This window comes from Acinetobacter qingfengensis, assembly GCF_008693185.1.
Classification (GTDB): Bacteria; Pseudomonadota; Gammaproteobacteria; order Pseudomonadales; family Moraxellaceae; genus Acinetobacter; species Acinetobacter qingfengensis.
Map to the genome: position 1 here is coordinate 1 of NZ_VXKN01000002.1, position 57,671 is coordinate 57,671.

The 57,671-nt window shown below is 36.1% G+C and carries 49 protein-coding genes, 1 tRNA gene and 2 pseudogenes (1 of these 52 running past the window's edge); 14 read left to right on the top strand and 38 right to left on the bottom strand.

The window, feature by feature from the left end; all coding sequences use genetic code 11:
• From F4V57_RS14735 to F4V57_RS02600, 4 genes and pseudogenes are all read left to right on the top strand, one after another.
• Positions 1-698: pseudogene (locus tag F4V57_RS14735) on the top strand (hypothetical protein); the annotation flags it as partial.
• The gene (locus F4V57_RS02590) at positions 699-971 is read left to right on the top strand and encodes a hypothetical protein (RefSeq protein WP_150330536.1); all 273 of its coding nucleotides are present in this window, start codon (positions 699-701) and stop codon (positions 969-971) included. It abuts the pseudogene before it with no gap.
• 64 nt (positions 972-1,035) lie between these two features.
• Positions 1,036-1,245 (top strand): hypothetical protein, encoded by a 210-nt coding sequence (locus F4V57_RS02595; protein ID WP_070070080.1) that lies wholly within the window; start codon positions 1,036-1,038, stop codon positions 1,243-1,245.
• Positions 1,246-1,655: 410 nt separating this feature from the next.
• Complete coding sequence (locus F4V57_RS02600) at positions 1,656-2,642, top strand: IS110 family transposase (RefSeq protein WP_070070081.1); 987 nt, start codon at positions 1,656-1,658, stop codon at positions 2,640-2,642.
• Positions 2,643-3,084: 442 nt separating this feature from the next.
• On the opposite strand, the gene F4V57_RS02605 is transcribed toward F4V57_RS02600, so the two are convergent.
• The 3 genes from F4V57_RS02605 to F4V57_RS02615 form a co-directional block, all read right to left on the bottom strand.
• Entirely contained in the window at positions 3,085-5,565 is a 2,481-nt protein-coding gene (locus tag F4V57_RS02605; RefSeq protein WP_070070082.1) for a TonB-dependent siderophore receptor, read from the bottom strand.
• A 119-nt stretch (positions 5,566-5,684) separates the two neighbouring features.
• A complete protein-coding gene (locus F4V57_RS02610) occupies positions 5,685-6,665 on the bottom strand; it encodes a FecR family protein (protein WP_070070083.1) in 981 nt (326 codons plus the stop codon).
• Between the two features lie 13 nt (positions 6,666-6,678).
• Positions 6,679-7,176 (bottom strand): sigma-70 family RNA polymerase sigma factor, encoded by a 498-nt coding sequence (locus F4V57_RS02615; RefSeq protein ID WP_070070102.1) that lies wholly within the window; start codon positions 7,174-7,176, stop codon positions 6,679-6,681.
• A gap of 387 nt (positions 7,177-7,563) precedes the next feature.
• On the opposite strand from F4V57_RS02615, the gene ahpC reads away from it, so the two are divergent.
• Positions 7,564-8,127 carry an alkyl hydroperoxide reductase subunit C gene (gene ahpC, locus F4V57_RS02620; protein WP_070070084.1) on the top strand — a complete coding sequence of 188 codons (564 nt, stop codon included), beginning with the start codon at positions 7,564-7,566 and terminating at the stop codon, positions 8,125-8,127.
• A 144-nt stretch (positions 8,128-8,271) separates the two neighbouring features.
• Positions 8,272-9,117 (top strand): DMT family transporter, encoded by an 846-nt coding sequence (locus F4V57_RS02625; RefSeq protein ID WP_070070085.1) that lies wholly within the window; start codon positions 8,272-8,274, stop codon positions 9,115-9,117.
• On the opposite strand, the gene lptB is transcribed toward F4V57_RS02625, so the two are convergent.
• From lptB to F4V57_RS02650, 5 genes are read right to left on the bottom strand one after another with little or no spacing between them, the layout of a single operon-like run.
• Positions 9,114-9,854, bottom strand: a complete 741-nt coding sequence (gene lptB / locus F4V57_RS02630; protein WP_070070086.1) for an LPS export ABC transporter ATP-binding protein — start codon at positions 9,852-9,854, stop codon at positions 9,114-9,116. The two genes, F4V57_RS02625 and lptB, sit on opposite strands and share 4 nt — an antisense overlap.
• A complete protein-coding gene (lptA, locus tag F4V57_RS02635; RefSeq protein ID WP_070070087.1) occupies positions 9,854-10,399 on the bottom strand; it encodes a lipopolysaccharide transport periplasmic protein LptA in 546 nt (181 codons plus the stop codon). The genes lptB and lptA overlap by 1 nt, the downstream gene beginning before the upstream one ends.
• A complete protein-coding gene (gene lptC / locus F4V57_RS02640) occupies positions 10,380-10,937 on the bottom strand; it encodes an LPS export ABC transporter periplasmic protein LptC (RefSeq protein ID WP_070070088.1) in 558 nt (185 codons plus the stop codon). Before lptC ends, lptA begins: the two co-directional genes overlap by 20 nt.
• Before the next feature lie 29 nt (positions 10,938-10,966).
• Positions 10,967-11,506 (bottom strand): KdsC family phosphatase, encoded by a 540-nt coding sequence (locus F4V57_RS02645; RefSeq protein WP_070070089.1) that lies wholly within the window; start codon positions 11,504-11,506, stop codon positions 10,967-10,969.
• Between the two features lies 1 nt (position 11,507).
• Positions 11,508-12,491, bottom strand: coding sequence for a KpsF/GutQ family sugar-phosphate isomerase (locus tag F4V57_RS02650; RefSeq protein WP_070070090.1), 984 nt, complete (start codon positions 12,489-12,491; stop codon positions 11,508-11,510).
• A gap of 178 nt (positions 12,492-12,669) precedes the next feature.
• Here F4V57_RS02650 and cysS point away from each other — a divergent pair, with 178 nt between their 5' ends.
• Positions 12,670-14,112, top strand: a complete 1,443-nt coding sequence (gene cysS, locus F4V57_RS02655) for a cysteine--tRNA ligase (RefSeq protein WP_070070091.1) — start codon at positions 12,670-12,672, stop codon at positions 14,110-14,112.
• 75 nt (positions 14,113-14,187) lie between these two features.
• Positions 14,188-14,263: transfer RNA gene (locus F4V57_RS02660), tRNA-Gly, on the top strand.
• A gap of 254 nt (positions 14,264-14,517) precedes the next feature.
• Here F4V57_RS02660 and F4V57_RS02665 read toward each other — a convergent pair.
• The 7 genes and pseudogenes from F4V57_RS02665 to rtcR form a co-directional block, all read right to left on the bottom strand.
• A complete protein-coding gene (locus tag F4V57_RS02665; RefSeq protein WP_070070092.1) occupies positions 14,518-15,096 on the bottom strand; it encodes a helix-turn-helix domain-containing protein in 579 nt (192 codons plus the stop codon).
• A 99-nt stretch (positions 15,097-15,195) separates the two neighbouring features.
• Positions 15,196-15,679: pseudogene (locus F4V57_RS02670) on the bottom strand (IS66 family transposase); the annotation flags it as partial.
• Positions 15,680-15,789: 110 nt separating this feature from the next.
• Complete coding sequence (tnpB, locus tag F4V57_RS02675) at positions 15,790-16,089, bottom strand: IS66 family insertion sequence element accessory protein TnpB (RefSeq protein ID WP_070070094.1); 300 nt, start codon at positions 16,087-16,089, stop codon at positions 15,790-15,792.
• Between the two features lie 158 nt (positions 16,090-16,247).
• The gene (locus F4V57_RS02680; protein ID WP_081409223.1) at positions 16,248-16,514 is read right to left on the bottom strand and encodes a transposase; all 267 of its coding nucleotides are present in this window, start codon (positions 16,512-16,514) and stop codon (positions 16,248-16,250) included.
• Between the two features lie 403 nt (positions 16,515-16,917).
• Positions 16,918-17,175 carry a Txe/YoeB family addiction module toxin gene (locus F4V57_RS02685; RefSeq protein WP_070070095.1) on the bottom strand — a complete coding sequence of 86 codons (258 nt, stop codon included), beginning with the start codon at positions 17,173-17,175 and terminating at the stop codon, positions 16,918-16,920.
• On the bottom strand, positions 17,172-17,426 hold the full coding sequence (locus F4V57_RS02690; protein ID WP_070070096.1) for a type II toxin-antitoxin system Phd/YefM family antitoxin: 255 nt from the start codon (positions 17,424-17,426) through the stop codon (positions 17,172-17,174). Before F4V57_RS02690 ends, F4V57_RS02685 begins: the two co-directional genes overlap by 4 nt.
• A gap of 299 nt (positions 17,427-17,725) precedes the next feature.
• Complete coding sequence (rtcR, locus tag F4V57_RS02695; protein ID WP_070070097.1) at positions 17,726-19,330, bottom strand: RNA repair transcriptional activator RtcR; 1,605 nt, start codon at positions 19,328-19,330, stop codon at positions 17,726-17,728.
• Between the two features lie 260 nt (positions 19,331-19,590).
• Between rtcR and F4V57_RS02700 the strand changes: the two genes are divergently transcribed.
• The 6 genes from F4V57_RS02700 (at position 19,591) to F4V57_RS02730 (ending at position 25,473) form a co-directional block, all read left to right on the top strand.
• Positions 19,591-20,862 carry an RtcB family protein gene (locus F4V57_RS02700; RefSeq protein ID WP_070070098.1) on the top strand — a complete coding sequence of 424 codons (1,272 nt, stop codon included), beginning with the start codon at positions 19,591-19,593 and terminating at the stop codon, positions 20,860-20,862.
• 238 nt (positions 20,863-21,100) lie between these two features.
• Entirely contained in the window at positions 21,101-21,544 is a 444-nt protein-coding gene (locus F4V57_RS02705; protein ID WP_205634529.1) for a DUF4145 domain-containing protein, read from the top strand.
• Entirely contained in the window at positions 21,541-21,999 is a 459-nt protein-coding gene (locus F4V57_RS02710; RefSeq protein ID WP_070070100.1) for a DIP1984 family protein, read from the top strand. Before F4V57_RS02705 ends, F4V57_RS02710 begins: the two co-directional genes overlap by 4 nt.
• 272 nt (positions 22,000-22,271) lie before the next feature.
• Positions 22,272-23,327: an RNA 3'-terminal phosphate cyclase gene (gene rtcA / locus F4V57_RS02715; RefSeq protein WP_070070101.1), complete on the top strand. Its 1,056-nt coding sequence runs from the start codon at positions 22,272-22,274 to the stop codon at positions 23,325-23,327.
• 10 nt (positions 23,328-23,337) lie between these two features.
• Positions 23,338-23,457 carry an RNA 2'-phosphotransferase gene (locus F4V57_RS02720; RefSeq protein WP_141729247.1) on the top strand — a complete coding sequence of 40 codons (120 nt, stop codon included), beginning with the start codon at positions 23,338-23,340 and terminating at the stop codon, positions 23,455-23,457.
• Between the two features lie 1,017 nt (positions 23,458-24,474).
• On the top strand, positions 24,475-25,473 hold the full coding sequence (locus tag F4V57_RS02730) for a GntR family transcriptional regulator (RefSeq protein ID WP_070070390.1): 999 nt from the start codon (positions 24,475-24,477) through the stop codon (positions 25,471-25,473).
• A gap of 10 nt (positions 25,474-25,483) precedes the next feature.
• Here F4V57_RS02730 and F4V57_RS02735 read toward each other — a convergent pair whose 3' ends face one another.
• The 23 genes from F4V57_RS02735 to F4V57_RS02845 all read right to left on the bottom strand — a co-directional run.
• Positions 25,484-26,662: an ABC transporter substrate-binding protein gene (locus F4V57_RS02735; RefSeq protein ID WP_070070391.1), complete on the bottom strand. Its 1,179-nt coding sequence runs from the start codon at positions 26,660-26,662 to the stop codon at positions 25,484-25,486.
• A gap of 120 nt (positions 26,663-26,782) precedes the next feature.
• Entirely contained in the window at positions 26,783-28,018 is a 1,236-nt protein-coding gene (locus F4V57_RS02740) for a carbohydrate porin (RefSeq protein ID WP_070070392.1), read from the bottom strand.
• A gap of 226 nt (positions 28,019-28,244) precedes the next feature.
• Positions 28,245-29,216, bottom strand: coding sequence for a CobW family GTP-binding protein (locus tag F4V57_RS02745; RefSeq protein WP_070070393.1), 972 nt, complete (start codon positions 29,214-29,216; stop codon positions 28,245-28,247).
• Positions 29,216-29,512 carry a hypothetical protein gene (locus tag F4V57_RS02750; RefSeq protein ID WP_070070394.1) on the bottom strand — a complete coding sequence of 99 codons (297 nt, stop codon included), beginning with the start codon at positions 29,510-29,512 and terminating at the stop codon, positions 29,216-29,218. Before F4V57_RS02750 ends, F4V57_RS02745 begins: the two co-directional genes overlap by 1 nt.
• Before the next feature lie 14 nt (positions 29,513-29,526).
• The gene (locus tag F4V57_RS02755) at positions 29,527-30,276 is read right to left on the bottom strand and encodes an SDR family NAD(P)-dependent oxidoreductase (RefSeq protein WP_070070395.1); all 750 of its coding nucleotides are present in this window, start codon (positions 30,274-30,276) and stop codon (positions 29,527-29,529) included.
• A gap of 62 nt (positions 30,277-30,338) precedes the next feature.
• Positions 30,339-31,106 carry an SDR family NAD(P)-dependent oxidoreductase gene (locus F4V57_RS02760; protein ID WP_070070396.1) on the bottom strand — a complete coding sequence of 256 codons (768 nt, stop codon included), beginning with the start codon at positions 31,104-31,106 and terminating at the stop codon, positions 30,339-30,341.
• A 9-nt stretch (positions 31,107-31,115) separates the two neighbouring features.
• Positions 31,116-32,495, bottom strand: a complete 1,380-nt coding sequence (locus F4V57_RS02765) for an MFS transporter (protein WP_081409242.1) — start codon at positions 32,493-32,495, stop codon at positions 31,116-31,118.
• 29 nt (positions 32,496-32,524) lie between these two features.
• Complete coding sequence (locus F4V57_RS02770) at positions 32,525-33,406, bottom strand: polysaccharide deacetylase family protein (protein WP_070070397.1); 882 nt, start codon at positions 33,404-33,406, stop codon at positions 32,525-32,527.
• Positions 33,407-33,451: 45 nt separating this feature from the next.
• Complete coding sequence (locus F4V57_RS02775) at positions 33,452-34,804, bottom strand: amidase (protein WP_070070398.1); 1,353 nt, start codon at positions 34,802-34,804, stop codon at positions 33,452-33,454.
• A 762-nt stretch (positions 34,805-35,566) separates the two neighbouring features.
• On the bottom strand, positions 35,567-38,671 hold the full coding sequence (locus F4V57_RS02780) for an efflux RND transporter permease subunit (RefSeq protein WP_070070000.1): 3,105 nt from the start codon (positions 38,669-38,671) through the stop codon (positions 35,567-35,569).
• Between the two features lie 3 nt (positions 38,672-38,674).
• Entirely contained in the window at positions 38,675-39,835 is a 1,161-nt protein-coding gene (locus F4V57_RS02785; RefSeq protein WP_070070001.1) for an efflux RND transporter periplasmic adaptor subunit, read from the bottom strand.
• Between the two features lie 58 nt (positions 39,836-39,893).
• Positions 39,894-40,505: a GNAT family N-acetyltransferase gene (locus F4V57_RS02790; protein ID WP_070070002.1), complete on the bottom strand. Its 612-nt coding sequence runs from the start codon at positions 40,503-40,505 to the stop codon at positions 39,894-39,896.
• 28 nt (positions 40,506-40,533) lie between these two features.
• Complete coding sequence (locus F4V57_RS02795) at positions 40,534-41,820, bottom strand: lysine N(6)-hydroxylase/L-ornithine N(5)-oxygenase family protein (protein ID WP_070070003.1); 1,287 nt, start codon at positions 41,818-41,820, stop codon at positions 40,534-40,536.
• A gap of 19 nt (positions 41,821-41,839) precedes the next feature.
• The gene (locus F4V57_RS02800) at positions 41,840-43,465 is read right to left on the bottom strand and encodes a (2,3-dihydroxybenzoyl)adenylate synthase (protein WP_227515691.1); all 1,626 of its coding nucleotides are present in this window, start codon (positions 43,463-43,465) and stop codon (positions 41,840-41,842) included.
• A gap of 19 nt (positions 43,466-43,484) precedes the next feature.
• On the bottom strand, positions 43,485-46,538 hold the full coding sequence (locus F4V57_RS02805; RefSeq protein ID WP_070070004.1) for a condensation domain-containing protein: 3,054 nt from the start codon (positions 46,536-46,538) through the stop codon (positions 43,485-43,487).
• 24 nt (positions 46,539-46,562) lie between these two features.
• Positions 46,563-49,649 carry an AMP-binding protein gene (locus F4V57_RS02810; protein WP_070070005.1) on the bottom strand — a complete coding sequence of 1,029 codons (3,087 nt, stop codon included), beginning with the start codon at positions 49,647-49,649 and terminating at the stop codon, positions 46,563-46,565.
• Positions 49,646-53,020 carry a condensation domain-containing protein gene (locus F4V57_RS02815; RefSeq protein WP_070070006.1) on the bottom strand — a complete coding sequence of 1,125 codons (3,375 nt, stop codon included), beginning with the start codon at positions 53,018-53,020 and terminating at the stop codon, positions 49,646-49,648. Before F4V57_RS02815 ends, F4V57_RS02810 begins: the two co-directional genes overlap by 4 nt.
• Before the next feature lie 44 nt (positions 53,021-53,064).
• A complete protein-coding gene (gene dhbA / locus F4V57_RS02820) occupies positions 53,065-53,820 on the bottom strand; it encodes a 2,3-dihydro-2,3-dihydroxybenzoate dehydrogenase (RefSeq protein ID WP_070070007.1) in 756 nt (251 codons plus the stop codon).
• A 40-nt stretch (positions 53,821-53,860) separates the two neighbouring features.
• The gene (locus F4V57_RS02825) at positions 53,861-54,487 is read right to left on the bottom strand and encodes an isochorismatase family protein (protein ID WP_070070008.1); all 627 of its coding nucleotides are present in this window, start codon (positions 54,485-54,487) and stop codon (positions 53,861-53,863) included.
• 31 nt (positions 54,488-54,518) lie between these two features.
• Complete coding sequence (locus tag F4V57_RS02830; RefSeq protein WP_070070009.1) at positions 54,519-55,676, bottom strand: isochorismate synthase; 1,158 nt, start codon at positions 55,674-55,676, stop codon at positions 54,519-54,521.
• A gap of 276 nt (positions 55,677-55,952) precedes the next feature.
• Positions 55,953-56,729 (bottom strand): 4'-phosphopantetheinyl transferase family protein, encoded by a 777-nt coding sequence (locus F4V57_RS02835; protein WP_070070010.1) that lies wholly within the window; start codon positions 56,727-56,729, stop codon positions 55,953-55,955.
• Positions 56,730-56,780: 51 nt separating this feature from the next.
• Positions 56,781-57,521: a thioesterase II family protein gene (locus F4V57_RS02840; RefSeq protein WP_070070011.1), complete on the bottom strand. Its 741-nt coding sequence runs from the start codon at positions 57,519-57,521 to the stop codon at positions 56,781-56,783.
• A gap of 2 nt (positions 57,522-57,523) precedes the next feature.
• On the bottom strand, positions 57,524-57,671 hold the final stretch of the coding sequence (locus F4V57_RS02845; protein WP_171257542.1) for a surface lipoprotein assembly modifier. Its footprint extends 1,334 nt past the window's final position; 148 of the gene's 1,482 nt are visible here — the last part of the coding sequence; the start codon falls outside the window, past its right edge — the gene reads right to left on this strand; the stop codon is at positions 57,524-57,526.

A 57,671-nucleotide genomic window follows, 5' to 3' on the forward strand; every position in this document is an offset into this window, starting at 1 on the left:
CAACCACAATAAACACGCATGAAAAACGGTTGCCTGCTGGCTTAATTCCGCTTGCGCTTTTTGGTACAGCGGGATTTGCTATGTTCATGTGGGGAATGTCAGATAAAACAACAACACAAGAACCTCAGGCTATAGCTAAAGATCAACAAAATCATACAAATACAACAAATAAACCCGGAGTAAACTCTCAAAATAATAATCAGGCATTTAATGCTGATTTTGAATGTCGTAAAGCAGAAAATGTAGAAAAACCAGAATGTGTACAATGGTTTAATAATTTAAAAAATAGTAATGGCAGTATAATTGGCGGACAAAATGCACAAGTTGTCAAATATGATGCGTCAAAGCCATTTGATTTAACACAAGTTAATTATCAATATACTGTTAAAGAGATGCCACAATTTGCAGGATGTGTAAAGTTTAATGGCAAATATTATGGCTATACTCAGCAAGCAACGCGTCTAGAAATATCGCAGTCAGATTGTAGAAAAGTCATTGAAAATGGTGAACGTCCGTTTAATCCCTTTCGAGATCCGCAGATCCAGGTTCAACAGCAAAATAATCAATCAACTCAACAAGATCAGTCATCAGAAACGATAGAAAAAAATCAGATTTACAATGATCAGCAACGTGTACAGCAAATTCAGAAACCACTAGTTTCTGATCAAGTTCAATTACATAACTATGGAGGTGTTTAAATGAATATGAATGATTTAAATTCTTTGGCAAATGCACTTATGTTTTTAGCATTTAATGCATTTGTAATCGGCTGTATCTGTGGTGCATTTTTTTCGGGTCACTTATCACGTATACTTTTCGATCTTGGCGATGCTTTTAGGCGTCCGAGTAGAATTCAATTAAAAGATGGCTCTTATCTCTATCTCTGGAAAGGTAGATATACAACTTATGAAGATAAGTTTTCAGCAATGCGTTTGAGATTAAAAGCATTAAAGAAAAAACGGCAATTATAAATGTTTGTACTTGATCGCTTTTTTTCGTATGCTGTCAACATGTTTTTATTGCTGGGGTGTTGGGATGTCTGATGGTTTTTTAAAAGATAAAAGTAAAGATGAAATTTTGGATGTTATAAGACAATTTATTGTTGAATCATTTTCTAAGCCTGAACCTTTACCACATATGTATATGAATTGTGGTTATTTAATGTGTTTATTGGATTTGGGCATTATTAATACAGAAGAATTTGAAGTTTTATCAACAGCAGCAACTGGAGGCAAAGAGATTTAAAGTTATTTACTTTGAAAATCTTTGATTTTCACATACTCGCTAACAAAGCGAGTATGTCGATTAACTATCGTAAATTCCTTGCTCATGTAATCTGGTATATTTAGCGAGTGTCTACGAGCGTAGTAGTGCAATCTGATGACAGTTTAGTCTACTCTGATTACTGCTTTTTATTAAATACTCAATGACATCATGATTATAAATGCTATAATTGATTTGTTGTAATTCGCTATTACAACTGTAGATTATGAGTTTCTCAAAGTGCTAAATTAAATTTGGATGTTAGATAAAACCATAATCTACTCTTTTCACATTATTAAAACTGAATGGTATCTAAACACATATTTATATGATGTTGTATTAACAAGCTTAGTGGTGTGAACGGTTTCATAAGTATAAAGGTAGAATATTTTATGCAATATCTAGGTGTTGATATATCTAAGAATAAGTTTGATTGTTGTATATTTATAGATAATAAAAGAAAAGCTAAAATATTTGATAATAATCGTTCTGGATTTATTAAATTAATAGAATGGTTTTCTAAGTTTAAAATTGATGTTTTAGATTTAATTGTCGTAATGGAAGCGACTTCTATTTATCATGAAAATTTAGCTTATTATTTGTACTCTGAAAATATTAAGGTTTGTGTTGCTAATCCTGCTCGAGTTAGAAAATTTGCTCAAGGTATTGCTGTTTTAACCAAAACTGACGAAGTTGATGCTCAAGTTTTGGTAAAGTATGGAGAGCTTGCAAAGTATACATTGTGGAAACCTGATTCAGAAAATCTTAGATTATTAAAACAATTAATGTTAAGGCGTGATGCTTATTCTAATGAATTAAATCGTGAAAAAAATCGTTTAGATCAGGCTAAATGTAATAATACTAGCTTAAAGATAATTGAAATTATTTGCGATGATATTGTAAATCTTGAAAAGCGTATTGAATTCATAGACAGTAGTATTGATACTGTCATTAGTGATGATATGATTTTAAAGAAGAATTTGCAATTACTTGAAACAATACCGGCAATTGGCAAGCGTACTGCATTGGTTATGATTATATTATTTTCTAAAAATTTTATATCTGCTGGTCAGGCTGCTTCATTTTGTGGTCTTATTCCTGTGCAGCGTCAATCTGGTTCATCTGTTAGGGGTCCGTCTAGGATATCTAGAAATGGTTCCTCTAAGGTTAGGGCTAAGCTTTATATGGCTGCTGTAGTTGCTATACGTTTCAATCCTCATATTAAGAACGTATATGATTGTTTGCTTTCAAGAGGTAAAGCTAAAATGTCTGCTTTGTGTGCTGCAATGCGAAAATTAGTTCATATTGCATTTGGTGTACTTAAACATCAGCAGCCTTATAGATTAAATTTTGTTAATTCTGAAGAAAATACTTGTTGATTTGTAAGATGGTATCTAACATCTTATTTAAGTTTTGGGGAAATATTTTTAAAATTCCACCTTGTACAAATTTTCACTACAAACTACATTCATTAAATTTACAATTTTAATTATGTAAATAAAAAATAGGAACTTCGATAATATTTTGATGAGCTTCCCAAAGAAGCTATAAATAAATTAAGTCTGTTGGGATGGCAATTCCCTGAAACCAATGCAGATATTTATTTGTGGGGCTCTATTGAGCCTGAGAATAAAGATATTGCATTGCAACAGGCAAAAGATTTGGGATTTCAAATCGCATCTACTGAAATTTTTTGTCGTATCAATAAGTACCAGAATTATACTCGATTTACCATCTAATTGAATTGTTAGCATCCTTCAAGCTAAATTGATGATTTAACCGTCAGGATGCTATTTATCAATCTCAATAAAAAACTAAAATTTAAAACTGTGTTTTTACAGAAAATGCAATTGTTCGCGGGTCACCTAAATAGGTACTACTTGCCCAATAATCTTTTCCTGTTAAATTAGATAAAGTTAAATTAAATGTTGTTGGATATTGAGCAATTTTAGTTATCAATCTTGCACCAATATCCAATAAAGTATAGGCGGGAATCTTATCTGTATTGGCACTATTGCCATACTTCTCACCAGTATAATAGACACCACCTGTGACTGTTAAACCATCAATCAAAGGGATATTATATTCTGCATAGATTTTTGCCATTTTTGAGGCAGCATTGGTTGGTTTTTTACCTTCAAGCTCAGCATCATTAGTTTTTTCTATACTTAGATCCATCCATGTACCTCCTCCCATAATAGTTAAATTTTCTGTCACTTTACCTGTAAAGGTTAGTTCTAATCCTTGGTGAATCTCCTTACCATCCTGAACATATTTTGGCATTGGCATTACATTATCTGAATATTGATTTGCCTTTTCTATTCTAAATAATGCACTGGTTAATAATAGTTTTTCATTTAACAGACTATATTTTATTCCAGCTTCATATTGTTTGCTCACCAACGGATCTAAAATTTCACCTGAATTTGAATATGTATCATCAACAATTGTCCCTTGTTCTAAACTTTCCATATAAGTGACATAGGTTGTTAATGCTTTAAATGGCTTATACATAAATGATAAAGTTGGTGTTAATTTAGATTTATCATAAGCAGGCTGTTTTACACCACTACTGTAAGTGGTTTGGACGATCGTAGCATAGTTAAAACCAACCAAAGCACTCCATTGATCGTTAAAAGTAATATCATCGCCAATAAGTATATTTTTATATTGTGTTTTATACATTGGTAGCATTGCACTATTTGCAATCGTTCCTGTTGGATAGAACGCATCTTTTATCTGTTTCAAAGTTACTGCTGGCAAAGTCTCATAGATAGCCCAATTTCTTGTTCTGAAATATTTATTATAATTTTCAGAATATCCTGTGGTTAAAAGATGTTGAATACCAAAAGCTTCAAACCGACTGTCTAAATATACTCCTCCTGATAAATTCTTAATCTCTTGGCCCTGATCAGGATATTTATATAGATAAACATCGTATAAACCATCTGCTCTGGTGTAAGCAAGTGGTCCTACACCAATTGCTCGATTAGATTTTTCATACAATAAAGCCCCTCTTAATGTAAAGGTATCATTAATATTCCATTTTAAACTGCTCATTAGTCGATCATTTTTTTCATCTGTAGATGTCCAGTCAGGTGAATAACTTTTACTAGTATCAATTTTTGGACGAACGGTATTTGTTGTGACATTAATAGGAATTTTTTGACCGTTTCTTGTCATATCTCTATGCGCATAATTTAAATCCATGTAAAAATTATCTGTTGGCTTATAATCTAAAGTAACACTAATAAATTTTTGTTTTTTTCCAACATCAACAACAGAATCACCATCCTGATACAGCGCATTCATTCGATATCCAAAAATATTCTCTTTGTCTATCTGCCCACTTAAATCCAAATGTACATAATATTGATCACCGCCATAATTACCTACTTTGATAATTCTTTGATTATCGAGTGTTGGTTTTTTAGTAACGTAATTTACTGCCCCTCCTACACGTCCACCACCATACAAGAATCCTGTTGCTCCACTAATTGTTTCTACTTTTTCCAAATCTTCCATTGTGGTGAAACTATACCAATCTGCTAATGCCAAACCATTGATGACAGCATTATTTGAAGAAAAACCTCGTATAACCGTATAGTAATTTCCACTCCATTGATCTCCACCATCTTGTGTTATTGGATTCATTTTAAAAATTTTTGCCATATCATTGGCTTGTACATTTTCTATTAATTCTTTTGGTATCACTGTTATTGAGTATGGTGTGTCCTGTAAACTACGTTCCCCCCAAGGACCTACCCCTGTAATTTTTTTAACTAAATAGCTATCCTTGGCACTGCCACTTTCAATGGCATCTACAGTAATTGCAGGTAGTTGTCCTACTACTACATCACGTGAATTTCCCTGTGCCTGAACATCAATTTGTTTTAATTCTCCAATATATTTTGGCTGGTTATTTTGTTTAATTTGTTGTTTTACCAGGATATAGCCATTCTTGGTCTGGACTGCCTGTAATCCTGTGTCCTGCAATAATTTTCTAAACCCTTCATCTATAGGATAAACGCCAGCCAACCCTTGACTTTGCAATCCACTGACTAAATCTGCTTCAATTGAGATTTGAATCCCCGATTGTAGGGAAAATTCACTTAATGCTTGTCCAAGAGTACCCCTAGCGACCTGATAATGCATAGCTGTAGCAGAATCAGCCTGAACACTTGCACTATACAATAACGCACCTGCACATAATGCTAGATGTATACTCATGACCAATGGTTTTAATATTGTCGCTTTTTGTACTGTGCCAGATGATGTCTGCCCCAAAATAAAGTTGTCCATAGTTACTCCAATTTTCTATGAAAGATTATCATTAACAAAAGTTGTTTGTGACATGCTATAGACGGACAACGTGCAGCTTTTAAGACATTTATTTAATAAAATTTCATATAATATTGATTTTAATCTTTTTTATTTATATATATTACCCATGGAATTGAGTCATTAATTTGTATTGGTAAACTATCCTGTAATAAATTTAGAGATTTTTGTTGGTCATTTAAAGGTAAAACTGCGGTTACTCGGAATGAATGTAATTGTTTTTTATCATAATACAGTTTACTGCGATGATAACTTTGCAAAATACCCAAAACTTGATCTAGTGGCATTTCTTCTACAGCCAGACTTTGTTTATTCCATGCCTGTTCCATCAGTGTAGGCGCAATATTTTTCACTGATATTTTGCCAGAGACATCGATCACAGCTTGTTGCCCCGCATAAATCAATTGTACCTGTTGTGCTGTTTCAACTTTGACTTTAGATTCCAGCATGGTCAATATGGTTTGCCCATCTGTTTGATTAATCATAAAACGAGTGCCCAGTGCAGTAATGGCAGCATATTTTGTTTTGACTACAAATGGTCTTTTAGCATCTTTGGCAACATCAACCAAAATATTTCCATCGAGTAGCTCTACTACTCGCTGTTGTTGGTCAAAATGCAGGTTATAGGCGCTGTGTCCACTAATTCTAATATCACTATGATCAGTTAATTTTTCGTTACGCCATCCATCATAACTAGACTTACTGTCAGCCATCCAGTATTGGATTGGTAATAAGTACCATGCCAGTGTTATGGTAAATAATGCCAATAAAGCAATGATAAAATGCGGCGGTTCAAACTCAAATTTTGTTTGATCATCCAGTGCATCCCGAATAATTTTGCTTGGTAGAATCTGATTCTGTGGATGAGTAAGTTGCGTTAAATTATCCACCATTGTCTGCATACGTTTGGCCGCTGCCTGATGCTGCGGACTTTGCTGTTGCCATTGCTTAAAGGCCTGTCGATCGTTTTCTGTACATTCATCGCTACTTAATATGACTAACCACTCAGAGGCTTGCTCTAATAATAGTTCATTGATTTCGTTAGAATGCTGTTGTGACATTTTCGATCGACACTTAAAAAATATTGCTTTGATGGCAATGTAACAAGCCTTTTACCAAATCCCGTTGCACGGTTTTTACGGATATTTGCAAAATTTCTGCAATCTCACTTTGCTTGAGTCCATCCATATAATGCATCAGTAAAATTTGTCTGGCACGCTGTTCCAGTGAATCTAGTACAACCGCCATTTGATCGAGTGTTTCTATCGCCAATACAGCCTGCTCTGGAGAAGGTTGATATGACTCATCTACAAATTGAGTCAGATAATCCAGATAAGCTTGCTCAATTTTTTGTCGACGACTTTGATCAATAATAATTCGTTTAGCTGTTGAATAAATATAATTCTGCGGTTTTTGAATATTTAAAATATCTTTACTTTGTATAATCTTGATAAAAGTATCCTGCAAAACATCTTCTGCCCGATCTTTAGAGCTTAAAGTTTTGCGCAACCAATGATAAAGCCATGAATAATGATCTTTATACAAATTGGCGATCATATCGGATGATGTCATGATTTTCATTAAATCTGCTAGATAGTTGTAAATTCTAGCATAGTAGCTAATAATACAAATCATTACCATTTTACTTTAAATTAAAATTAAGTAAGTTTTTAGAAAATTGTTCGTAATTTACACATAAGATATCAATATTTTTAACTTAGACTTGAAAATATAAAATTCACCTTGATGTATAGTTCAGCATGATTGTGTGTATCAATCATTTTAAATCTCATCATCAGATTGTCATGATGTTAAGATAACTTTTAAGGAAAGTGTACAATTGATCTTAATTTAATTTTCCGATTAATTGTATATAAAATTTCTGTTTCACCAATTAAGAAAAATAGACTATTCTTAATCTCGAAGTTAAACACTTACTCATTTCAATGGAGAATCGCAATGAGCTTAATTAATACTGAAGTTAAACCATTTAAAGCAACAGCATTTCATAACGGTGACTTTGTTGAAGTTACTGAAGCAGATCTTAAAGGTAAATGGTCTGTTGTATTTTTCTATCCAGCTGACTTCACTTTCGTATGTCCAACAGAACTTGAAGATTTAGCTGATAACTACGAAGAATTCAAAAAATTAGGTGTTGAAGTTTATGGTGTATCTACAGATACTCACTTCACTCACAAAGCTTGGCACGATCATTCAGATGCCATCAAAAAAGTTCAATACCCATTAATTGGCGATCCAACTTGGGTTCTTTCTAAAAATTTCGATGTATTAATTGAAGCTGATGGTCTTGCAGATCGTGGTACTTTTGTTATTGATCCAGAAGGTAAAATTCAGATCGTTGAAATCAATGCTGGTGGTATTGGTCGTGATGCTCAAGAATTACTTCGTAAAGTTAAAGCAGCTCAATATGTTGCAGCTCATCCAGGTGAAGTTTGCCCTGCAAAATGGAAAGAAGGTGACTCAACTCTTGCACCATCTATCGATCTAGTTGGTAAAATCTAAGAGATTTAATCCAAATAGATAAGGAGAGTGGCCTGTTCAGGTCGCTCTTTTTTATGTCCAATAAAAAATGGCTGATTTGATCCTGTTCAGGCTATTTTTTTTCGATTATATTGGCTCTGTGTTTTATTCTTTTCACGGATCATCATGCTTTATATTGTGATTGCGGCACTGTTTAGTGTGTCTGTTTCCATTGCATTAAAACTATATAAACAAAAAAATTTAGATATCTATCAAATTCTAACATTTAATTATGTAAGTGCTAGTATCTTAGCTTATCTATGGTTACAACCCGATTTCAGTAGTTTGAATTTACATTCTCCATGGTGGTTGATTATCGTATTAGGCATTTTATTACCCGGTGTGTTTTGGTGTCTGGATCGTTCTTTACAAGATGCCGGATTGATGAAAACAGAAATTGCACAGCGTATTTCTGTAGTATTAACCATTTTAATTTCTGCATTAATTTATCAGGAATATTTTTCTATTTTAAAAATTACAGGAATTATTTTGGGAGTAATTGCGGTTATTTTTATGCTAATCGGTCAAAAAAATACTGTTGAAACTAAAACAACCATTCCGGTCAGTTTAATTAGTGTCTGGATTGGATATGCAGTCATTGATTTATTATTTAAATATACTGCAAGTTTAGGGCTTAAATTTTCAGCCAGTTTAACTGCAATTTTTATGCTCTCCACAATTCTCATGTTGATATTTAATATATTACGGCGCTGCAAATGGCACTGGCACAATGTGATCGCAGGATTATTGCTAGGTTTATTTAATTTTGCCAATATTGCTTTGTATCTTCAGGCACACCAACAATTAAAAGACAATCCAAGTGTGGTTTTTGCTGGCATGAATATTTTGGTTGTAGTTTTCGGTATGCTTGCTGCAATATTTATCTTTAAAGAAAAAGTCACCACAAATAAACTTTGTGGTGCAGTGTGTGCAATTATTGCTGTTTACGTATTAATGCAAAGCATGATTTAAACTTTAAAGTCATTACCCAGATAAACTTTACGCACCGTTTCATTATTTAAAATATCGTCTGGTGTACCTTCAGCAATCACGCTACCTTCGGATACGATATAAGCCTTTTCGCAAATTGCAAGGGTCTCACGTACATTGTGATCAGTGATGAGTACGCCAATATCACGTTTTTTCAATGTTTTGATGATGTCTTTAATATCACCAACAGAAATTGGATCAACTCCTGCAAAAGGCTCATCCAGTAACATAAATTTAGGGTCGGCAGCTAAAGCACGAGCAATTTCAGCACGGCGACGCTCACCACCAGATACGCTCATCCCTAGTGAATCACGAATATGGGTAATTTTAAAATCATTTAACAACTCATCCAGACGTGCCTGACGTTGTTGTTTGTTTAAATCCTTTCGTGTTTCCAGAATTGCCATGATGTTTTCACCAATGGTTAATTTCCGAAAAATTGATGCTTCTTGTGGTAAATAACCAATACCTTTACGTGCCCGCTCATGCATAGATAAATGCGATAAATCCAGTTTATCCAGATGAATCGCACCTTTATCCATCCGTACTAGTCCGACAACCATATAAAAACTGGTGGTTTTACCTGCACCATTCGGTCCCAACAAGCCAACAATTTGTCCACTTTGTATTTCAAAGGAAACATCTTTTACCACCCAGCGTTTACTATAATTTTTAGCCAGATGCTGAATACATAGGGTTTGTATTGCAGTTTCAGACATTAGTCACGCACCCCTTTCATATTTTGTTGTGCTGATGGTGGAATAACAATCTGGATACGCCCTTTGTTTCCACCATTGGCTTCGATGTCACCTTTGCTCATGCTATAAGTTAAATTTTCACCACGAAAAGTTGCGCCATTTTGTGTTAAGAAAGCATTTCCAGACAATTTAATAATGCCCGTTTCTGCATTGTAATTGATGTTACGCCCTTCACCTCTGGCGATTCCACCCTTGGTATCCAGTTGCTGCTGAAATTTTGCAGGAGAACCTTGTGCAACGACAGACTGAATTTTATTATTAGCATTTAAATGTGCAACAATTGAAGCTGCCTGAACTTTCAATGTACCTTGTTGAATCACTACATTTCCTGTATAAGTCGTCACACCAGTTTTTTCATTAAATGTTGCGCGATCCGCTTCCAGCGTAATGGGTTGATTACGATCACTGGGAATAGCATATATCTGTGAGCTAAGTGAAAGACCACCTGTCAACAAAAGTGTAGCGAGTATTCCCCGTGTCAATTTTTTATCTAGAAGCTGGATCATACTTACCTCGAATAGTGAAAAATTCATAATAGCCTGTACTTAAATTACCTTTTAAGCCTTGACTGGTAAACTGTGCCTGAGGACTTTGTACCTGAACAGGACTGTTTGTTTCAATTTGATTGGTTTTGGTATTTCCTGATAATTGATCCGTTTTAAAGGTAATATTCGGTGTTTTATCATCAGAAACTTTATTCAAAGTTACATTACCCACCAGCTGTACATCTTGATAATCGTTATTGGCAATCCCTTTATTCGCAAAGAATGTAGCGCTGGTTTTGCCATTTTCAAACAATTCACCCTGTAAGCGATCAATCTCGGTACGCCCACTCTGCATCGCCTGTGTCAGATGATTTGCCTGAGCTTTAGCATAGAGCTGTCCATCACCACGAGTTTGAGTGACATGAATATTGGTCGCTGTAGAATTCATATTCTGATTAGCAGCGGTATCCAGTTTTTTACTTTTACCACTAAAATAGTAAAAACCACCGACTACGGTCACAAAAGCCAATGCAATACTATAAAGTAGTCGGGTATCCATAGTTTATGCTTCCTGAAATGTATCCAGAATTAATGGGGAATCTGGGTGTATTGTTCAAGTAAATTATCGTATTGATCTTTTGCCTGTAACAATAAATCACATACTTCTCTGACTGCTCCACGTCCACCGTAGGCTTGTGTAACCAAATCAGCACGGCGCCGTACTTCGACATGGCCATTAGGTACAGTCACTTTCATGCCGGCAATTGCAAATGCAGAAAGATCAGGCCAGTCATCGCCCATATAGATACAATCTTCTGGTAATAAACCCAATTGCGCACAAGCTTCACGCAAAGCAACACCTTTGTCTTCACGTCCCTGAAATATTAAATCAACACCTAAATCTGTCATACGTTTTTCGACAATATTACTTTTTCTACCCGTAATAATCGCCACTTTCACACCAGTTTTTTGCACCAGCTTCATGCCTAATCCATCACGAATATCAAAAGATTTAATCTCATCACCACTATTTGTCAATGTAACAAAACCATCACTGAGAATACCGTCAACATCTAACACCAACGCCTGTATATGTCGTGCTTTTTCTAATAAGATATAAGAAGACATCTTAAACCCCCGCACTGATCAAATCATGCATACTAATTACGCCTACGACTTTATTTTCCTGATCAACCACTACAAATTGATTGATTTTTTTCTCTCTAAGTAATTCTAAAGCTTCTACTGCACGTAAACCTGCTTGAATCGTAACCGGATTTTTAATCATCACTTGAGATACAGGCACTTTTACATCAAAATTTTGCCCCTTATTCAATAAACGCCGCAAATCCCCATCAGTAAAAATTCCCAATAAAACATTCTGATCATCAACAATTGTAGTCATCCCTAATCGTTTATCGCTAATTTCATATAACACTTCATTTAGTGGTGTATCAGGATGCACTTTGGGAATATCCTGATCATCATGCATTAAATTTTCTACATGTAACAACAAACGTTTACCCAGTGTCCCCGCAGGATGGGAACGTGCAAAATCATCTGCTGTAAACCCTCTAGCTTCAAGCAATGCTACGGCAATAGCATCACCCAATACAAGTGTTGCAGTTGTTGTGGAGGTTGGTGCCAAACCTAATGGACAAGCTTCTTGTAAATGTCCCAAGGTTAATGCAATATCGGCATTTTTTGGCATCGGCCCATTCGCATTACCAGTGATGGTAATCAATGGCACACCCAAATGTTTGATCAATGGCATGAGCATCATGATTTCATCACTTTTACCTGAATTGGAGATTGCAATTAGAACATCTCCACGCACCAGCATCCCCAAATCACCATGCCCAGCTTCACCTGGATGCATAAAAAATGATGGTGTTCCAGTCGATGCAAATGTGGCTGCCATTTTGCGTCCAATATGTCCGGATTTTCCCATACCTGTGACCACAACACGTCCCTTGCATTGCAAAATAATTTCACATGCCTGTGTAAAACGCTCATCAATTTGCTGTGACAAAATTTCTAACGCATGCTGTTCAATTTGTATAGTTTCAAGCGCACTTGTAATGAAACCGGTTGCTGTGGTCTGATTGGGCATATTCAATGTCCTGAAAAATGACGTAAGTTTTAGCCAAAAATATGGTGTAAGTGTAGCATATTGATTGTTTAAATATGTCAGCCTATGTTTCATCACGATAAAAATCATGCAAATAGTTGTGAAATCTATTTAATCCGTTATGATTTCCTTTATTGTTTTTTATGATTTGTTAGTGAACATGCATTCTTTTGTCCTTTATAACTCAGAACAGCGCCAAAAAGTCCAGTTTCAACCCCGTCAGGCAGGTCATATTGATATGTATGTCTGTGGTATGACAGTTTATGACTACTGTCATATTGGACATGCTCGCGTCATGGTAGCATTTGACTACATGATTCGCTTTTTGCGCAGTCAAGGCTGGAACGTCAAATATGTGCGTAATATCACTGACATTGACGATAAAATTATTACACGTGCCAATGAAAATAATGAAAGTATCAACCAGCTTACAGACCGTTTTATTCAGGCAATGAATGACGATGCACATGCATTGGGCTGTCTTGATCCTGACCTGTCCCCACGAGCAACCGAATTTATTCCACAAATGCAAAATATGATTGGTAAACTCATCAATAATGGTGTCGCCTATCCAGCCAAAAATGGCGATGTATATTTTGAAGTGGAAAAATTCAATAAATATGGGCGATTATCTGGCCGTAAACTGGAAGATATGCAAGCAGGTGCCAGTGAACGTGTCGATGTAGATGTTGAGAAAAGAAATCCTTTTGATTTTGTACTCTGGAAAGCAGCAAAACCCTCCGAACCCTACTGGAAATCTCCATGGGGACAAGGTCGCCCCGGCTGGCATATTGAATGCTCGGCTATGTCCACTTGCTGTCTGGGTAATCATTTCGATATCCACGGTGGTGGTGGTGATTTAATTTTCCCTCACCATGAAAATGAAATTGCGCAAAGTGAAGGTGCAACAGGTGAACAATATGTCAACTATTGGATGCATGTGGGTTTTGTAAATGTTGACGGTGAAAAAATGTCTAAATCACTCGGTAATTTCTTTACCATTCGTGATGTGATGGAAAAATTTCATCCAGAAGTCATTCGTTATTTCATCATGGCTTCTCATTATCGTAGCCCAATCAATTTCTCTGATGCTGCCCTGAAAGAAGCCAAAAATGCACTGACCCGTTTTTATCAAACAGCTAAAAATGTACAACAATCAGATGAAGTCAAACAAATTTTGGTTTCAATAAAAACAGAGAAAATAACATCATCAGAAAGCTATCAACGATTTATTAATGCAATGTCTGATGACTTTAACACACCTGAAGCACTTTCTATTCTCTTTGAATTGAGCCGTGAAACCAATCGAGCGATTAAAGAGAATGAATGGCAAATTGCAGCAAATGCCTATGCAACATTACAGACACTTAATCAAATTTTAGCTATTGTTCAATATGATACTGAAGAGTTTTTGCAATGTGATGTTGGTCAAGATGCATTGGTTTTAAATGAAACCGAAATTGAAGCACAAATTCAGGCACGTGCCGATGCCAAAAAAGCCAAAAACTTTGCTCAGGCAGATCAAATTCGACAAAATTTATTAGAACAAGGTATCGTACTGGAAGATTCCAGACAAGGAACCACATGGCGTCGTGCTGATTAATTAATCAATCAAAAAAGTGTTGCTCAAAAATTATTGACCTAAACAATAAGTCAATTATAATGTGCAACACAAAATGCGGGAATAGCTCAGTTGGTAGAGCACAACCTTGCCAAGGTTGGGGTCGCGAGTTCGAGTCTCGTTTCCCGCTCCAAGATTTTAAAAGACCTTATCAAATGATAAGGTCTTTTTTATAGTATTTTCAACTATTTAAATAAGAAAAACATAGAAATTCTACAATTTAAAAACTTTAAAAAAGTCAAGCTCTTTCCAGTTGATTAGAAAAAAGTGACTAAAAGTGACCAGAAAAAGACTAAAAGTGTCAAAGTACTTTTTACTTAGGAATTCTAGATGGAATTATTCTATTGATTCTTTCAAATTTGTACTAGCTCAAACCTGATCTGACAGTTACCAATGTTTGCTTAAGGCTGTCAGGTTAAATTGAGCTAAATTCTTTTCAGCCCAAATATGTTTTCCATCGAGTAATGTTGCAAATGGCGTTCTACCATTGCACACCTTACCCTGATGGGTTCGAACAGTATTATAGAATTTCAGCCAATCGTCTAGATCAAACTGTAATTCTTCTAACGAACTATAAAGCTTCTTCCTAAAAGTGATTTGATAGAACTCTTGCAATATTGTCTTATGGAATCTTTCACAAATGCCATTGGTTTGTGGTGATACGAAGATTCCAATCTGACGTAGCTCATTACTAGTTCGATGTTGACCATAAGCTGGATATTGGATTGCAAAATCAATAACAGCTTGTTCTGTTTGCTCATCAACTCGGTTTTTAAAATTTGGAGTTCTGCGACTCTGGTTGATGAGTGCATCTATATTGCCTGTACTGGCAAGCTCTTGATAACGATAGAAGGTATCTCTAGATACTCCCATGACTTTACAAGCCTTGGATACATTCTGAAGTTCCTCTGATAAATTCAGCAGACCGACTTTGTGTTTGATGATTTGATTGTTAGTATGCAACATGAGAAGTTACCTTTATTGATTGAGATTCGACACCTTTAATCAAAATCGGTAACTTCTACTTTTTCAAGTCCTGTGTCAGATTAAGTCTGAACTAATACAGAAATTTAACTTTTCACTAATATCTTCACCGATACGACGTAGCTGACAACCACAAGTACATTGGGTTGATGCAGGTTCATGATCGATACGAATCGTAGGTAAGTGATCTGGTAATGGGCGACGTTTAGGTTTATTTGCTTTGTTCTTTGCTGTTAAAGCATTGGCGTCATCTGCATTCAGGCGCTCTAATTCTAGCTCAACCGCAGCAATATCTTCTTCAACTGCCTCATCCCAAAGATGGATTTGCTTTGCAGTGAGATGTTCATTTTTTGCAACCGAATTTATGTTTTTTAAATAGTGCTAATTCATACTCATATTTTTTATTGAGTACTGAAAGATGCTGGACTTTAGAATCGAGTTGTTGATTTGTTTGTTCTAATTGTTGTTTATCTTCTGCTAGTTTGTGATGCTGCATCGCCAACTGTCTGGTAAATTCCAGTAGTTGTTCATGGGTGAGTTGGCTTAAATCAGGCATCGTATTCATGACCATAGTATGCCTGAGATCATGAATACAATGATATAAAACGTTTGGAGAATAGCAGAAGCCATCAGCTTGGTTTAGAGCATAGTGACGACTTTCTCCAATCCAATACGCTACCAAGGTAAACCTTGAATTAATGCCTGTAATTGTTCCGAGTTGAGGGCGACTGTTTCACCCTGATGAAGTTGAGCCCAGTGAAATTTGCCCTGTTCCAGACGCTGGGCACACAGCCAGATGCCCAGTCCATCATGTACCAGCACTTTCATACGATGGCCACGCTTATTACAGAACAGATATGCACAGTGAGGTTTGATTGAACCAAAGGCTTTCATGACCTGTGCCATGGCAGTATCCATCCCTGCACGCATATCCATCGGCTGGGTCGCAAGCCAGATTTCATCGATGCGGATCATTTGACCAAGCCCTGAAGCAGACACAGTAATTCAGTTGCTGATTCCACTGGCCATTCGATTTCGATCATCTGATGTCTTGCGGAGTGTTGTTCCCCATGTAGTGGAATGCTGATATAAGCGACAGTTTTCTTCTCTGGCACAGGTGGTGGAAGTGCTTCTTATTTGACTGGATTCGGATGAAGAATGACAGGAAGGAAGTCGTGCTGTGGACTGGGCAAGCTTTTTAATGCAGGAACTATTGATCTGGACTGACGAATCCATTTATGTAGCAGATTGGCATTGACCTGATGTTGCATTGCTACCTTAGCCACCGATGTGTCTGGCTGTTGGCAAAGTTCGATAAGGTGTTGTTTAAATTCAGTGGTGAAGGTTCTACGGGGTCTTGTGGAACGTTGTTCCTCATGTATAACTGTCTGTAAATTCATAAATAGGTGTCCATTGAGTTGTTAGTGGACACTATCGGGGCATGGAATCTTTAGCGAAAGTGGTGGTTCACTGGAGGCTTACGTTCTTCACCGCTGTGGATCTCTATATAAATAGTTCCCCTGCTGATAAGAGATTAAGACCAATGTTGTTTGGGGTGATTAATCTTACTAGATAGGCTTTGTTGCATAAATCAAATGAAGAATGAATTTTGCTACTGAACTCATATTTATGCAACAAAGTCATTCTTGTTCGTGCTATACCACTTTTCTTTATAGCAATTAAAACAGTGGTCAGTAGAGATTGATAGAGAAACACATACTGGCTATAATAATTTTGTCTTGACGGCAAATTAAGATAACACAATAAAGGCTCATGCATTCACTATGAGCCTTTATTTTTTGTTTAATCATAATGATAACGACACATAGCTATAATAATTAAATCAGGTGTAGCCTTGTAAACAATGCGATTTTCCTTGTCAATTCGTCTTGACCAATATCCTGATAAGTCATGCTTAAGTGGTTCAGGTTTACCAATACCATCAAATGGTGATCGTTTGATGTCTTTGATAAGTGTATTGATTCTTTTAAGTGTTTGTTTGTCTGTATATTGCCAGTATAAGTAATCTTCCCAAGCCTCATTCGTCCAACTTAAAATCATTCTTCAATCAGCTCATGGTTATATATTCTACCCGTTTCAATCTGAGCAATTGAATCACGTAATCTTTTCGCATTCGCAGGGCTTTTAAGTAGATGAGCCGTTTCTTCATAGGCATTGAAATCATCTAGGCTAATCAATACGGCTGTTTGGTTATTTTGTCTAGTAACAAGTACAGGTGAATGGTCATCAATAACACCATCTAATACATTTGCTAGATTCTTTCTTAAATCAGAATAAGTAACAACTTTCATTTATACACCTTCCATAAGTACAAATATATGTACTTATTTTAGTACAATGTTATAAGTTATTCAATAGGAGTTGCTTCATGTGTATATTACCAAGAGTGACTGGTATGGTGGGAACAAGAATAGGTGGTATGTTTATACAAGAATACGTACCATTGAAAAATATAGAAATAAAAATAGTTTAAAAGATTATTTTTAGTCTTTAAAACTAATTCTTCAAATGAGGATACGCCCTAATTTGAGATTTTATTCGTGCTTATCGAAAAACAAGATACTCAACTTTCCAAACACACTAAGTCTGCTCAAAATGTCGAGTGAAACCTATCCCAGTTTAAACCAAATTTATTCAGATACTTTTTGACTCGATCACTATCATTGGTGGTATTACGCTGTTGGCGCGAAGCTGCAAAAAGCTGCCGTCCAGCATCTGCCATCGACTTGGCATTTTCACAGACTTGAAGAACTCCACGCAGTTGAATCTGGTCAAATTCATCCATCTCATTAAGCTGCGTTTGATCTAAATACTTGAGTAAAATATCCACTTCCTTAGATTGATTTTGTGTGGTTTGAATTGACCACAACTGCTTTAAACGCTGAATTTCTTTTTCCACCGTTTCCGAGCGAATCAGCTCACCACTCGATAAAGTTGCTAACCGTGTCACACTAGCGGTTAAATCACGAAAATTCCCTTGCCAAATTGCCTCTTTAGATTTGGCAAATTTCAAATATACATCGAATGCATCACGGTGAAAGCGCAATTGTCGTTGATGATTTGTCGCAAAGCGTTGTAATTCAAATTCAATATTTGGAGCAATATCTTCGATTCGATCTTTTAGATTGGGTAAAAAGAATGTCCATGTATTCAATCGTGCCCATAAATCCTCACGAAAATGCCCAGCTTGTACTTCGATTCTTAGATCTTTATTTGTCCCTGCAATCAATTGAAAATCTGCCTGGACTTCCTTATCGCTTCCGACTGGGAAAAAAGATTTATCTTCGAGTGCCTTAAGCAACATCGCCTGTTCATCCAGTCCAAGCTCGCCAATTTCATCTAAAAATAAAATACCTTGATCAGCGCTTTTTAATAATCCTGAACGTGAAGTTGCAGCTCCTGTAAATGCCCCTTTGATATGGCCAAACAAGCTCGACATAGCACTGTCACCACGTAAAGTTGCACAGTTCACATCAATAAAGCGTCCACTCAAATGAAATTTATCTTTTTTCAATTGAAAGATTTGTTTGGCTAAATGAGATTTTCCAACACCAGTTTTTCCCATAATTAAAATTGGCGCACTTGAGCGTGTTGCAACCAATTCAACTTCGCTAATCAGCTGATTAAAATCCGGATTATGAGTAGAAATATTGGCTTTGAGTTGTTGCCAATTGTGTTGTTGTTCATCCTCAAAACGTTGCTTTAAAACATCATATCGAGATAAATCCAAATCAATAATGCGATATTCACCTTCTGATGTTTTATGCTGATTTGGTGCACTTTGAATTAGTTTGGCAGGTAAATAATTAGCATCGACAAGAAGATACCAACAGATTTGAGCAACGTGTGTACCTGTGGTGATATGTAACAGATAATTATTTTTTTCAGTATCAAAGACATAGCTTTTTACAAAATCATACAATGCACCATAAACTTCAGCAAAATCCCATGGATCACGGATACTCACTCGATGACCCGATACTATAGTTGACGGCGACAAATCTTTGGCGTCTTCCTTAATAAATTTCACTAAATTGTAGTGTTGTCGATCATGTAGTAGAACCAGTTCATCTACCATAAGATCTTCATGCATTAAAAGGCTCAAGGTTGGGCGCCAACGCTGCCAACGATCAGGACGCTTTCCTTGATCTAGAGTTGAACCGACAAAACCAATGATTACATTGCGCTTATTCATCTAAATAATTTTATATAAAATTAGATAAAAATATATCTTAAATTATATTTAATAACAATCGATATACGTCATGGTTATTTTAAAAATCAGAGTAAAAGTAGAATTATTTTTTATTTTTCAATGTATTATAAAATATGGTGCATTGATTTTAAAAGTTGGCACATTCACTGCAATAGTATAAATGCCCAACATCATTGGGATATTGTGAATATCACCTGCCTGTAACCGCTTGGCAGGCAGGCTTTGAGAGGAAAGTGAAAATGTCTGTCGTTGAACAAATCAACCAACAAGCTCAATTTGAACAAGAGCAACAACAACGTGCTTATCAGGTTCTACAAAATGAAAAGAGTATGCCTGTAAAAATGTGGACCAAAGGCGTAATTGTTGATGACAACTCTAAACAACAATTGCTGCAAACAGCGCAAATGCCTTTTATCTATAAATGGATGGCAGTGATGCCAGATGTGCACTTTGGCCTAGGTGCAACCATCGGTAGCGTGATTCCAACCAAAGGGGCGATTATCCCTGCTGCGGTAGGTGTGGATATCGGCTGTGGAATGATGGCGACTCGTACTAGCTTAACCGCGTCAGATTTACCAGATAATTTACATGGTTTACGTACTGAGCTTGAACGTTTAATTCCACATGGAATGACAAAAGGCCGTGGACGAGATCGTGGGTCTTGGGAAACCCCAACTGAAATGGTTGATCAAGCTTGGGTGGATTTGGTAGCAGATTTTGAATTGATTTGTACCAAGCACCCTCGCCTAAAAAATACCAATAACCGTAAACAATTGGGAACTTTAGGAACAGGAAATCACTTTGTAGAAATCTGTTTGGATGAACACGATCACGTTTGGATTATGTTGCACTCAGGTTCTCGCGGTGTGGGGAATGCCATTGGTAATCATTTTATCGAACTTGCGCGTAAAGATATGCAAAAGCACTTTATTAACTTACCAAATAAAGACTTGGCTTATTTAGTTGAAGGAACTGAGCATTTTGATGATTATTGGTTTGCTGTAGGTTGGGCACAACGTTTCGCGATGAAAAACCGTGAAATCATGATGCAGTCCGCAATTAAAGCTTTAGCAACGATTATCCCAAAATCATTTAATGCAAAATTAGAAGCCGTGAACTGCCACCATAATTATGTGGAAAAGGAAGAACATTATGGCGAAGAAGTGATGGTTACTCGTAAAGGTGCTGTAAGTGCCAAACTTGGACAATATGGAATTATCCCAGGTTCAATGGGTGCCAAATCCTTTATTGTTCGCGGTCTGGGGAATCAGGAGTCATTCTGCTCATGTTCGCATGGCGCAGGTCGCGTGATGAGCCGTGCTGAAGCCAAACGTCGATTCACAGTGGAAGATCAGATTGCACAGACTGAAGGTGTGGAATGTCGTAAAGATGAAGCGGTGATTGATGAAATTCCATCAGCTTATAAACCGATTGAAGATGTGATGAATGCACAAAAAGACTTGGTGGAAGTCGTGTACACCTTACGACAAGTAGTGTGTGTGAAAGGGTAATTAATTCCTTTTTTCCTATACACTTGGAAAATTAATCATTAAGGGCTGATTTATGAACAACTATTTCCCTGCAAAATTTAAAGAAACACAATTTCATTGCGTATTTTGTAATGTATATACAGAACAAAGGTGGCATCCAACTAAATTTATGCAATGGAGTCAATATTATGACCTTAAAGATACAGATTGTTGTCAATGCGTTAAATGCCAAAACATTTCGATTTGGAAAAATGAAAAAATGATTTTTCCTGAACAGCAACCGATTGTTATTCCTCATTCTGATTTGCCAAATAACATCAAAAGTTATTTTGATGAAGCATTATCAATTTTTTATAAATCACCACGTGGTGCAACTGCTTTACTACGTTTAGCAATTCAACAACTTATGTCTGAACTTGGTGAAAAAGGCAATAATATCAATGAAGATATTAAATCTTTAGTTTCTAAAGGTCTGCCAACAAAAATTCAACAAGCCTTAGACTATTGTCGAGTAATTGGAAACAATGCCGTCCATCCTGGTGAAATAAACATTGATGACACTCCCGAAATTGCAGAAGTACTTTTTAAAATGATTAACTTCATTATTGAAGAAATGATCACGAAACCTAAAGAAGTTGATGAGCTTTATAATTTATTACCTGAAAGTGCACGTGTAGCCATCGAAAAGAGAGATAAAAAATGAAACTTGCAGAAGCACTTTTACTGCGAAGCGATCAACAAAAAAAGCTCGCTTCATTAAAACAACGGATCAACGCCAATGTATTGGTACAAGATGGTGATGAACCGAGTGAAGATCCAAATGAACTGATCAAACAGGTGTTTGCTTTAACCCAAGAAAGCAATCAACTAATTTGTCGTATCCATTTGACCAATGCACAAGCAAAGTTGGAAGACGGCAAAATTTTGCTATCTCTATTAAGCTTACGTGATAGTTATGCTGAGCAGCATAAGATTCTCATTGATGCGATTGCCAATACCCATCGTGAACCTGATCGTTATAGCTCGCGTGAGATTAAATGGAAGAAGGTTATCCCTGTTTCTAATTTGCAAAAACAAGCCGATGATATCAGCGCAAAACTTCGTGACTTAAACATCAAAATTCAGGCTGCAAACTGGCAAATTGATTTGGTTGAATAGACAACAGATTTTGTGAACCTAATTTTATGAATTTGGTTCACAATCACAGTTTGGGCATACTGGGCGAGTACAAGATCCTGCGTTACTCCGATCTGAGGGATTAAAAATAATTCAGGCGACTATGAATGCATGTGAGCCGTGCAGCAATCTTCACTGATTAGGCTCAGCACCATGTATCTAGTAAATCTTTGCAAACAGCAAAGTAACATGTGACTTTGCATGACCATGTACTGACAGTATGTCCATTTAATTAGAAAATAAGGAAAATAGATTTGAATAAGGCTTTGGCAAAAAATATGCCAGCAACCATCCAGATTGATGGTTCACAAGGTGAAGGCGGTGGGCAAATTTTAAGAACTGCCCTTGCTCTTTCGATGATTAGAGGTCAAGCATTTGAATTAATCAATATTCGTGCTGGTCGTAAAAAACCAGGTTTAATGCGTCAGCACTTAGTCTGTGTACAGGCATCCCAACAGATTAGCCAAGCTTATGTTCAGGGTGCTGAACTACATAGCCAACGTCTATACTTTGCGCCACAGCATGTACAAAGCGGAAAATACCAATTCCAAATTGGTTCTGCAGGAAGCACAACACTGGTTTTGCAAACCCTATTGCCTGCTTTGTTATTACAAAATCAAGCCAGTGAACTCACGATCTCTGGTGGCACACATAACCCGCTTGCACCAACAGCGGATTTTATTGAACAATGTTTTTTGCCTGCTTTAAAAAAACTTGGGATAGACACTGAATTTAAGTTAAACAAAGCAGGTTTCTTTCCTATTGGCGCAGGTGAAATTTACATCAAAATTCAGCCATGGCAACATCGAAATAGGCTAAATCTATTAGATTGTGGTGCTTTGCAAAGTATTGGGGCTTTTGCAGCCGTGTTAAATCTTTCAGAAAAGGCGCAAATCGTACAGCGGGAATTGGCAACTTTAAATAAAAGACTGAAACTGGATACTCAGCATCAATTCCATTTAAATGGCATTAGTCAAGGAAATACCGTTTATGTCAAAGTTGAGTGTGAAAATCACACTCAACTATTTACATCCTTAGGTGAAATACGAAAAAGTGCAGAACAAATTGCCAATCATTTAGCTGAGCAGGTTAAGCAATATATGGAATCTAGTGCAGCAGTGGATGAGTATTTAGCCGATCAACTGCTATTACCTTTAGCATTGGGCCAAGGTGGTGAGTTTACAGCACAATATATTAGTGAACATACTCGTACTCAGGCTAGCATGATTGAAAAGTTTATTGAATGTGATATCGAATTTATCGAGCTGAATAAAAATCTTTTTCAAATCAAAGTAAATGTAGAATCGTAAATATTCGAAGATGAAAGAACATACTCAAATCAGTAAATTTGTAAACCTAATCTTAAGACATAGATCTAAACAAATTAGGCTTCAACTTGATCAAGATGGTTGGGCAAAAATTGCTAAATTAGCACAATAACATAGTGTGTTAAAGATGGAAGTTGGAAATTAGCTCCAGCTTATGATGTCACTTTCTGTGAAGGTCCAGGTGGGTATCATCAGATGGATGTTATGGGACAAGCCTTAGTATCAGATCCCAAGATATTATGCTATTGGGTAAGAATGAAACTGAACTCAATATTCAAGAAATAAAAATGATTATTGAAAAAGTATGTGAAGTGGAAAGCAATTTTTCAGCAATAGCAAAAGATAATTATGCTGGTCAAATCACCAGTGATACGCTCAATTATATCCAATCCAGAATTAATCAAAATATAGCTTAAAATAATTAAAATGGGCAGTAAGTAAATTTTCAAGCATAAAGCAACGGGTTAATTTTTATTACTGTAGTGAATGAGCAGAAATTTTTTACATCCAAAATTATAAAATGTAGGTGACTTTTGTTGAATTTTAAAAGAGTAAAAGTGACCAAAATTTATATTATGTATTAACTTTAAATTTCAAAAAAACATAATTAAAATTTTAAGTTATTGAAATAAAATAATTTATTTTAATGTAATCTAATGGTTTTTAATGTAAAAATGTGGGTGGCTCTTGCCAAGGTTGGGGTCGCGAGTTCGAGTCTCGTTTCCCGCTCCAAATTCTTAAAAGACCACAAGTTAATAACTTTAAGATAAAGAAAGTTTTTTTCAATAAAAATATTATTTTATACACTATTTCATCAAGAAAAATCTGATCTACTCTAAAATTCTTTACAGCTTAGACATCTTTGATCTCAAATCTTTTCAAAGTATAATAACAGCATCCTAAATTACATGACAGAACAAGTAAAATAACGTTATAATCTATAGTGTTTATTCACAATGAGATACGAAGTAAGCACTCAAAATCAAATTAAAAAATTGATTATTGAGAATATTTGCAGAGCCATAACAGATCTATATGTGCTTGGAGCTGTGTATCAATGCACACACTATAGAAATACATCTCAAAGAAAGTAATCACAAATATTGCCATTTATCATTTGCTCATTAATATGCTGAACTCAACGAATTTCTCTCAACAAACCAATGCCAGATATCAGATCATTTTTGAAACTATTGCGAATGCCATTAGAGAACAAACCATACCCACCGGAACAGTGTTATTAGAAGCTCCATTATCAAAAATATTTAATACAAGTCGAGTGCCAGTTCGGCATGCATTACAACTTTTATCAGATCAACAGCTTATTTCACGTTTTGATGGGCGGGGTTATCTTGTTAATCCTAAGCAAGAACACATTAAACCGATTAGATTAAATATAACTAAAGAATTATTAGGCATTCCAGATCATGAAGAAATTATTGATACACGCTTATTAAGTGAAAAAATATATGAAGAACTCTATCAATACATTTCACAGATTATCCTGCATGGCCATTACCGACTTGATGAGCAACGTGCGGCTGAGCACTTTAATATTAGCCGAAGTGTTGTTCGAGAAGCGCTAAAAAATCTTCATTTACAGGGGCTCGTTGAAAAAGAGCCCTATGGAGATTGGCTAGCAGGGCCATTATCAGCACAAAGTGTTAGCGAAAACTATGAACTTCGATTAATTTTAGAACCCATTGCATTACGCAATAACATTCACAATGTATCCAGTAATGACTTAAAAAAAATGTCTGAGCGCATTCTTTTTGCCCAGCAAAATATAAATAAACACATTATTAAACAGATTGAACATGATCTACATCATACCTTGTGTAATATAGAATGGCAAAATCAGAAAATAGCGCATATTATGTATAATGCACAAAGTTCAATTCTGATTAGTCAGGTATTACATGAAGCCATTCATGTCAACGATTATCAGTTTATGCTAGCAGAGCATCAAGCTGTTATTGATGCATTACTTTATGGTTCTTTGGAGTCTGCAATTCAAAATCTCGAAAAACATCTTAGCAATGCAAAAAAACGCTCTGTGGATTATTTAAAAGTATTTTCAATTATTCCTGAACCACATCTCCCCCCCTATTTGCAACGTGTATCCTAAGATTAAAAATTTAACTGTCTAATAAGGTTTTCCATTTTCTTACCAGATAGTTATGTTCATCCATAACAGAATTCCACACACCAATATGCCCCATTCGCTCCATATAAGAACCACCTTCTCTTAACATGCCTTTGGATATCAAAGGCTGATCGTTGATACCCTGTAAACTTTCCTTTGCTGGTTTTCCCATATACCAAAAATCCCATTCTGCCTCTGTCATGTATTCTCTGGCACGCAGAGGATTGGAAATGTATAAGCCTTGCCTTGCCATCATTGCTCCCGCCCACCCGTCCAACCACCAGTTCAAATATCCATAGGCCACATCTTTCATCTCATCGGATACATCTCGGGACAATGCCAGACCGCCAAACCAGGCACGATAGCCTTCTTTTGGATTAGCAATTTTAAAGTTTTTATGATGTTGTAATAATTTAATTAACGTTGGATACCATAAACTTGCGATATGTATGTCTTTACTGGAAATCAATTGATAGGCATGTTCATCATCAGACCAAAAATCCTTAAAATGATTAGTCCGTTTTAACTCCCATAATAATGAGGTTAGCCTATCAATTTCCTGTAAACTCAGATTGCCTAAATCAGCAAATTCTAATTGTTTACTAGCCTGAACTGCCATGGCTAAATCCAGCGCACCAATTGCTGCATCATTTTGTACTGCAACAGAACCATGCCAATCTTTATCCAGTAACCATGCCCAACTCTCGGGTTGATTTTTCAGGCTATCTGGCAAAGATTTAGGAAAATAAATAAAGCTATCCACATTATGCGTTAATGGTAGCATAGTAATAAAAGGTGTTTCCTTATTTCCTAAAGTACCATCTTCCTGTACATATAATCTTTGGCTCGGCACCCCACCTTGCGCCAATGGACGATCTGGAAATAAGGTGCCCTTTTTAGCTAAATCATTAACTTCATTCCAGCGCTGAATCTTAGCTGTTTCGATGGGCTGAATGGATTTTACTGGCCAAACAAAATCAATATTATGAAACCATTGATCATATAAATCATATTGTTCCGGGTGTAATGCTGCAATTCTTTGTACAGTTTGCGGATCGTAGATTTGATACTCGAGATGAATTCCTAAATCCTGCTCTGCTTTAATACGGATTTTTTCGATTAGAGTTACAGAAGTGCCTAAAATTCTGAGCGTTGGGACTATTGAATTCATGAAAAACCTTGATTAAATTGTATTTTTAAATCGTAAAGACAATGTCAGCGAAAAAACTTTAGTCCCAAGAAATTCAATCAAGGCTTAGCTTTAAAGCCTTTCCACTGCTGTCATCAACGCTTAAAAGTTCATATTAAATTTTACACCAGCCGCCCATGCATTACCACTTTCCGGATTAGCGCCAATATTTTTTACATATTGTAAATTAGGCCGAATTTTCAACCAATTTGTTGCTTGAATAGCATAATAAAGTTCAGCATTGAGTTCTTCATCCAACTCTGGTGCCCGATCGCTATCAACTGAAATACGAGAAAGACCCAATCCAATTTCATCTTTTGCTCGACTCTCGGCTAGACCTTTATAAACTAGCGCAATATTTTCTGCATCCTGAAAAATACTAGTTTTATTATCATACAAGGCAACTTGCCCCATTATACTAAGCCCACGACTGGCATCATTGGTATGTGTCGTAAGTTGCTGTTTTGCAGAAATCCAAATACCGTATTTATGTTTATTTCCAGAGCGCTCCGTTTGAATATTGTCTGCATTGACCGTACTATAATAATATCCCAGACGATATTCTCCTGGCAGATGTTGAAGGGTTAATGCCGGTGTCCAGATCAATTCAACTGGAATAATTGCACCTTCAGAACCATCAGTACTCAAGTTAAAACCTTTACTACGTTTCAGGTTTTCCGGATTCACTTCATAGGCACCGATCTGCGCAGCTAATTCAGGTGAAAAACTCCATTTAACCCGTGCTGCCCATTGACTAACAGGACCATTAAACCATTGATCACCCGACCAATGTCCGATTTGCCCACCACATAAAGCCAAGTTCTGAAATTCACAGTCAAAACTTGCAAAATCCTCACTTTGCCCAAAACGTCCCACTTTGAGATCAAGTTGATTATTCATGAAAGTTTTTTTGATCCACATATCTGTTAGACGCCAGGTCTGACCGCGACCATATACTTCTTGCACCTGACTAATATGTGTAGATAAAGCATTGGATTTATTCTCGATCTGGTTGCCATCCCGTTTAGTGATATTGATATAAGCCTGAGTGTTATCCCAATTTAAAATTTTGGCTAAATCAAAATGACCAGAAAAATTCCACTGATCTGCATAAGCAGCGTCTTTATCTGAATCGACAGAAGTATTCAGCAAAGTTGCGCCTTGTCCACTATAACCTATTGAAAAATCATAACCTTGTTCAACCAAGGCACTACGCTTCCCAGACCAATCCCCCAACATCCAGGGACTTTGTGCATCAAAGGCCTGATTAGCGAAGACTGATGTGGTGGCACTTAGCGTTAATACCAGCATCGAACCTGTGAAAATATGTTTACCCATTCTACTACCTGCTTTAAAATTTAAAAATGATTAGAAATTGACGACATCGTTCAAATTAATCCACATTAATGACTTTCCACCTCCACGCCCTCTAAAATAAAAACTTATTAAAAATCAATTTAAAACTTCTATTTTTGATTTTAAATAAATCCTAAACTGTTAAATTACGCACACACAGCCCCTATTCCGTATGTTGTTAAATACAGAATTCTGAATTTTCAATCCGTTAACTTGCCAGTTTTTGCATAAATAGCTGAAACGAACGTTGTACCTGTTGCACATCAAGATGACGGGCAATCACGACTATTCTGGAGGTTTGCGCTTGCCAAGACCAAGCTTCCAAATGCTCAGGTGGATACAGACAATGCTGTACCCCCTGAATTAATACAGGTTGCTCAAAACCTACTAGTTTTAAAATTCCTTTAATTCTAAGGAGTTGTTCTCCATACTTATTGAGTAATAAATTGAGCCAGACACCAAAAACTAGCCCATCAATCTCTCCTTCAAATTCAATTACACATGTCTGGGTTAAATCATGCTTTGCCTTATCCACGGGTTTAAAAAAAACAGCAGGATTTAAATTTTGGCGATGAAGTAACTGCTCTTCAAAAAGATCAGCAACACAGTAAATATCCTGTACATTTTTAATTACTATCTCAGCGTGAAGTTGCTGAATTTTATCCTTTACTGCGAGTTGTATGCTGTCACCAACCCGGTCGCATTTACTCAACAAAATCTGATCAGCGGCAACAATTTGTGTCAGCCACTCAGGATGTAGTTGCGATTGTTGGATAGCATTTTCAGTATCTACAACGGTAGTTAAACCGTGAAGATAAAAACGGCTCTTAAGATGAGTATCCTGCTGAATGGTCGCCAGAATTGAAGCAGGATTTGCCAGTCCTGTGGTTTCAATCAAGACCCTACTAAAAGCTGGTATTAACCCTTGGGCTTGCTTGTTCAGCATATCTAATAAGGTTGTTTTCAAACTGTCCAAAACTGTACAACACATACACCCACTCGGTAATAGAAAAGTATTGTCTGCAACAGTTTGTACCAGTAAATTATCAATACCGATTTCACCCAGTTCATTAATGAGTACAAGTGTGTTTTGTGCATCACCTGCGAGTAACAGGCGTTTAATCAGTGTAGTTTTACCACTGCCCAAAAAGCCTGTCACAATATGTACCGGAATACTCATTATAGACACTCCAAATAGGACAAAATATCTGGGCTTAATACGTCTAGCTTTTCGCCTGCCATATTTTCAATCTCCAGCAGTAATGCCATAAAACCATTGGCCATACTGCTTTTTCCGGTTGCAGTTTGTACAATATAATTGGTGCCATGAAAATCAGAAATTGTTAGCCGTTGTGGTGCGGTCAATAGATTTAAAATTTTAATGCGTCTTAATCTTTCCTGCCGTTTCGGTAACGTTGAAGCAAGCGCATCTGTCCAGTCTGGTGTTTCACCGATCACGCCACATAATCCACACATCGTACTATCCTTAATTAGGGCATAACATCGCCACTATTTGGTCCTAGGGTTTGCCCTACAAATAAATTACCACCCGGTTCAGAAGCCAATAATATAGCAACAGGTGCCACTTCTTCGGCGGTACCGAAGCGGCCTAAAGGCAATTCTTTGGCTTTATCCACTTTCCATTGTTCACTAATTCCCTCAACCAACGGTGTTATAATTGGGCCTGGTGCAATTGCATTCACTAATACATTATGTTTAGCGACTTCCTGAGCGAGGGATTTAGTAAAGCCAATTACACCTGCTTTTGCAGCGCAATAATGCGTGAGTTCAACCCCGCCTTTAATGCCTAGCTGAGAAGAGACATTAATAATTCTTCCCCATTGTTGTTCAATCATGTGCGGTAGAGCCCGTTGACTGGTGAGAAAGACACTCGTCAAATCGATTCTCAACATGTCTTCCCACATTTTTTGGCTTAAATCGACACAAGGTGCTTGTGTCAGAATGCCGGCATTATTGACCAGAACATCGATTCCACCATAATATTCAATACATAAATCAATAGTTTGATTAGCACCTTCAGAATAACTAATATCAGTCACAATAGTGTTCACATGAGAAGTGAATTGACGACAAAGTTCTGCACTTATTTCCAGTTGTTGTTGATTTAAATCACTGAGTAACAGTGCGCTACCCTGTTTAGCAAAGGCTAAGGCAATTGCAGCACCAATACCGCTTGCTGCGCCAGTGATCACCACACGACATTCTTTTAACTGTTTCATTTTAAATCCTTTCTGATTCTACGTCCGCACCATCTCGGGTGCAGACATTTAAACTTAATCTTTTAATCAGGCCAGCGCACGGTCAGCCCACCATCTACAATAATGCTTTGCCCAGTGATATAGCTGGCCTCATCACTCGTCAAAAACCGGATGAGTTTTGCCACTTCATCTGGACGTCCAACCCGACCTAGTGGAATTTTTTTGCCTGCTTCGGCCAAACCTTGAGGACCTAAAGAATTTTTTTCATCTAGGGATTGTGGCGTCTCAATTAAACCGGGAATAACAGCATTACAGCGAATACCTTTAACGGCCAATTCAACTGCCAAAGAACGGCATAAACCCGGTACGCCAGATTTTGCAGCCGCATAATGGCTATGTTCTTGCCAACCATATACGCCGCCGGCAATAGAGGAAATCGCAACCATTGCGCCTTGAGCTACCATATATTTACTTGCTGCTCTAAAGGTTCGCATTACGCCTGTTAAATCGACATTAATCAGTTCATTCCATGCATCGTCTGTCATCTCCAATAAAGACGATTGACGTAGTAAACCTGCATTGGCAATTGCATAATCGAGCCGGCCAAAATGGTCAATTGCAGCTTTGACACCAAATTCTACAGATTGATAATCAGCAACATCTACAGGCACCATGATGCATTCGCCACCTGCCTGTTTTACCAGCTCTTCTGTCAGTTTCGGATCATGTGGATCTTTTTCGAAATAACCACCTACAACACGTACATTATGCTTGGCATAAACCACAGCCAATGCCTGACCTATACCACTTGCAGCGCCCGTAATAAATGCAACAGGATTTTGATTAGTCATGTTTTTTCCTTATTTCACATCTTCTGGATTGACATGGCGAGCAGCAAGCATCACCAAACCAGATAAAAAGCATGGCAAAGCACCAAACCAAAGTGCGGCACTCGCCCACTCTCCACCACTGGTTAATACACTGGTGATACCTACACCAGCTAGAATTGCCCCAATTGGTCCCATAGCGTGTACAATCGCGCCGCCAGTGGCACGGATACTAGTCGGGAAAGATTCCCCCATAAAGAACAACATGGCGGAATAAGGTCCAGTCAGAAAGAACAAGCCCACACTATAAAGTGCTACCACAGTCACTAAATCATGTGATGCCACAACCATAGCGTAAAATGCTACACCACCACACATCCAGCCCATTGCAACAGTATTTCTACGGCCAATGCGGTCACCCAACCAGCCATGAACCAGATAGCCGATAAACCCAACTAGATTAGATAAAATCAGAATAATTAATGAATTTTGGAATGATAAATGATGGACATTCACGATCACTGAAGTACCCAATACACTAAATACCTGAATTGCAGACCAGTTAAGTAGAATGGCTAAACTCAAAATTAGCGTTGGTCGTAATGCTTTACCCTGAAAAGCTGCTTTTACGCCAGTTTTTTGATGCTCTTCATGATCAAGATGATATTCTGCAGCCAGCGCATTTGCCTGATCAATTTGCCCCGCTTTTTTTAATTCCGAGATTTTTCTGATAATCTGAAACTGTGGACTTTCTTTAAGTTTTCTTGCCAAAATCGCAATAATAAAAGCTGGAATTGCTGCAAAGATAAAGCAACCTTGCCAACCAATATGTGGTAGTAAAATTGCAGTTAATGCCGCAGCAGCCAATGCTCCAACTGGCCAACCACTTTGCACCAGTGAATAAATAAATCCCTTGCGTTTTTTAAATTTCTCGTCTTTGGAGGTGGCATACATTTCAGTCAAGTAAGTCGCATTCACACCTTCTTCAGCGTAGCCCAGTCCCGCAACTGAACGAATAATCGTTAAAGGACCCTTACCCCATCCAGCACCAATTGCTGTCATCGCTGAACTAATTGCTGTACCCGTCATAGTAAAGATAATACCTTTACGACGCCCAATCTTATCGACAATTGGCCCAATCGCAAAAGCAATAATCGCACCGCCCACAGCAATCCATGTCGCCAAACTTGCTTGTTCAGCCTCGTTCCAATTGAAATGTCCTCCCATTACCGGGAGCAACGTTCCAAATAAAATAAAATCGTATACTGCGAATACCCATGCAAAAAAAGCAATCCAAGAAGCATAATTAATATCTTTCTGGCTGATTACTTCAGGCTGCCAGATATCAGCACTTTTTTGGGTAGGTGATTCTGTATTTCCAGCACTATGGTCTAAATCAATATTTTCAGTCATGGTCATGTTCCTTTAATTTAAAGCTGACATTAACCAGCACGAGGAAAACGTTTGGCAAAATCAGTTGCGATTTCATCCATCATTACAAACTTCACACCTTCATGTGACTGAAAATGCTCAATTAAACGCTCTAACATCAACAACACTTGTGGACGTCCAGAAACATCTGGATGAATCGTGATTGGAAATACTGCATAATCCATTTCACGATAAACCCAATCAAATTGATCTCTCCACATTTGCTCAATATCCCGTGGATTGACAAAACCATGACTATTTGGTGATTTTTTGATAAACATCATTGGGGGTAAATCATCCAAATACCAGTTTGCAGGAATTTCAATAAGATCCGTTTCTGTACCCCGTACCAAAGGTTTCATCCATGTATCTGGATGTTGGCTATAATCAATTTTGGTCCATGAATCACCGACTCTTACGTAATATGGCGTAAAATCGTTATGCATCAGACTATGATCATATTTAATGCCTTTTTTAAGCAAAAGTTCATTCGTAACATTACTGAACTCCCACCAAGGTGCAACATAACCTGTGGGGCGTTTTCCTGATAATTGCGTGATTAATTCAATCGCTTTATCCAGTACAGCCTCTTCCTGTTCAGGCGTCATTGCGATTGGATTTTCATGACTATAACCATGCATACCAATTTCATGACCAGCATCGACTACGGCTTTCATCTGTTCAGGAAATGTTTCAACAGAATGCCCAGGAATAAACCAAGTTGTCTTGATTTGGTATTTCTCAAACAATTTCAATAAACGTAATGCACCTACTTCTCCAGCAAATAAACCACGAGAAATATCATCTGGTGAATCTTCACCACCGTATGAACCTAACCAACCAGCAACAGCATCTACATCAATACCGATAGAAACTAAAATTTCTTTAGCCATGAGATCATCCTTTTTTAAAGTATGCGTGAATAAATTAAAACGAATTTACTTGTGGGCTGCACCAGCAAGTACCTGTTCTACAGCAAGTGCTGCGTGCAAAACCTTTTGATCCTGATTACAGATTCCTGAAATCAATAGAGCAGTAGGTAAACCATATTTATCCGAACCATTTGGCAGCGTTAAACATGGCATATCCAAAAAACTTCCCGGCATAGTCAGCCTTAGTGTTCTTGCGTTGGTTTGAAAAAAAAGTGTATCATTCTGCTCAAGTGGTTCTCGTAATGGCGCAGTATGTGCGACTGTTGGCGAAAGTAAAAAACCATCACAGAGTTCTTCTTCGAGTAAATGCTTTAATCTTTTTGCTGTTGTGTATAATTTAATTTGTATTGAGGCAGGTAAATCTCTTGCAGTTTCCAGACGAGAACGAACCCTGAGGTCTATTTGCTGAGCAGCATCACTATTTAATAAATCTTCATGTAAAGTAAAGGCTTCGGCAGCCCCCAGCCATTTACCGTCATCAATAAGTGCAAGAGTTTCATGAATAGCACTGATACGATGATATTCGATATATGCACCAGCCCGTGCCAGACGCTCGATGGAGTGTAGAAAATTATTTTTTACTGCAATTGTGATGGCAGGATCTTCCAAAAGATCAAGATCGACAAAAAACTTAAGCTGCCGTATTAACGGATATTTAGGTAATTGTACATTTGCTTGCCCATGCAATAGACAATCTAATACATAACAATCACGGACACTTGTCGCCAACGGTCCAAGTGTATCCAATGAGCTCGCCAGAGGAAAAACTCCGTCTTTTGGATATCTTGCACAACTACTACGATAACCAACCACACCATTAAAAGCAGAAGGGATCCTGATTGACCCTGCGGTATCGGTTCCCATAGATATCTTGACAATACCATTGCCAACAGCCACAGCCGAACCTGAAGAAGAGCCACCAGGAATACATTTCGGGTCCACAACATTTTCTGGAGTACCAAAATGTGGGTTTAAACCCAGCCCAGAATAAGCAAATTCAGTTAAATTAGTTTTTCCAATGTTAACCATACCCATACGCGTTAACGCAGATACGATGCCTGCATCATGCTGGGCAGGAGGATGATGCTTAAATATCTTGGCACCGGCTGTGGTAACCATGCCTGCTACATCAATTAAATCTTTCCAAGCAATGGTAACTCCATCAAAACTAGAAAGTGGGCAAGCATTTTTCCAACGCTCTGTAGATGCCTTAGCTTCCCTATAAGCACGATCCAAGCTTTTTGAAATAAATATCGATTTAGCAAAATTTATTTCGACAATTGACTTTTCAAGTTCAATTAAAGGTGTAGTACTACCTTCAGCAAATTTTTTTACTAATCCCAAAGCATCTACAATCATAATACCACCATAAATGTATATTTATATAAAAATACATTTATCTTTTAGCACATAACATGCCAAAAACTAATTAGACTAAAGTATGTACTTATTTCTTATAAAAAAATTAAAAAGTATTATGATTTAATTTTAATTATCATAGCCTTAAATAAAAATGTATCTTTATAAAAATGTATCAATATGATGCATTGATCTGTAAATGCACTATTTAAATACACTTGAATTTCACCAATATAAATGTGATATAAGCTTTTGAAGATTAAAAAGTATTAAAATAATATTCAGATATTTATAAAAGATTAAAAAAGTAGTTACATGATAATAGATCATTATGCTTTTTAACTAGAGATAAAAAAATACACAAATAAATATTATGCTTACTTTGATAAAAAGGCTTTATTGCATAAATTTACTGTTAAGGCTATGATTAATAAAAATATTGCAATTTGATTTGATGATATATCTCTCCAAGTACGGGCAGTTCAGTTCACCACAAACAATGTCAGTGATTCACAACTACTTGGTAATCTACTCAATCAAATTCCACAAAATAAACAACTCAACTCCCTATATAGTAATAGAACTTATGACACTAAAGACCACCAACAAGGAACTTTAGGCAGATAGAAATATAAAGTAATTCCATAAAAGTGCAAAGTCTTGTAAAGATAGAAAATTTAATTAATAGAACACAATGAACTGCTTCAAACGGTCAAACATTTAGGCGAGACACTATGGAACAAGGGTTATGATAAAAATGTACTAATTATTTTTCCTATTAACCAAACTTTTAAAGTAATTTTTAAAGTTATCCACAATGACATATACAGCAGGAATAACCAGTAACGATAATAAGGTGCTACTAACTAATCCACCAATAATTGCAATCGCCATTGGCATACGAAAACTTGGATCTGTACCAAATCCCAAAGCAATCGGCAACATTCCAGCTCCCATAGCGACTGAGGTCATAATAATCGGTCTGGCTCGTTTTAAACAGGCATCCTGTATTGCTTCTGCTCGAGTTAATTGTAACTGGGTTCTGGCAATAATAATGTAATCTACCAATAAAATAGAATTTTTTGCAGCAATACCCATTAACATGATCAAGCCGATCAAACTAGGCAAGGCCAATAAATTATTAGTTATTAGTAATAAAATAAATGCACCAGCCGTAGACAAGAGTAAGGCCATCAAAATGGTTACGGGTTGAAAAAAATCTCTGAATAATAAAATTAATATGGCATATATACAAACAACACCCGTAATAATCACCAGACCAAAACTTGAAAAAAGCTCAACCATAACTTCGGCATCACCCGTATTGGTCAACACAACCCCTTCAGGTAAATTCTGCATAATGGGCAAGGAGGTTACTTGTGTTGCAATATCGCCTAATGCTTCACCATTCAATTCCATAATAAAATTAATATTTCTTAACCGATTAAATCGCTCAATTTGTGAATAGCCATTTTCCATGGTCATCGCTGCAATACTGCCTAGCATGACTTCTCCTCGTTGACCATTGATCATTAATTTTTTAATTTTTTCAATATCCTGTCTAACCTCCACAGGCAATCGCATGACAATCGGAATCTGACGCTGATCAGAATTTAGTTTTGATAAATTCTGATCATAATCCCCGATGGTTGCTACCCGAATCGTTTGGGCGATTGTTGATGGACTAATGCCCATCATTGCTGCCTTGGCATAATCAGGTTTGACCACAATTTCCTTGCGTTCCAGTGCAACCCCAGAAGTGACTGTACCAATATTGGGTATACTTCTAAGCTGTTCTTCCAGAATATAAGCTGTTTGAAGTAGTTTGTCGGCATCTTCTCCCGATAATGCAAACTGATATGAATTATTGGCAGTTTCCAGACCAATCTGTACTCGTGTACCACTAAGATGATCAATCAGGGTTTTACGTAAATCCTGTTCTATTTGTTGCAAAGTTTTTTGACGATCCTGATAATCTACCAGTTGAATGGTCAAAACTGCCTTTCTAACTTCTGCAAGATTGGAAGCCAAAGGATTATTTCCTACGGAGCCAGCACCAATCGTTGTATAAACACTTTTTATATCAGTCTGTTGCTGAATCAGTTTTCTGGCATATTCGGCAACATCAACCATAGTTTTTAAATTGGTTGCTGCGGGTAATTCCAGCCTTACCTGAGTCTGCCCCGTATCTGATGATGGAATAAATCCTTTTTTTAATAAGGGAATTAATAACATTGACGTCATAAATAGCACAATTGCCATGATTAAAGTTAACCATTTATGCTCAACACACCATTTCACCTTGTTTAAATAGGTATCCATGACCATGCCATGATTGTGTTTGGGTTTTAGAACTTCATCTTGTTTCGCTTGCTGATCTGAATTTAACTGAATAAAAGATTTTAACAAATAAGCACACATCATTGGCGTCAATAATCGGGCAATTAATAACGAGGTAAATATGGCAAGAGATGCTGTCCAGCCAAATTGCACAAAGAATTTACCAGCAACACCACTCATAAAAGCTGTAGGTAAAAATACAACGATCAGGGAAAGTGTTGTGGCAATGACTGCCAGTCCAATTTCATTCACAGCATTCATGGCCGCCTGATATGGACTTTGCCCATTCTTCATGTGACGAATAATATTTTCTATCTCGACAATGGCATCATCCACCAGAATTCCAACCACCAGAGATAATGCCAGTAATGTCACAACATTGATGGTAAAACCCAAATAGTACATACCTGCAAAAGCAGGCAAAATGGAGAGCGGTAAAGCAATTGCTGCAATCAATGTTGCCCGCCAATCCCGTAAAAATAGCCACACCACCAGAATGGCTAATAATGCGCCTTCATATAATAAATACATTGAGCCGTTATAATTACTTTTTACGGGATTAACAAAATTAAAGGCTTCATTAAGTTTTAAATCAGGATATTGTGTTTGTAATTGCTGCAAAACCAGCTGGATATTTTTTTCAACTTCAATTTCACTTGCACCCTTGCTGCGCAGAATTTCAAAACCGATAACAGGCTGACCATCCAGTAGTGCCAGACTACGACGTTCGGTATAACTATCCGTTATATTTGCAAGTTGATCCAGACGAATGTAATTTCCATTTTTTAGGGCAATATTAATTTTACTCAAATCGGCAACAGTTTTTGCTGTGGCATCTATACGAATAACCTGTTCACCCTGCCCCAGTTTCATTTGCCCACCTGATGCTTCAAGCTGGGTTAATTTGAGTTGCTTTGACAAATCTTCAACTGTCATATGAATTGCGGTCAACTGATCAAGCTGTGGCTCAATATTGATTTGTCGGGTTAATCCTCCCACCCGACTCACAGCACCGACACCATGCACCTGTAATAATCGCCGTTGTACTTCATGATCGACAAACCAAGATAAACTGACTTCATCCATTTCAGGTGCCTGAATGGTATAGGTCAGAATTGGAGAAGATGCGACATTAATCTTATTAATTGCAGGTGTTGGCATTTCTGCGGGTAAATCAGCCTGAATACGGGAAATTGCTCCCCTAACATCATCCACAGCTTCCTGTAAATTTTTTTCAAGATCAAATTCAACTGTAGTAGTTACCACACCATCCGAAATAATTGTAGACTGGTGTTTTAAACCTTCCAGAGTATAAATGGCATCTTCAATTTTTGTGGCAACATCAGTTTCCAGTTGTCGAGGTGCTGCACCTGGTAAAGTGGCCGTTACCGTCACCACGGGTAGCTCAATATCAGGAAATGACTGAATCTCCATTTTATAAAAGCTATATAATCCAACACAGCTTAATAAAATAAATAGTAATATTGATGGAATTGGATTTTTTATTGACCAGACAGAAAAATTCATACGTTAATTCAACTCTTTCAGCAAACCATTGGTAATATTAGAAACAGGAATCTTATTTCCGATTTGAATAACATCACCATCTGAAAGGAAGTTTCCACTTGATTCTACGACTTTAAGATTTTGATCCAGATTAAAGACTTCAACCCTGTCTCCTGTTTGACGTCCTACATTAATTTTTATACGTTTAACTTTATTATGCGGATTTACCACAAAGATATAAGAATAACTATCCTGCATCACAATGCTACTTTGTGGCAAGGTTAATACCTGATGTTTACCCAGTATAAATCTTCCCTCAACAAACATTCCCATTTTGACAGCATCACTAACAGGTAAATCAACATAAGCAATTCCCCGATTAGTATCCTCATTCACCACAGGTGAAAGTTGACGTACATGACCAGTAATAGAATGACCATTCGATGTTTTAATAATCACCTGCATTGCAGGCTGCAAATCATATAATTCCCGCTGAGTAACTTCGGCATGCCATTCAAGCTGATTTTTTCGGATCATTCTAAATAATTCCTGTCCAGCCTGTAATAATGATCCTGTTGTTGCCGTTCTGGAACTAATCACGCCATCATCTGTGGCATAAATTCTGGTCTTCGATAACCGAAGCTCATTTGTTTTTACGCCAGCCATAGCTGCTATTAATTTGGATTGAGCCGTTTTTTCAGTAGTTAAGATTTGGGACATTTCCTGATCTGAAATTGCCCCTGTATTTTTTAAATGTTGAATACGATATGTATCCTTATTGGCCTCATCCAAAAGAGATTTAGCCTCCAGAGCCTGAGCTCTGGATTGAGATAAATCTGCCAGAATAAGATCATTATCCACTTTTGCCAGTAATTGACCTTTTTTTACATGATCACCAACATTTACAAATATCCTATTAATCTTCACACCAGAAATTTCGCTACCAATAATGACTTCCTGCCACGGTTTAATATAGCCATAAGCCAAAAGATCTCTGGAAATATTCTCAATGCGGGGATGAGTAATAGAAACTGTCATTATGGGTGAACTAGCAGTTTTTGTTTGTTGTTTATCAGAAGAATGACTCTGATAATTGAATAAAAACAAAACCAGAAAAACAACAACAAAGAAAAGTACATAATACTTTACTTTAATTTTAGCAAAAAAAGATTTATTACTTAACATAAATAATCCAATAATACAGATTTATTCTTTAACAGAAAGTGAGATAACAGATTAATCACTATTGGACTTCAATCTTGTCTTTAAATTTTTGCATAACCTCTGAATTATAAAATTGATCTTTTTCACAAAAATATAAAACAGCTTTCTTTTCTGGCATGATTAAATCTTTCTGTATCATATAAGCAAAACTTTCTGCAATCTTAAAATAGGCTTTAATATTACTATTTGGTTCACCAACAATTTTTTTCGCCTGAGTATTTCTAAAAATAAATTCATTGATCAATATTGCCATATAAGTTAGATATACACCTCTCATTCTGGCACTCACATTTGCCAAAGCCTGATGCCACCCCATATCATGAATATCAGCATCATAGTATCTTGCCAATCTATCACGATACCCTTCGTATATTTCAATATAGGCAATATCCATATTATTCTTTGTCATGATATATGGACGCTGATGATCATCTGCCAATGCTTTTTCCAGATACATTGCAACATTTTCTATAGATTCATCTAGATGCCATTGTTTAGCAATATGTTCAAGATTCATCCATTGATGAATCAATGCCAAATCTTTTGGATAATTTATGGCTCTTAATGCATAAGTGTCGTGATTAATATCCAGAGAAAAATAATCAGGTAAACAACGTGATATAGTATTCATATAATTTCCTACATATAATCTGTTTAAGTTAATGTGCTGGTTCAAAACTCTGGAATGCTATTCTTTTTTCAACCTGATAGACATCTTTATTTAAAATACTATTAATAATAATTGAATTTCGATAACAACCCATACCAAGATCACAAATAGATATACCATGTGAATATAATCCAACATTTTGAACGTAGATATTATGATCATTATTTACGCTATAATTAATATTTAGTTTCATTCTATTTTTATCATCCCAGTTAATTACATTTTTAACAGGATCAAGAAACTCAGGAATACGATAACCATAACCAAGAGATAAAATAACTACATTAGTTTCTACACTGAAGTTTTCTTCCAGATCCAGATGTTCAAATTCCAGAACCAGATTATTATCACGTTCATGCATGGATTCCAGTCTAGAATTTGGCATAATTGTGGTTGCAATTTTGGCTGAATTCGATTTAATGTATAATTCACTATATATCTTATCAATCAGTTTCATGGAAATACCTTTATATAATACATCCTGTATTTCTATAATCTGATCTCTCTTTTTTTGTGTTAAGGAATAAAAATGCTCTGTATAATCAGGTGAAGTATATTCTAGTGCCAATTTTCCCATATCCATAGTAAAAAAGTGTCTCGATTGTGAGAACCAATTCAATGAATAGTTATATTTATCAATATCTTTCAATAAATCATAATAAATTTCCGCACCACTTTGCCCACTACCAATAATGGTAATTGATTTCATTCTTTGATAATTTTCCTTATTATTAATGTAGTTACTACTTAAATGAACTTTATCTTTATATTGTTTACAAAATTCAGGAATATTAGGTGATGTTCCTGTACCTAGAACAATATTTTTAGTTTTGGCATAAGCAATATCACCATTATCATTAATCCACTGTATGGTGTATATATGCATGTTTTCATCATAGATAACTTCCTGTACATTGGCACTAAAATTAATATTTTTCATCTTACTGACTGCCCATTTACAGTAATTATTATATTCTGAGCGTAGAATGTAATATTCTTCACCAATATAAAACTGATAAATTTTCTGAGTTTCTTTTAAATAATTTAGAAATGAAAATTTACTGGTTGGATCGGCAAAACTAACCAGATCAGCAACAAATGGAATTTGTAATGTACTCCATTCTGGCATAATACCTGTATGCCAATCAAACTCTTCTTTTCTATCCAAAAATAGCGTATTTAATTCTTCTAATGGTTCGGCAAGACAAGCCAAACCAAGATTAAAAGGGCCAACACCAATACCGATAATGTCATAAATTTGATTTTGTATGCTCATTTCTATTCTCCAGATTTATTTATTTGAGTTTTTGTTTGTGAATTTTACCAACATGGGTATATTTAAATTCACTCACATTTTCTACTTCATCGGGAAGCTTATATTCTGCAATTCGTTTCTCTTGCAAAAATTTACGTATTTCTCGTAAAGAGAATATTCTATCTGCATGTTCTGAAATAATAAGAACTTTTATCTTTTCACCTAGTATTTTATCTTCTATACCAATCACACAGACATCTTTCACACCATTGAATTCAAGAATCAAATTCTCTAATTCACTAGGTGTTATTTTTTCTCCAGCCCGATTAATCTGCTCTTTTGCACGGCCTGTAACAACGATATTTCCATTGTCATCAATGAATCCAATATCACCCGTAATATAAAATCCATCTAGGGTAAAACTTTTTTTATTATCTTCTGCAGAATTATAATAACCATTAATCGTATAGGGTCCTCTGGTTAATATAAACCCTGCTGCATTACGCTTTAATGCAAAACCATCATCATCTAATATTTTGATTTCATCATATTCAGATAGTTTTTTACCTTGTGTATATACAATGGTATTTACATCATCATCCAGATGAGTAAAATTAACCAGACCTTCGGCCATACCATATACTTGTTGTATAGTAATATTTAATTTCTCGAGAATTTCATTTGCCAGGACTGGTAATAATTTCGCACCACCAATTTGGATTACTTTTAGACTTGATAAATCATAATTATCCTGCTTACCAGAATTAATCCATAAATTGATTAAAGCTGGAACCAGTGATACCTGCGTAATCTTATATTTCTCAATCAATGAAAAACAGTTTTTTGCACTGCTATCCTGAGTAAGAATGACTGTTGCACCCGCATAAAAAGCTCCCAGAAAACCAGGAGAACTCATGGTAAAGTTATGCATGACAGGCAATACAATTAACTGTTTACTGTGCTGATCCAGATGCGCCACGTCTGCACTTAAACGTACCGAATACAAATAATCTGTATGTGTTCTGGCGATCAGTTTGGGTAATCCTGTTGTACCACCTGATAATTGCAAGAAGGCAATATCTGTGGCTTTGGCCTGACTTTGTTGATTAAAATCAATGGATAAGTTTTTCAGTGCAGGAAATGAATCCTGTAAAGTATGACCATTGGCTATGGTTTGTCTGTACCATAGATTCAAATTCGGCTGTATAAACTGATTGGTCATGTCAATGACTTCATCATGATGCTGATGGCGATCTACAATACGGATATAACCCACAGCCCGACTTTTTCTGGCAATATTTTCAATTTCATGAGCTCCATGACCATTTAAACAAAACACTGGTCGAGCGCCAATAAAAGTTAACCCAAACAAAACCACAAAAAACTCGATCACATTCGGGGATTGAATCAGGACAAAATCACCCTCTTTAAGTCCTTTTTTCGCAAGATAAGTCCCATATTTTGCAGCATAATCATAAAGCTCTTGATAAGTTAAACTTTTTTGATCCTGACGAACGGCAATCTGGTCAGCATACTTTTGCCCACTTTCTTCCAGCATTTGAAATAAAGTTTGATTTTGCCAACAACCCTTTTCCAGATAAAATCTGGCTCTTTCTTCTGAAAATGGAATAAATCCATTTTCTATATCTTTTTGCATTTGATGCATTTTAATTACCTTTAATTATTTAAATTGTCAAAGTTAACTCTTTTCTAATATCAGTAATATCATTTAATTGATGATCACTGACTTTAATCATGGCATGAAAAACACGTTGCACCAGATCAATAATCAATGCTACTTTGTCTTCACTATAATGATTATTTCTGTAGCACATCACCACTCTCAATGCATTATCAATAGATAATGGTTCTTCATATAATTCAAAATGCAAACCATATTTTGATAATGTTCTTTCAGGTTCCAGCAATTCAAATTTAAGATCTTGTTGATCATCTACCAGTAAGACACCAGTCAGGGAATTTTTTGCATGGAATTGTATATATATCTCAAATAGGCTATCCTCACTTAATTCATCATCTGCTTTAACCGCAGCTTCAATAATTCCTAAAGGAACATCAGAATATGGCAAGCCTTCTATAATGGTATTCTTCACCTGTTTAATTAATTCAGAAATTTGCATTTCTTCATTAAAATGAACATGATGTAATACTACATTAGTAAAATAACCGACTGTTTCCTGATATTTAATATCTTCACGCCCAGATACAGAAGTCCCAAGCAATAACTTTTTACCACCTTCCAGTAGATAAATAGCCAATGCCAGAGTTGAATATAATGTATGAAATAATGAAGCATTATTCTGTTTTGCCAGATGATTTAATTTTTGCACATCAACAGCATTAAGTGAAAAACTGACAAAACCTCCTGCAATGTCTATTTCTGTTACTTCATCCTTATTGGACAATAAAGGTTTTGATTTATAAACAGTGCCAAGTTTTTGTTTCCAGTATGCCAGATGCTCACCCAGAATAACTGCATGATTCTGCTCTAAAGCATGTTGATGGAATTGATTTGGAATAGTATCCCATTCAGGTATTTGATGATTAATTCGCTTCTGATAAGCAACCCATAAATCCTCAAGCAAAATCCCTGTTGACCATTCATCCATTACATTGTGATAGATTAATAAAGATAAAATCGGCTGGCCATTTTCATCTTTCAGGAATTTAACCCGAATTGGGAAATGATTAAATAAATCAAAACTATGATAGTTTTCCTGAATCAGGATATTTTGATAATCTTCATTGCCCTGTGCATCTGAATACCAGAACCATTGATAATCCTCAAATTCCTGCATAGGTATAATTCTTTGTAGAATTTCACCCTCTGAATTTTCAATTAAAATGGTACGAAGTGCATGATGGCGTTGAATAATATCTTTAAATGCCAAATAAAAAGCATTTTCATCTATATTAGAGGAAAATCTTAATGCATACGGAATATTAAAAATTGGATTTCTACCATAATCAGAAAACTCTATATAAGTTTGTTGTAATAATGAGAGTGGCGCAATAATGTCTATATCCGTTTCTGCTACAGGTATGACAATATCGGAGTGATTATATTCTGTATATGTAGCGAATTTCACCAATTCATTTGCTGTGGGTGCATTAAAAAAATCAGCGATATTGATCAAAACCTGATGCTTTGATTGCAAACGGCCAATCACTTTGGTCGCCAGAATAGAATGTCCACCTTTATCAAAAAAATTATCTGTTGCTGTTAATTCTGGTTGATTTAAAACTTGTCTAAATTCCGACAAAATGGTATCCACTAGGGCAACATTTTCAGATAAATGCTTATCTTTATGATAATTATTTGATTTATCATTTACTATGTTTGCCAAAATATCTTTACTGCTATCTATGCCTTGTAAAAATTCCAGGAATTTTTCCAGAATAATTGCACCCGCATTTTTTGATAAAGCGTTCCCTGTAGTTAATTCAAATGTAACCGTCTGCTTATTCTGATCAAATTGTACAGCCAGAGCCAAATCATAATCCATATTCAAAGAAGGTATTTCAAGAGGAATCACTTCTATTCCATCAAGATTTAAAAACTGCGTTGCACATACAAACTGAGTAATTAAAATATTAGGAATATCTTCTCGATCTGTTTTTGTTACAGAAAATATCTCCTCTATCGGTAAATCATAGGAAATACCATTTAAAATTTGATTCCGCACTGCCCCAATAGTGGCACTTAACTCGGCATTGGTAGATACTCTGACTGGAATCACATTAGAACTTGATGAAATCTGATCAAGCTGTGTAATTTCCCGATGCTCAACAGTTGGGATAAGAATATCTACTTCATTAATATGCGTAATATTGCTTAGGTATAAACCAAACAATGTTGTAATACTATGAAATGGTGTTGCTTTGGCTGTTTCACTCAATTTCACAATAAATTGTGATGGATATTTTGCTACAAATCTATTTGCCAGATTTTCCCCTTCAAGATAATTTTCTACGCCATATCTTGTTACTGGATAATTATGAATTAGCTTATATACCTCTGGAAAATCATAGTATCTCAAACCATCGTTAAACTGATCTTTCCAGTAATTTAAAATATCCTGTTTGTTCTTTTTTTCATGTGTTATAAATTTTAATGATGAACTCTCCTTAATTCCAGATTGCTCTACTGCATGTTGATTATAATATTGGCTTAAATAATGGAATACAGGTTTCCATGAATTATCATCCATTAAAATATGATGTCCAAGTATTCCCAGAATAACTTCATTCTCAGTCTGAAAAATACTAAATTGAATAGAAGGTATAGTTGCCAGGTCTATGGGTTGTGTTACCTTCTGAATCAGATATGCTCTGGCTTCATATTCATTTTTTATTTTAATCATTTCTACAGTTTTATAGCTTTGATGAATTTTTTCTAATTCGCCTTCATCATCCAGTTTATAAATCAGATTTAAATTTGAGTTACCTTCATATAATTTTATAATTGCAGACTGTAATCTTTCTATATTAACCTGACCTTTTAATTTCAATGCCAGAACAAAAGGTCCAGAAGCAGATATGGGATTTTGTTGATGTAACATCCATGCCCGCTCCTCAGACATGGAAACCTGATTATCTGACAATACAGCATTATTCTGTATCTCCTGTTTTGGATTTGCACCTAATTCCTGTAATTTTTGCTCAAATATACTAAATTTATCATCAGTCATCATAGATTGATTATTTTGAAATTTCATTATTACATTCCTTTTTATTAATACTCAAATTTGCTTTTCAATATATTCTACGATGTCATGAATAGTTTGGCATTTTGCCAAATTATTCACATCTACAGATATATTAAATTGTTTTGAAAAATGTTTTGCTATTTCATTCAATTGTTTAATCCTGATACCGACAGAAATAATATGACTATCAAGGACTATATTTTCAGTATGATTTCGAATTACCGGTAATTCACATAATATTTCAAAGACATTACTATTTTGTCTGGATTGCTTGGGAGTAGAATCTTCTGTTATAGTCTTTACAATATCCTGATGATTAAAGTTAATGTGTTCTTTAACCAGCTCATGTAACTGTTTACGATCAATTTTTCCATTTCTGGTTAAGGGCAATTCAGATAATTTAATCCATCGGGTTGGAATATGAGATACTGGCAGTTCCTGTTTCAACCAGTTTTTTATACTTAAAATATCAATAGCTTGATCAAAGTTACTTGTATAAATTGCGACCAACTCATTGCCATCATATATAGGGTTAAAACAGGCCAAAATAACAATTGATTGAATTTTATAATGTTCAGCTATTTTATTTTCTACTTCAAAAGCAGATATTCGAACACCTTTAACTTTTAAATAACCTTCATCCCGTCCTACAAAAATAATATTACCATCTGCCCGCAAGTATCCTTTATCACTACTTTTATATAATCTTAATGATTGACCTACATTATCCTTGATATAAATAAAATCATTATCTGATAACTTACCATCAATTAAATAACCATTTGCCAGATTGATTCCAGACATGCAAATACTGCCTACGTCACCAATAGCACAGGGTTGATATTGTGGGTTCAGAATACAATAATCATTATTTTTTAATGCCTTACCATATGGAATAATGTCCTGATCCTGATGAGTAATTTCATGCCAGATACTCCATATGGTTGTTTCTGTCGGCCCACCTAAAGAGAATAGGCGAATTGCTGGAATAAGCTTTTGTAAATTCTGGATCACTTTAGGTTTAACAAAATCACCCCCCTGAGCGATTAATCGTAATGACTGGATCTGATGCGGTTGGGCACACATCAAGAGCATGTCAACAATGGCTGGAACGCTAACCCAAATTGTAATTTTATAATCGCTGACCAGTTGTGCCCAAGCCATAGCATTTTTACTGTCTTGTGGTGTTGGTAAAACCAGCGTTGCGCCAATAGATAAACTGCCAAAAATATCAAAAACCGACATATCATGATGAAATGGTGTAACTCCCATACAAACATCATGCTCATTCATTTGCCATCTTGCTATGGTTTGCTGCACGACATTCGCCGTAGCAAGTTGATTTAAGACCACACATTTCGGCATACCTGTGCTGCCCGAAGTGTATAAATAATACGCTGGTGTTTCATCTATTACATAATCAGAAATCAGTGCATAATTTTCTTGTTGTTGTAATACCTGTTGAATATCCAGATAAGGAAAATTTTCGATTCTGGATTCAGATACCACCAGATCCGCACCACAATTAGATAATAGATAATTAATTCTAGCTATTGGTGATGCCATATCTATTGGCACCCAGATAATACCCAATAAAGTACAGGCAAGCGTAGTATAAATATGCTCAGGACTTTTATGCAGGCAAATTGCAACAACAGAAGATCTTCCCAAATTTCTCTGCCTAAAGGCCTGTTGTAATTTAGCTACATTGCTGGCCAGTGTTTTATAACTAATCTTTTTCTGATCAAAGATTAATGCAATTTTATTCTGTGAATTTTGCAGTTTCAGCATTAAATCAGCTAAATAATCATGAACCTGTATTTCATTTTTTGTATGCTGATTTGCTGTTATATTTGATCTATTTTGATCAAATTTTACCTGTTCTGCCAGATTAAACTGCGAAAATTCACTCTGAATCTGCTCTAGAATTCTTTGAATAAAACCATCATCTAGTGCAGTGTTGCAATAATCAAAATTAATTTCTATATCAGCATCTCTGCTTAGGCTGACTCTTATATCCAAAGCCAATTGAGGCGTTCTGGCTAATCCCGAATGGTAAAATAGCTCTTTTGTCTGAAAAGCATTTCCCCATGATAATCCATTGGTAAATGCAACAGGTAATACGATGGTTTTTGCATATTTTTTAATTAAAAGTTTTGCAATTTCTATTCCTGAAAAAGAAATATGGCTCATTGCATACAAAATATCACTTTGTAATTTTTTTGCCCTATCAATAAAATTAGATGGATTCCTGACATCATAATCAATCACAATAAAACTGGAAGAATTAGCAATTTTGTTCGATAAGGAAGAATCTGATACAGGCATGGAAATCAATAAATACTGTTCCTGAGTAAATTTTGCTACCTGTTCAAGAATAATTGCAGTTAAAACAACATTCGGCAATAATTTATATTTTGCTGCCTGTCTTGAAATCTCTGACCATTGAGTTTTATCAACAATAATACCTTGCCGTACATGATTAACAGCAAAAAGCTGATTTAAATCAGTTTTCCAGGGTAAACAACTTAATCCATTAAAGCTGGCAACTTTCTTTTCCCAATATTGCTTATCTTGTGGTTTATTTAAAAAATAGGCAGGTATTTTATCAGTCGTATCTGGTGTTTTTTCTAGAATGGCATCACTATCAGAAAACAAATTAGACAATAATTTTGAAATAGAAAAACCATCCAGAATAAGCCCATCAAAACTAGTCAATACAACCGAGCGATGTTCCAGACCTTCAGGTAACTGTACCAAACAAATAGACCATAAAGGCTCAGATAGAGAATGCGTTTTAGTAGAATATTGCCGTCTGATCTGATGTAGTTGATCATTCGCTTGTTCAATACTCAATGATGATAAATCAATGATTTCAAATCTGGACGCAATAGCATCATATTCATATTGTGTTAAATTTACATCATCAATGATAGTTCTTAAGGCTGGCGTGTGTAAAACTGCCGTATCTATAGCCTGTTGCAATTTAGCCGATGCAATATTGCCATGAAACTCCCGAAAATCATGCATGGCAAAACCACCTAATGGCAATACCTCTGATCTTCCCAGTAGATAGGCTTTTTGCAATGGATTGAGTTGTTTGACATTGGATTTTTTCATTCTTCAACTCCTGCATATTCTAAAAATAATTCGGCGATAATTTGAGATTTTTCAGCCAGTTTTTCATAAATAAGCTGTGCAATATCATTTACCGTTCTCTGCGTAAATACATCAACGACTGTAATATTTGCACCCTGAAAATATTTATTAATAACCGTTGCCAGATGTGTGGCAAGTAATGAATCACCACCAAGATCAAAAAAATCATCCTGTCTGGCAATATCGGCAGCTGCTGTTCCTGTAATTCTGGAAAAAATATAAGTAATGGTTTTTTCCAAACTGGAATGATTATCTTCCATAAGATTAAGATCATAACCAGCTTCAATATCAATTAAATCAGGATCAATAACACCTGTTTTTTGTAATGGAAAGTCATCCACAATCACAACTTTAACGTCAATTTTCTTAAATATATTATTTTGCAGTAGTCCATTCATTTGCTGTTTAAACAGATCATATTGCAGATTTACCGCACTTACTGCCACAAACAATACCGAATGATGTTCAAATATTTTAATATATTCCACTGTTCCAGTATTTAAAATCATCTGTTCCAGATCATTAAGGTCAAGATCATCCTGAAATACTGGAGTTTTATTACCACACAAAATAATTTTATTATCAGCAGAATAATAAGCACTATCGGCTGTTTTGACCCAGTGTTGTTGTGCCTGATCATGTTGATTTACATATTCAGGGAAATTTAAATATATTTTCCCTTCAACGCCAACTGGGCAAGGGAATAAGAAATGATTTTTTATTTGTAAATTTAAACTAGGCCATATATTAAACTGATTCAAGCGTATTTTATTTTTTATATCGCCATGTTCAATTCTACTATAACCTATATAAATTGCATGATCCAGATTTGCAATCAAGCCAGTTAAATGGATTTCTGGATTAATCTTGTTCAGAATTTCACCTAATTTCCAGTGACTACATTGGTAACAGAACAATACCCTTTCAAGTTGCCATATCACATTCTGATTAAATTTAGCAAGCTCATATAAATGATCGGCTGCCATTTTTAATGTATTGATTTTATTGTATTGAATATATGCTGAAATTTTTGCCATATTCGTTATATCTTGTTGATAAAGATGAATACTGCCTCCTTTTAACAATACAGCAAATGCATCAATCCACCATAAATCCGTCACGACATGATCCAGTATGAGCAATTGTGTTTGAGGTGAAAATTCAGAAATTTCTAGAAGATCAACAGCTTGATTGGCAATATACTGGAAATCAATCGCCTGCTGTGAAGTATTTAAAATCTGACTATGCTGAAATGACGGATAAAAATTCAAATCCAGGATCATTTCTTGAGCTGTTGATTCAGCAAGATAATGATTTTTTAATGCTGATAAATCAATATTATTATTTTGCGTCAGAACATAATCGTCATGATCCGTAATTGTCCAGTATTCATGATCTTCACGTTTAACCCCCTGATTTTGATGTTCAGTATGGATAATGGTTTTTACATCAAGATTGATTAAAGACAATAGGCTAACTATTTTCCATAACTGATCTGTTATGGATAGATAAACCACAGCATTTTGCTGAATACCTTGGTGCTGTAAAAAATTCGTACTGGTGACGATCATATTCCATAGCTGCTGGTAATTGATCTTTTGCTGCTGTATTGTAATGGCAATCTGATCTGGAGATTGTCGCACAATAGCTTCAAGCTGCTTAATGAATATTTTGTCACGACCTGCTACAAAATCCACCTTGTCCTGCTGATTTAAATACAATGCTAAAATCTGATGCAGTTGTTTATTGGCAATCGAATCTGATTCTGCAATATAATGGATCAAATCTGTATAATGCTTAAACATATCCGCAATAATTTGTCGATCTTTAAATACACCAAGCCTTACATCCCAATTAATTAATATCCCATTCATAAAGGCAAAAATCTGTGAATCCAGATTAACTTTTGGCCCTTGTGATAACGCCCATATCGGTTGACCCAGTGTTTCTGTGACTTGTGAAGAAAATAAATGCTGCTGATCATTCAGACATGCACTAAAAATAACAGGGGCAGTTTCTGTTTGATTGTGCTGTCTGGATAAATCCCGCAAAATATCTATACCAGCATAATGCGTATGTTGTAATCTAAGTTTTAACTGACTGGCAAGACGAGTACAAAATTGCTCAAAAGTTTGATTTTGCTTAACATCTATATCAAGTAAAATAAAATTAGCAAAATCTCCAACCACATTTTCAAACGATGTATTTGCAATATGTTGATTAAATACAGGATAATTCAATCTGAATTGTGGGGTTTGATTCCATTGTGCAATTGTCAGGGCAAAAGCTGCCAATAATAATTCCGATAATGAAATATCCCATTGCTCAGCAATAAGATTTAATTTACGGGTCTGATTTTCATTAATATGATCACTAAAGCTATCAAAATAATTTTCATCCTGTATATGTAATGCCGACTGATATGGTAATTGTGGTGCAGGAAAAGTATGCTGAATAGTATCTAGCCACCAGATTTTATCTTCTGCAACTTGTTTATTCTCACTGGAAAATTGCTGTAATTGATCCAGATAATCAAAATACTGAACACGCTGCGGTACTGTTAAAGCATTTTCATCATGATATAAACGGCTTAAATCTTCTATTACCTGTAAATAACATTGCGGATCTGCGGCAAGCATATCTATATCAATGTGAATACGATATTTTTCTTCTGGTAATAACGACACGCTAATATCAATAAGTTGCCCTGCCTGTAAATCCAGTTTTTGATGGCTTAATTGCTGGCGTTTTTGATGTAAAAATTCCGTAACCTGTGCTGGTTGATATAAACGTAAATCATCCTGACGAATTCTGACTTCAACATTTGCTTTAATTTGTTGTAAACCATCCTGATTAATGCTCAATCTAAGCATTGGATGAACATAAATCAGTTTTTGTAATGCTGCTTGTAAGCGGGGTAATTGCAATTGTGGAGCAGAAAATTCGACATATAAATGTGCTGCGGCATCCCCTGCCTGTCTACCTGCCCAGTAGGCATATTGCATATCAGACAACTGGCGCAAGGTATTGATATTTTCCTTTACTACTATTGACTTTGTGGTTGCTTTTTCCTGTTCGGCACGATCTGATTCTGGACAATCTGCATGATCCAGATTTGCAACAAGTCTGACCCAATCTTCAATAGTGGGAGAAATAACAAAATCCGTATAGGATAAATCCTTTGCATATTTTTGCTCAAACTGATCAACCAGCTTCATAATACTCAGGGAATTTAAGCCAAATTCTATTAAATTATCGTCACTGGCGAGAGTTTCATTACCCAGATCCAGCACATCACAAACCTGTTCAAATATTTCTAATTGCAAATTCATTTTTTGACCTGCTTATATTCATTTTGGGGACAAAGCTGAATGCTTTATACGCCCATCGTTGCGCCACCATCTACCACAATATCCTGCATAGTCAGGTGTGAAGCCTGATCACTTAACAGAAATAAAATGACATCGGTTATTTCAGAAGGCTTAGCAATTTTTTGTAATGGAATACCTGTTTTATAAGTTTTCAGATCACCCTGAATCGTTCTCTGTTCTGCATTTTCATCCGTCCATAACAGATATTGCATAGGGGTCAGGGTCGATCCTGGCGATACAATATTGACCCGAACGCCATACTGTGCCAACTCCAGACCAACAGTTCTGGCAAAAGAGGTCAAGGCTGCCTTCGATGCACCATAAGCTGACATATTCACCCGAGGCATTCTGGCTGCATTGGAAGACACAAAGACAATGCCACCATGCTGCTGTTGACGAAAATGACTGGACAGGACTTTTAAAAAATAAAATGCAGCAAAAGTATTAATTGCAAAGGTATCCTGCCAGTCCTGTATAGAAATTTGTGCATGATCCGCCAGATGTAAAATCCCTGCCACACTGACAAAATAATCAGGTGGTGCGCTCTGTAATAACTGCTGACATAAATTCATCACCTGTTCGGAATCCCTGACATCACATAAATGAACCAAATGCTGATATTCCGCAGCCACCTGATCTCTGAAAATATCAAACCCGACAACTTTTGCGTCCAGATCAATCAATCGCTGCATGACATCAGCGCCAATTCCCTGATTCACACCAGTCACCCATACCACTTTATTCCTGAACACATTACTCATTGCAGATACCTTTTTTTACCACACTGGACTAAAACATAAATTACTGAATAATCTGGGTTAATTCACTTGCCATCCCCAGATTTCTCTGAACATATCTCAAGGCATAAAGATGATCATCACGAGAAAAATCCGCTACAGCATCAGATACAACAAAGGGTTGAATACCATTCATAAAAGCATCAGCAGCCGTTTGTAACACGCCAATATGGGCATATACACCGCAAATAATCAGTTGATTTCTATGTTGTTCGGCCAGTTGTTGTTTTAAATTGGAGCGGAAAAATGCACTATATCGCCACTTATCCAGTACCTTGTCATTATCTTCGGGAGTCAATTGAGCAACGATTTGTTTACGTTCAGGATGTGCCGTAATTCCAGGACCCCACATATCATTCAGTAACTGCCTATCGTCATCGGCCTGAATCGCAGGTTGAGCAGTATAAAAAACAGGAATATTATTTTGCTTGCACCATTGTTTTAATTCACTAATATTCTGAATAACTTGCCGAATTAACTGGCTATCACGATCATAATAATCCAGAAAATATTCCTGCATATCATGAATTAATAACGCTGCTGAATTTACATTAATCTTCCATTTTACTTTAGATAATGGATATTCACCTGATACAGGCAGTTGATAATCAATTAAAGATGGAATGCTCATAGGTCTGTTCTCAGTCATTATTTAGTAATTGTTAAGCTTTTAAATTAAAGGCATTTAACATCGTCTGCATTTTGGCTTCTGTTTCCAGCCACTCTTCCCTTGCCCTGGAACCAGATACAATGCCTGCACCTGCATATAAGCGCATTTTTTGTCGATCCAGTAATCCACAACGGATCGTCACGATCCACGTACCATTGCCTTCTGCATCCATCCAGCCCACCAAACCAGCATAATAATCACGGTCGTAACCTTCATTATTCAGAATAAATTGTTTGGCAAGATCAGTCGGTGTACCACACACTGCTGGTGTAGGATGTAATTTCAGGGCAATATTTAAAGCATTGGGTGAATCTGCCCGCAACTTCCCCCTGAACAGGGAGGACAAGTGAAACATCGTGGAAGTTTCCAGAATATGCGGTACTTCTGAAACTGATAATTCATAACAATATGGCGCAATATTCTGGGCAATATTATTAACCACCATACGATGCTCATATTGATCCTTGGCAGAACTTTCCAGATTAGTTTTATGCTGTGAATCAATCTCGCTTTGTCGGGTTTTTGGTCTGGAACCAGCCAGTGGATTACTAATCACCTGATCAGCATCCTTAAATAACAATAATTCAGGGCTAGCGCCCAATAAATACTGGCCGTGATTTAACGCAACCGAAAATACATAGGCATGTGGATTCTGCTGTGCCAGTTTTCTTGCCAAAAACAAGGCATCATGGGCCTGATCAAACTCCACGTCCACCGCCTGTGACAACACGACTTTTTCTATTTCAGTTGCAGCAAAAACATCCAGAGCAGCTTCTACCGCCTGCTCAAAATTATTCTGTGCAACTACGGGACTTTTTTTCCTGATATTAAACTCATCCGTTACCTGCTGTGGTCTGGCATGCTGTGGTTTAGTTTTCTGGTAATTGGCATAAACATTCAGACAGGAAGGCTGTGAAGTATCAAATGGAATTGCTCCCATTAAAATTGGCCGTTCATAGCCCTGCTGTTTTAATGCAGCAAAAGCAGAAGCAATTTCTTCAGTTAATTTATTACCATCCTGTGCAGATGTCGTAATTTCCTGTACGAAATGATCTGCATAAATTTCATAATCTTGCGTTGAGAAATAAGAATTCTTAACGCTTATGTCTTCATTAACATGATTAACAAAGTCAGAGATAATCTTGTTCATAGGCCCTCGCATATTTTTATATAGATCTCTTGTAGTCCAGTGTGCCATTTGCTTTCTTAGATAATAAAATTCATTAAAAACAAATTCTTACTTTCAAACTTACAAAAGGTTTATGCTAATTTTTATATTTTTCAGCATGAATGATTCCAAAGTGCCATAAAAGCTACCCTTTAAATCAACATTATGAAAAATATAAAAATAACGACTTAAATTACTTTGATCATTTTCTAAATACTAAATTATATGATCAGGTAATCACTTTATTGTTCTGGATAATTAGCAACACACAGGATTATCCATTGTGGCAGCATGCTTATGATTAAACATTAAACAGCCTGTAATTATTTTTTCAGTATGAATATGGAAACCAACATATAACGATTCAACAAAATTTAGCTCTTTTAATCTAGGAATATGAAATTCCATAATCTGTTGTTCACGATTAATTGACAGGCAATTAAGCATTTTAAAATGAATACCCTGCTGATATTTACATGGAATTGCTTTATAAATACTTTCCTTCGCAGAAAATATAGCAAGACCCATCAATTGATAATCATCAAATCGTGATGTTATATATCTTGTTTCATATCCAGACAACGCCATATTACGGATAGAATCAAAAAATACCTGACTGGATATGAGTTCAACATCAATTCCCATACCCAATACATCGCTATTTTTTAAAACACTGGATATGGCATAACCTCTGGTTTTATCAAACATGGCATGGCTAATACTACCGACCACACCTGTTGGCCATACAGGTTCTGAATGCGCTCCTCTGCTTACGCTAAATTGTGTCTGGGTTAAATTGAATAAAGCTTTTTGTGCAGCCAGACGTCCTATAAAATATTCTGTCTTTCTCTGTATGGAGATATTACCTGCATGTTCAGGTAATTCGATACCATAATTCAGATAATAATCATCAACACTAGAATAATCACACAGATCCATACTCACTTCATGTATACGAATCTTTTGTACAGGGTGATTCATTACCGCAATGGGTAAAGTATAATCACTTATCTTCACAGCTTTTGTTGCTAACATAGATAACTCCTGATTGAACTTAATTCATGATTTAATCTTTCGCCTCACAATCTAACCATAAGCTTCCTCAACAATTTCCGATACAGCATCAGAGATAATGCCAAGCATCTTGTGCATTGATTTTTCATTTCTAAAATAAAAATGATCTCCCTCCAGTGCATAAGCACCTAACCATTTTTCACTATGGTTTTTCCAGCCATTCATACAATCAATATCTGGAATATCAGGATCATCTACACCATATACAGCCAGTAAAGGAATATTCTTTTTGGCAATATGATCATGCAACATACGATCACTTAAATGAAAATCATTTCTGATGATTTTTAAAAAGAAATTTAACGTATCCTGATGGTTTAATATTTCCTGTGGGAAATTATTATATTTTTTTAATTCACCAAGAATATCTTGCTGTGTAAGCGCATGTTTTTCTGGCATATCCCTGATAAATTCATATTCTGGTCGGCTACTCACCACAATCAGTTTTAGGTTTGATAATTGCTCAGGACTTAACAGCTCCACTACTCGCCATAATAAAGCGGCCCCAACACTATGCCCAAATAAAATAAAGGGTTGATTGGCACTATCCGATAAATCCTGCAACATAACTTTTGCCAAGACTTCTGGCTCATTAATTAATTCCTGCTTTACTTTGGCACCATGACCTGGATATTCCACAGGGATAATATTTATCCATTCTGCCACATGCCTTTTCCACGGATAATAAATCACAGCACCACTGCCTGCTGGTGGAAAACAAAACATATTTACTTTTGTTTTAGTTTGCATCATGATTAAATATCCTTCTCAAATCGAATAAGAAACTCTCTCTTATCTTTTTCATTTACATAGACATTACTGTCTGTTTTGGAAAGTTTAACCAGAAATTTTGGTGTGATACCCCAAAATTTTAAATCCTGTTTCCATAAGCTGGCATTAATC

What these genes read in the sequence shown, in the direction of transcription:
- F4V57_RS02590 (WP_150330536.1), top strand. Translation starts at nt 699, where the DNA reads ATGAATATGAATGATTTAAATTCTTTGGCAAATGCACTTATGTTTTTA.
- F4V57_RS02595 (WP_070070080.1), top strand. Translation starts at nt 1,036, where the DNA reads ATGTCTGATGGTTTTTTAAAAGATAAAAGTAAAGATGAAATTTTGGAT.
- F4V57_RS02600 (WP_070070081.1), top strand. Translation starts at nt 1,656, where the DNA reads ATGCAATATCTAGGTGTTGATATATCTAAGAATAAGTTTGATTGTTGT.
- F4V57_RS02605 (WP_070070082.1), bottom strand. Translation starts at nt 5,565, where the DNA reads ATGGACAACTTTATTTTGGGGCAGACATCATCTGGCACAGTACAAAAA.
- F4V57_RS02610 (WP_070070083.1), bottom strand. Translation starts at nt 6,665, where the DNA reads ATGTCACAACAGCATTCTAACGAAATCAATGAACTATTATTAGAGCAA.
- F4V57_RS02615 (WP_070070102.1), bottom strand. Translation starts at nt 7,176, where the DNA reads ATGACATCATCCGATATGATCGCCAATTTGTATAAAGATCATTATTCA.
- ahpC (WP_070070084.1), top strand. Translation starts at nt 7,564, where the DNA reads ATGAGCTTAATTAATACTGAAGTTAAACCATTTAAAGCAACAGCATTT.
- F4V57_RS02625 (WP_070070085.1), top strand. Translation starts at nt 8,272, where the DNA reads ATGCTTTATATTGTGATTGCGGCACTGTTTAGTGTGTCTGTTTCCATT.
- lptB (WP_070070086.1), bottom strand. Translation starts at nt 9,854, where the DNA reads ATGTCTGAAACTGCAATACAAACCCTATGTATTCAGCATCTGGCTAAA.
- lptA (WP_070070087.1), bottom strand. Translation starts at nt 10,399, where the DNA reads ATGATCCAGCTTCTAGATAAAAAATTGACACGGGGAATACTCGCTACA.
- lptC (WP_070070088.1), bottom strand. Translation starts at nt 10,937, where the DNA reads ATGGATACCCGACTACTTTATAGTATTGCATTGGCTTTTGTGACCGTA.
- F4V57_RS02645 (WP_070070089.1), bottom strand. Translation starts at nt 11,506, where the DNA reads ATGTCTTCTTATATCTTATTAGAAAAAGCACGACATATACAGGCGTTG.
- F4V57_RS02650 (WP_070070090.1), bottom strand. Translation starts at nt 12,491, where the DNA reads ATGCCCAATCAGACCACAGCAACCGGTTTCATTACAAGTGCGCTTGAA.
- cysS (WP_070070091.1), top strand. Translation starts at nt 12,670, where the DNA reads ATGCATTCTTTTGTCCTTTATAACTCAGAACAGCGCCAAAAAGTCCAG.
- F4V57_RS02665 (WP_070070092.1), bottom strand. Translation starts at nt 15,096, where the DNA reads ATGTTGCATACTAACAATCAAATCATCAAACACAAAGTCGGTCTGCTG.
- tnpB (WP_070070094.1), bottom strand. Translation starts at nt 16,089, where the DNA reads ATGATCCGCATCGATGAAATCTGGCTTGCGACCCAGCCGATGGATATG.
- F4V57_RS02680 (WP_081409223.1), bottom strand. Translation starts at nt 16,514, where the DNA reads ATGAATTTACAGACAGTTATACATGAGGAACAACGTTCCACAAGACCC.
- F4V57_RS02685 (WP_070070095.1), bottom strand. Translation starts at nt 17,175, where the DNA reads ATGATTTTAAGTTGGACGAATGAGGCTTGGGAAGATTACTTATACTGG.
- F4V57_RS02690 (WP_070070096.1), bottom strand. Translation starts at nt 17,426, where the DNA reads ATGAAAGTTGTTACTTATTCTGATTTAAGAAAGAATCTAGCAAATGTA.
- rtcR (WP_070070097.1), bottom strand. Translation starts at nt 19,330, where the DNA reads ATGAATAAGCGCAATGTAATCATTGGTTTTGTCGGTTCAACTCTAGAT.
- F4V57_RS02700 (WP_070070098.1), top strand. Translation starts at nt 19,591, where the DNA reads ATGTCTGTCGTTGAACAAATCAACCAACAAGCTCAATTTGAACAAGAG.
- F4V57_RS02705 (WP_205634529.1), top strand. Translation starts at nt 21,101, where the DNA reads ATGATTTTTCCTGAACAGCAACCGATTGTTATTCCTCATTCTGATTTG.
- F4V57_RS02710 (WP_070070100.1), top strand. Translation starts at nt 21,541, where the DNA reads ATGAAACTTGCAGAAGCACTTTTACTGCGAAGCGATCAACAAAAAAAG.
- F4V57_RS02720 (WP_141729247.1), top strand. Translation starts at nt 23,338, where the DNA reads ATGAAAGAACATACTCAAATCAGTAAATTTGTAAACCTAATCTTAAGA.
- F4V57_RS02730 (WP_070070390.1), top strand. Translation starts at nt 24,475, where the DNA reads ATGCTGAACTCAACGAATTTCTCTCAACAAACCAATGCCAGATATCAG.
- F4V57_RS02735 (WP_070070391.1), bottom strand. Translation starts at nt 26,662, where the DNA reads ATGAATTCAATAGTCCCAACGCTCAGAATTTTAGGCACTTCTGTAACT.
- F4V57_RS02740 (WP_070070392.1), bottom strand. Translation starts at nt 28,018, where the DNA reads ATGGGTAAACATATTTTCACAGGTTCGATGCTGGTATTAACGCTAAGT.
- F4V57_RS02745 (WP_070070393.1), bottom strand. Translation starts at nt 29,216, where the DNA reads ATGAGTATTCCGGTACATATTGTGACAGGCTTTTTGGGCAGTGGTAAA.
- F4V57_RS02750 (WP_070070394.1), bottom strand. Translation starts at nt 29,512, where the DNA reads ATGTGTGGATTATGTGGCGTGATCGGTGAAACACCAGACTGGACAGAT.
- F4V57_RS02755 (WP_070070395.1), bottom strand. Translation starts at nt 30,276, where the DNA reads ATGAAACAGTTAAAAGAATGTCGTGTGGTGATCACTGGCGCAGCAAGC.
- F4V57_RS02760 (WP_070070396.1), bottom strand. Translation starts at nt 31,106, where the DNA reads ATGACTAATCAAAATCCTGTTGCATTTATTACGGGCGCTGCAAGTGGT.
- F4V57_RS02765 (WP_081409242.1), bottom strand. Translation starts at nt 32,495, where the DNA reads ATGACTGAAAATATTGATTTAGACCATAGTGCTGGAAATACAGAATCA.
- F4V57_RS02770 (WP_070070397.1), bottom strand. Translation starts at nt 33,406, where the DNA reads ATGGCTAAAGAAATTTTAGTTTCTATCGGTATTGATGTAGATGCTGTT.
- F4V57_RS02775 (WP_070070398.1), bottom strand. Translation starts at nt 34,804, where the DNA reads ATGATTGTAGATGCTTTGGGATTAGTAAAAAAATTTGCTGAAGGTAGT.
- F4V57_RS02780 (WP_070070000.1), bottom strand. Translation starts at nt 38,671, where the DNA reads ATGAATTTTTCTGTCTGGTCAATAAAAAATCCAATTCCATCAATATTA.
- F4V57_RS02785 (WP_070070001.1), bottom strand. Translation starts at nt 39,835, where the DNA reads ATGTTAAGTAATAAATCTTTTTTTGCTAAAATTAAAGTAAAGTATTAT.
- F4V57_RS02790 (WP_070070002.1), bottom strand. Translation starts at nt 40,505, where the DNA reads ATGAATACTATATCACGTTGTTTACCTGATTATTTTTCTCTGGATATT.
- F4V57_RS02795 (WP_070070003.1), bottom strand. Translation starts at nt 41,820, where the DNA reads ATGAGCATACAAAATCAAATTTATGACATTATCGGTATTGGTGTTGGC.
- F4V57_RS02800 (WP_227515691.1), bottom strand. Translation starts at nt 43,465, where the DNA reads ATGCATCAAATGCAAAAAGATATAGAAAATGGATTTATTCCATTTTCA.
- F4V57_RS02805 (WP_070070004.1), bottom strand. Translation starts at nt 46,538, where the DNA reads ATGAAATTTCAAAATAATCAATCTATGATGACTGATGATAAATTTAGT.
- F4V57_RS02810 (WP_070070005.1), bottom strand. Translation starts at nt 49,649, where the DNA reads ATGAAAAAATCCAATGTCAAACAACTCAATCCATTGCAAAAAGCCTAT.
- F4V57_RS02815 (WP_070070006.1), bottom strand. Translation starts at nt 53,020, where the DNA reads ATGAATTTGCAATTAGAAATATTTGAACAGGTTTGTGATGTGCTGGAT.
- dhbA (WP_070070007.1), bottom strand. Translation starts at nt 53,820, where the DNA reads ATGAGTAATGTGTTCAGGAATAAAGTGGTATGGGTGACTGGTGTGAAT.
- F4V57_RS02825 (WP_070070008.1), bottom strand. Translation starts at nt 54,487, where the DNA reads ATGAGCATTCCATCTTTAATTGATTATCAACTGCCTGTATCAGGTGAA.
- F4V57_RS02830 (WP_070070009.1), bottom strand. Translation starts at nt 55,676, where the DNA reads ATGAACAAGATTATCTCTGACTTTGTTAATCATGTTAATGAAGACATA.
- F4V57_RS02835 (WP_070070010.1), bottom strand. Translation starts at nt 56,729, where the DNA reads ATGTTAGCAACAAAAGCTGTGAAGATAAGTGATTATACTTTACCCATT.
- F4V57_RS02840 (WP_070070011.1), bottom strand. Translation starts at nt 57,521, where the DNA reads ATGATGCAAACTAAAACAAAAGTAAATATGTTTTGTTTTCCACCAGCA.